Consider the following 57,671-nt stretch of genomic DNA (forward strand, 5'->3'; position numbering starts at 1 on the left):
ACCCCGCTCGCGTCGGTCACCTTGCGCTGCGCGTCGAACAGATTGTTGACCGACAGACGGAGCCGCGATCCCTTCAGGAAAGGCAGATCGTCGGTCAGCTTCGGCATCTGGTTGAAATCGGCGAAGAAACGCAGATTGAAGGTCGCGAGATCGTGGAATTTCAGATCGCCGTTGGCGCCGCCGACGATCCTGCTGCCACTGTCATATTTCGCGCTGACCCGGGTGCCGAAACCCTTGTAGAACAGGCCCCCGTCGAGTTCGACGAGATGGCGGTTGGTGCCGCCGCCGTTGCCCGTCGCCGATCCGTTCAACAGGTCGAGTTCGGGGACGCCGGGGCCGATCAGTATTTTATCGGTCAGCTTGATCGTGTGGTAGAGCGACACCTGCCAGCGTCCGCCCTGTTGCTGCCGTCCACCGAACATGCCGCCGCGCCCGCCGCCGCGGCCACGAAAACCACCACCGCCGCCGCGGCGGCGCTCGCCGGCTTCCGCGGGGGGACGCTGTCCTTCGGCGGGAGGCGATGCTGCCTCGCCGCCCTCGCGCGGCGGCGGCGCGTCCGCGTTGCCCGGGGGAGGACCACCGGCGCCCGAACGCCCGCCGCCGGAACGTTCGCGGCGGCCGCCCGCGCCCGCCTCGCTCTGGCCGAAGCTCTTTCCGAAATTGAAGCCCCAGCGGATCTGGGAATTGGTCGCGCGCTCGAAATTGACCGGACGCTGGTCGATCGCGAGCAGGGTCCCGTCGTCATCGCGGATCACACGGTCGGGAAAGGCCGCCTCGATCTCCGGGGTCAGCAGCGGAAAATTGTTCGCCGTGTCGTTGCTCTGGTTGCGGTTGTAGTTGATCGAAAAGCGCAGCCCTTCGACCATCGGCACCTCCCAGTTGAGCCCCACCTTGAGGTCGCGCCGCTGTTCGGCGAGCAGGAAGGGGTTACCGCCGGTGATCGTATTGATCAGCACCGTCTGACCGGTCTGGAAATCATAATAGGTGACGCCCTCGGTCTCGAGCGGCGCCGCGCCGAGCTGGGTCATGCTGGGCGCCGCTTCGTCGCTGGAAAAGCTCGCGAGCAGCGACAGATTGTCGGTGACGCCCCAGTTCAGCGTGGCACCCCAGCTCGTCAGTGCCGAAAAGTCGCTCGGCCGCTCGGCCTGGGCGTTGAGGGTCAGCGACAGGCGGCCGATATTGCCGATATCATATTCGGGGTCGAGCAGCGGGACGGTGAGCGAGCCGAAGACGCTCGGCGTGTCGCGCGCGAGCTCGGTCGTGACGATGTCGACGCCGCGTTCGGTCCGGCTGTCGAAGCGCTGCCCGCTGTAGCCGCCGGTGATCGAAGCGCGGATCGGGCCTGCCCAGCCTTCGGTGACGCTGCCCGAAATATTGGCGTTGGTGCCGAAACTTTGCTGGCTGCTGTCGAACCGGTCGCGCGCACCGCTTTCCTGTTCGGTGAAAGTGCGTTGATCGGCGTCGGCATAATTGCCCGTGACCGACCAGCGCCAGTCGCCGAGCATGCCGTTGACGCTCGCCGAGCTGGTCCAGTTCTGCGAGCGGCTGTCGCGGCGGCGGGGATCATCGGGGTTGCCATTGCGCGGGCCGAGCAGCGACAGGCTGTCGGTCTGGTCGAAACGCAGGCTGATCGACGCCTCGGTCACCTTGTCGATATTTCGTACCAGCGTGCCGTCGATGACATATTCGTCGCTCGCGGGGGCGAGGCTGCGCGCGGGCGCGCCGGTGGCAAGGACGGGATCGTCGTAAATGAGGTCGCGCTCGCTTTCGAGCAGCATCGTCTGATGCTCCCAGCTGGCGTTGAGGTTGAGCCGGCCGTTGTCGCCGATCGCCATGAAAGCGGGTTCGAGTTCGTTCTTGAACTGCCCACCCTGCGTCGGGATGCCCGCCTCCGCCTCGACCGAAATCTGCCGGAAATCGGGCTTGAGTACGAAATTGACGACGCGTTCGGTCGCGGCATAGCCATATTCGAGTGCGACCTCTTCGGGGAAAATCTCGACCTTGGCGATCGCTTCGGGCGGAATGTTGCGCACCGCGCCGAAGCCCGAAATGCGCCGCCCGTTGACGAGAATGACCGGCCGTCCGCCACGCCCGCGGCCCGAGCGCGTCTGCGGTTCGAGCGCATCGAGCAGTTCCTCGATCGACGAGGCGCCATAGCTGGCGATCGCCGCCTCATCGAGTTCGGCCTCGGCCCTGATATCGGTGGCGAGTTGGCCCGCGAGGCGCGGCGCCGTGACGATGATCTCGTCCTCACTATATTCCTCTTCCGCCGCTTCATTGTCGGCCGCCGCGGGAGGGGCTGCCTCGGCGGGCTGCTCGGCCACCGCCGAGGCGGCGGCGGGTCCGATCGGCGCCGCTGCCATCGCCGGCAGCGCGAACGAAGCCCCCGCCGCAAGGAGCGCGGCACGCGCGGAAATGGGCAGGCGGATATTATTCATGGGGGAGAGCCTTTGTTCTTTTCTGTCTTGGTTTTTTCTTGGCATGACGGGGCTTAACGCCTCCTGACACCGTAATTTGTCCGGCGTTCACTTATGTCGCGCAATTGTCGCAACAATGTGTCGGGGCCATGCCTGTTCGACGGGCGCCCCATATCGACCGCTGGACAGCATGGCCCCATGCCCTTATCGGCCAGCCATGCCGACTCCCGACTCTTCCGCCGCCCCTGAATCCATCCTGATCATCGACTTCGGGTCACAGGTGACCCAGTTGATCGCCCGCCGCGTCCGCGAGGCCGGCGTCTATAGCGAGATCGTCCCGTTCAGCGCCGCCGAAGCGGCGCTCGAACGGATGAAGCCCAAGGGCGTGATCCTCTCGGGCTCACCCGCCTCGGTCCCCGCGACCGGCAGCCCGCGCGCGCCGCAATCGGTGTTCGACAGCGGGCTTCCGATCCTCGGCATCTGCTACGGCCAGCAGGTGATGACCCAGCAGCTCGGCGGACAGGTCGAGCCCGGCGGCGCCGATGGCGAACGCGACGGCGAATTCGGCCGCGCCTTCCTGACCGTGACCGAACCCTGCGTGCTGTTCGACGGCCTGTGGGAAGTCGGCGAGCGGCATCAGGTGTGGATGAGCCACGGCGACCGCGTCACCGCTTTCGCCCCCGGTTTTCGTATCGTCGCGATCAGCGACGGCGCGCCCTTCGCGCTGATCGCCGACGACGAACGCCGCTATTACGGCACGCAGTTCCACCCCGAGGTCGTCCATACGCCCGACGGCGCCAAGCTGATCGCCAATTTCGTGCGCCATGTTTGCGGCTGCAGCGGCGACTGGACGATGGCCGAGTTCCGCGCCACCAAGATCGCCGAAATCCGCGCGCAGGTCGGCGACCAGCGCGTGCTCTGCGGCCTGTCGGGCGGGGTCGACAGCGCGGTCGCCGCGGTGCTGATCCACGAGGCGATCGGCGAGCAGCTCACCTGCGTCTTCGTCGACCACGGCCTCCTCCGCATGAACGAACGCGAGCAGGTCGAGCGCCTGTTCCGCGACCATTACAACATCCCGCTGGTGGTGGTGGACGCCGAGGAGCGTTTCATGGCGGGCCTAGCGGGGGTCACCGACCCCGAGAAGAAGCGCAAGTTCATCGGCGCCGAGTTCATCAACGTCTTCGAGGAGGAAGCGAAGAAGATCGGCGGCGCCGACTTCCTCGCGCAGGGCACGCTCTACCCCGACGTCATTGAATCGGTTTCCTTCACCGGCGGCCCGAGCGTGACGATCAAGAGCCACCACAATGTCGGCGGCCTGCCCGAGCGGATGAATATGAAGCTCGTCGAGCCCTTGCGCGAACTGTTCAAGGACGAGGTCCGGCTGCTCGGTAAGGAACTCGGCCTTCCCGACATCTTCGTCGGCCGCCACCCCTTCCCCGGCCCGGGCCTCGCGATCCGCATCCCCGGCGAAGTGTCGAAGGACCGCTGCGACATCCTCCGCAAGGCCGACGCCGTCTACCTCGAGGAAATCCGCAATGCGGGCCTCTACGATGCGATCTGGCAGGCCTTCGCGGTGCTGCTCCCCGTCAAGACCGTCGGCGTGATGGGCGACGGGCGCACCTACGACCATGTCTGCGCGCTGCGCGCGGTGACCTCGACCGACGGGATGACCGCCGACATCTATCCATTCGACGCGAGCTTCCTCAGCCGCTGCGCGACGCGGATCATCAACGAGGTGCAAGGCATCAACCGCGTGGTCTACGACTATACGTCGAAGCCGCCGGGAACGATCGAGTGGGAGTAAGCATACTGTGGCGCAGCTTAGGGTAGCTGAGCGAGGTTCAGCGTAGTTCCGGCAGCGAACTGTGAGCCCGCGGCTCCGGATCTTCTTCACTGCGTGATCGGATCTCCTCCATATTTGTTAGTCTGTGGGGGCGATCCAAGTTCCGCGCGAACGAGCTGTAAAGTTCCTTTTTTCAGCCAGCGTACTCCAGCGTAGAAAAGAACATTTGGCGCAGTTACCGCCGAAAAAAGCTCGAGAAAAACGGAGCTAGCTGATACCGAATTATCGGAATGCACAGCGTCCAGCTCGCATCGTGGTGTCGCACTTGATCGCCGATATCCGGCACGCACTTGGCGGTTGAAATAGGGCGCCGCTTTGCGCCCTCGCCGCTCGAACCCGGTAGGCACAAAGCAGTAAAGCGGCTGATATCGGGCGCGCCCGGCGGCCCGTGGCCGGTTGCGGACCGGTGGCTTTCGACGCCGTAATCGAGAAGCCGGACGCACCTTTCCACACGCGCGGCTCAGGTCCGCGCACCGGCGATCCGGCGAGTTCAGAGCCAAGGACAAGCAGCCCGCCGATCTCGACCGTCATAGCTGCGTCAGCAGAAGCGCGCTCGCCGCCAATATGCCGAGCATCACCGCGGCCCGCACCCCATATTCGCGCACCAGCCTTCGAGCCGGCGTGACCGGCGGCGGCCAGACGGCCTCTCCATCGTCGGCGTCTTGCGATTGTCCGATGTCCGTCATGCGAGCGGCGGGCGCGGCGCGAGGCGAGAGGCCGGGACCGCTGATGCCGCTGGCCAATGCGAGCTTTTCGAAATTTGCGGCCATCTTCTCGGACTTGAGTTGCCGTGCGACCGATACCAGGCGTTCGTCATGCGGCGCTGCCGGAAACGCCTCCACAAGATGCTCGACCTCCGCATCGAGTGCTTGGAGTTCGTCGATCGCCTCCAGCACCCGCGATCGGTCACCGCGCTCGAACGCCAGTTGCAATCGCATCAGGGATAGAAGGCCCAGACGGCAATATTGAAGTCCGAGCACTTGATCCGCGCTGCTCGACGGGGCGAACCGAGGCACGTCGCCTTCGCCCTGCTCAAGAGATCGAACACCCATAATTGCTCCAGCCGCTCAAGCCCCCGCTCGACACGGACTAGATCGAAGTGCTGGCGGGTGGAAACGCGATCAGACCCGTTGTGCCGCGTGTGCGGCGGGCGGTTGCGTTCGCAGCCTAGTCGTCGCGATTGGCGATGTTGGTGAAGGCGGCCCAAGCCGCAGGATGCGCCCAACCGGCTTTCCAGCCCGCGACCGCCGAGCCGTCGGCGCGCTTGCCGCTGCGCACGGCTTTCATCCCCATCTGCAGCGCCTCGGCGCGCGACGTGTCGGGGGTCGCGCGGCGCGCCGTCAGCGTCTCGACCGTGAGCACGGCGGTCGCCTGATCCGATACGCGCCAGTGGCTCGCGAGCAGCGCGTCGGCGCCGGCATAGAGGAACCCTCGCGCGAGTGCCGACAGGCTGTCGCCGCCGCCCGAATTTTCGGCGGACGCGGTGTTGCACGCCGACAGGATCACCCAGTCGGCCGACAGCGTCAGCCGCGCCGCCTCGGTCGCCGTGAGCAGGCCGTCGTCGGTATCGCTGGCGACGCTCGGCGGGGTGAGCACCAGCCCCGGCTCGCCAAACCCGAGTTCGGGATCGGGGAGCAGGCCGTGGGTCGCGATCGCGACGATATCGCTCGTCGGCAGCGCCGGATCGCCGCGCAGCGCGGCTTCGGTGGCATCGCGGTCGAGCGTCAGGCTGGCGGGCGAGGCGTCGAACAGATCGGCCATCGCCGCGAGTTCGACCTTCGTCCCGGGCAGCGGAGCGAGCTTGCGGAGCGCGTCGGGGTCGGCGAGCGGCGAGCCCGCGGCCGACACCCCGTCGAAGACGCCGATCCCCGCCGCGGCGCGCGAACCCGTGTCGCCGCCAAGCAGTACGGGCGCGCCATAGCCGCGGAAATTCTTGCCGCGTCCGGTCCGTGCTTCGACGGGCAGCATCAGCGCCGCGACCGATGGCAGGCTGGTGAAGGCGTAGCGGTCGGCGAGCCATCCCGCGCGGGCCAGCGTGTCGGGATCGGCAAGATCGCCGCCCTCGGGCAAGGGGGTCGACGACAGCATCGCGAGCGGCAGGTCGCCGAGCTTGCCCGAGCTCGCCACATAAAGGCGCCGCGTGTCCTTGAGCAGCGGCTCGACCGGCGCGATCAACTCCTTGTAGAGTGCGTGCGCGGTGTCGAGGTCGAAGCGGCGATGCCCCTCAAGCTCGCGCGTCGTCATCGGCAGCGCGTCGATTTCGGCCTTGCGCGCCGCCGAACAGGTCGCGAAGTCGACGTCGCAGCGCAGGTCGGAAATCTGTTTCAGGATGACGTCGATGTCCTTTGCCGGCCGGCTCCAGCCGACGGCATCCGGGGTGACGACGAAGAGGTGGAAGGTATTCGCGGCCTCGGTCATCATTAGCAACGCTTCGCCGGGCCGCAGCGCCTTTTGCGCTTCGGCGAGCCCGATCGCGCGCGGCGACACGAGCTGGCGGTAGGAGGGATATTTCTTGTCGATCAGCGCGCCGATGTCGGCGAGCTCGGCCTGTACGCCGTCGAGTTCGCCGCGCAGCCGTGCGGCCTCGACGGGCTTGCGATCGCCGAGCGCGCGGAGCAGATTCTTGTCGATGATGTTCGCGCGCGCGGCCAGATCCTGCTCGCGGCGTACCGCTTCGGCCATTTGCGGCGTCTTCGCGGCGGCGCGAGCGGCGGATTGCAGGACCGCACGCCCCGAAGCCGAGCTGTTCGCATCCTGCGCCGCCTGAAAGGCCAGATCCTGAAGCCGCGATTGTTCGGCCGCGCCGGGCGTATCGCTCATCAGTCCGAACGCCGCATTCATATAGGTGGTGAAGGCGCTGCGATTGGGATCGACCTGTTGCCGGTCGAGCGCCGACAGGGCGACGGCATCGCCGCCCGCCGCGGTCCGGTCGTTGAGGCGCCGTACGACCGCGACGGCCTTTGCCGCCGCCGCCTCGGCTTCGGCCGCCTTGCCCTGCCTGAGCAGGCTCGCTGCGAGACCGCTGTAGGCGTGCGCGGTCTCGATGTGCGATTCGCCGAGGCTGCGCTGGCGGATGGCCAGCGCCTGGCGATAATAGGGTTCGGCCGCCTCGTCACCGGCGCGATCGAGGCCGCCCCGGCGAACCAGCGCCGCGGCGACGCTGGCATAGGCATCAGCGGTGAGCGGATGATCCTCGCCGAGCAGGCGGCGGCGGATGTCGAGCGCCTTGATCGCCATCTCGGCGCCCTCGGCGTGCCGGCCGAGCAGACTGAGCGTCGTGCCGAGGCTGGCAAAGGCATGCGCGGTCTCGGGATTGTCGTCGCCGAACTTAGCCCGGAAAATGCCGAGCGCCTCGCGCATCAGCGGTTCGGCGGCTTGGGGCCCCAAATTATAGGCCAGGTTGATCAGCTGCGTCGCATAGGAGGGATGGTCCGCCCCCGCGACGCTCTTCTGGATTTCGATGCCGCGCCGGTACATCGGCTCGGCTTCGTCGAAGCGGCCCTGCTGAACCAGATTATGCGCGACATTGCCGTACATGATGGCGGTGCGCTGGCTGCTTTCGCCGAACGCCTGCCGCGTGATGTCGAGCGCCTTTCGCATCAGCGGCTCGATCGTCGACGGCGGAGATCCGCGACTTTCCATGATCATCGCGACATTGCTGTATGCCTCGCCGGTCAGCGGATGCGTGTCGCCGAGCGTCTTGACCCGGATCGCGAGCGCCTTGCGATAGGTGGTGTCGGCTTCCTCATACCGCCCCTGCAACCGCAGACTATTGGCGACCGCGGTATAGCCGAGCGCCGCTTCGGTGCTTTCGTCGCCCTTGGTCGAGCGCCACAGGTCGAGCGCCTTGTTCGCCGACGCGGCGGCTTCGTCATAGCGTCCGATTTCGGAGAAATTCACCGAATTGTTATAGTGGCTGAGCGCGATATCGGCAGGATCGCTGTCGGGTAACGCCTCTTCGATCGCCAGCACCTTGGCAAAGACCGGGGCCGCCTCGTCGAAGCGCCCGAGGGTGCTGAGGACGGTCGCGAGATTGCCGTAATTCGCCGCGGTTTCGCGGTGATTTTCACCATGGACCGCGATGCTCGCCTCGACCGCGTCGCGATACAGCGGTTCGGCGCTCCTCATGTCCCCGCTTTCGGCGATCGCGCGCGCCAGATTGCTCGTCGCGATGATCGACTTGGGGTGGTGCGTGCCGTTGCTCGCGAGGCGCGCCGCGAGGATCGCGCGGCGCAGCGGGATCGCCTCGGCGGGCCGGCCCTGCGCCATATAGTTGGCCGAGAGGCGGCCATAGGCGAGCAAGGTGTCGTCGTCGCGTTCGCCGAGCGCCGTCCGGTTGATGGCGAGCAGCTGTTTCAGGAAGGGTTCCGCCTCCTTCAGCCGCCCCTCATCCTCGAGGACGCCCGCGAGCAGCCGATATCCCATGCTGGTGATCAGATTGTCCGCGCCGTAGCGCTTGGTCGCTTCGCCGGTCCAGCGCCGGTAGATCGCCTCGGCGTCGCGCCGTTTCCCCGCGCGTTCGAGATCCATGCCGCGATTGAGGAGGTCGAGCAGCTTCTGCTCGTCGTCGTTGAGCTTGGCGGGCGGCGGCGCGTCCTGCGCAAAGGCCGCGGGTGCGGCGATCCACAGCGGCGCCGCGCAGGCGAGAGCGAAGAAGCGGATTCGGCGGCTAGCCATGGCGCATTATTTCCCTGTTCAGACCCAACATACAGAATATCTTGGGTTATTGTCATCCCGTTCCGGTAGGACAGGTCGCGCGGGCGCGTTGTGATCCCGGTCACGGCGCCGGGCTCGTGGGCAGGCCATCAGCGTTGCCGATCGTCGGCTGCGGGCCTGCCCCGCAGCGGAACCAATTCGGGTGCCGGGCTGTTCCAGTTCCCAAGCGCCGACGTCGATCGGCGGTCAAAGGGGAATGGCTTGCTTCGCGTCGTCCACTGCCTTTGCTGGCTGGCCTGCATCGCGATGCCGGCGCAGGCCGGCGCGCTCCGGGCACAGACCGCACCGACGGCGCCGGCGGGTGACGCCGCGATCCAATCCCTGATCCAATCCCGCGAATATCCCGAGGCCGAAACAATCCTGCGCGGTCGTCTGAAAGCGCATGAAGCGGCGGGGACGATGGGCTCGGCCGCGGCCGCAAGCGATGCCGAAACGCTGGCGTTCGTGCTGAGCATGACCAAGCGCGCCGAAGAGGCCGAACCGCTGATCCGCGCGGCGGTGCGAACGCGCGAGCGGCTCGGCGACGACAGGGCGACAGGGCGAAGTCTCAACCGCCTGGCGTCCATCCTCCTCGAGCGTCGGCGCCATACCGAAGCCGAAGAGGCGGCGCGCCGTGCCATCGAACTGCTCGCCGCGCCGGGCCCCGCCGACGACCGTCTGGTCGCCGCCTGGGGTAATCTGGGACGCGCCCTCGAAGCCCGCGACCGGCTGCCGGAAGCGATCGACGCCTATGACAAGGGAATGGAGTCCGGCCGCGCGATGCCCGGCAAAGCCGATGCGGTCGTCCCGGCCCTGCAATCGCTGCGCACCGATGCCGAAGCGGCACTGTCGGCCTATCGCGAGCGCACGACAGCGCAGCGCCGCAAGATTGCGACGGTCGCCGCAACGACGGCGCGCGACAGCGCGGAAACCGCCCGCGAACTCTATCTCCTCTCGCTCTATCTGGCGCGGCAGGGCGAAATCGTCGAAGCCGCGACGACCGCCGAAGAGGCTTATGACATCCAGGCGCGGACGCTCGGGCGCGAGCATGCCGATACGCGAGCGTCGCTTTACCAGCTTGCGACGATGCTCCGCCGCGCAGCCGAAGCGCGCCCGGCGACAGATGCCGCCCCCTCGGAACAGGCTGGCCAGGCGCTGCCCGCCGAGAGCGATGTGGATATCCGCCTGCTCATCGACCGCGGCATGTTCGTGCGGGCGGAGGGCGCTGTGCGCGCGCGTATGGCGCGGCGCGCGGCGGGCGCGCGCTCGGCCGCGGCGGCGACCGACAAGGAACTTCTTGCCAACATTCTTTACCTCACGGGGCGCGCCGACGCCGCCGAAACGCTGATGCGCGACGCCGTCGTCCTCCGCGAACGGCTCGGCGACGCCAAGGCCCATTCGGCGGCGCTGCGGCGCCTCGCGCTCGTGCTTTCGGCGCGCGGCCAATATGCCGCTGCCGAAACCGATGCCCGCCGCGCGATCGAACTGGTCGAGCCGCTGGACGGCGAAAAACGCTCGCTGTCGGCGGCGTGGGGCACGCTTGGCGAAGTCCTCGCCGGGCAGCGGCGGCGCCCCGAAGCCTCGGCGGCGCTGCAGAAGGCGATCGATTACGGCAAGGCGGCGCTGGGCGACGAGGATAGCTTCGTCGCCGAAGAATATAACGGCTTTGCGCTGAACCTTGAGGAGATGGGCGACGTCGCGGGCGCCGAGGCGATCTATCGCCGCAACCTCGACCTTCTCGTCCGCACCAAGGGGCGCGGCAGCCTCGAAACCGCGCGCACGCTCGCGCTGTTGTCGAACAACCTCGACCGGCAGGACAAGCCGCTCGAAGCCGAAGTGCGGCTGCGTCAGGCGATCGCGATCCGTGAACGCCACCTCGGGCCGGGCAATCCCGATACACTCCGTTCGCTCGGCAATCTCGTCGGCCTGCTCAGCAAGAGCGGAAAATATGACGAGGCGAGCGCCCTGCAGGCCCGCGTTATCGCGCTGCGCTCGGCACTCCCCGAACGTAATCGCGAGGAAAGCATCGCCGACCTCGGGCGGATGGGTAATATCAAGTCCAAGCAAGGCGAGGTCGACGCCGCAATCGATTATCAGCGCCGCGCGCTGGCATTCGCGACCGATACGCTCGATCCCGGCCATCCCTATGTCGCGATCGCGTCTATGGCGCTTGCGCGCTCGCTCGCGCGGAAGGCGCCCGAATCGGAAGAATATGTCGCGCTGATGCGCGGCGCGGTTGCGCGCGCACGCGACGAGCGGACGCGCGTCCTGTCGGCGGTCGATGTGTCGGGAGCCACCGCGGGCGAGCGCGCAGTCGCCGCGGCGATCAGCGACGACGACTGGTCCGACCGCCGCGGTGCAGGAGTCTTCGCGCTCGCCCTCACCCTCAATGCCAACCATGCGACCGTCGTCCGCAGCAAGGAAGACGCACTTCGCGCCGAATCCTTCCGCATCGCGCAGGATTCGGCATCGAGCGCCGCCACGCGCGCGCTCGCCGGGATCGTCGCGCGCGAGGCGCTCGGCGACACGTCGCTCGCGCGGTTGGTGCGGCGCCAGCAGGACCTGGCCTTGGAAATCCGCGATCTCAACCGCAGCCTCGGCACCGCGATGATCGGTGCACCCGCCGCCGCCGCGGACACGAAGGAGCGGATCGCTGCGCTCGGCCGCGAGCTTGCCGCGGTCGAAGCGCGGCTCCGCCGCGCCTATCCCGACTATGCGCGCCTCGCGGTCCCGCAGTCGCTGAGCGAGGCCGACGTGCGCCGCCGCCTGCGCCCGGGCGAAGCGTTGCTCCTCGTCACCGAGGGCGAGCTTTATGATTTCAGCTTCGTCGTCACGCCCGAGGGAGCAAGCTGGCATGCGGTGCCGCGGCTGCAAGCCTTTCTGCGCGGCACGATCGAAGCGTTCCGCTGCGAGGTCGATCCGCAGACCTGCTCGGGTATCTGGACGGCATCGCCACTGTTCGAGCGCCGCTACGCATGGGATCTCTATCGCTTCCTCGTCCAGCCGCACGAGGCGCTGCTCAAGGATGTGAAGACGCTTTACGTGACGACGGCGGGGCCGCTCGCCGACCTTCCCTTCGCGGCCTTCATCACGGCCGAACCGCAAGGCGAAGACACCGACACCGCGCTCGCAGCGACCCCATGGCTCGGCGACCGTTTCGCCATCGTCAACCTTCCGTCGGTCGAATCGCTGCGAACCGGCCGGCCGCGGACCGCGAAGCGCGGCGCGCTTCCGCTCATCGGCTATGGCGCCCCGGCGCTGGCCAAAGCCGGGGACAAGCGTGCCGTGACCGCCGGACTGTCCCCGCAGGCGGGCCCAGCCGGTCCCGCGCTCGCCGATCCCGCACGGGTGCGGGCGCTCCCGTCGTTGCCGGGGACCGAAGTCGAACTGAACGCGATGGCAAACGCGCTCGGGGCCGACGCGGCAGCGATCCATCTCGGCGTGGAGGCGACCGAAGCGGCCGTTCGAACGAACGACCGTTTGCGCGACGCCCGCATCGTCGCTTTCGCCACGCATGGCGTCCTGCCCGGCGAAATCGAAGGCTTTGCCGAGCCGGGGCTGATCTTCACTCCGCCGGGCCGCGCGACGCCGGCCGACGACGGCATATTGACCGCTGCTGAAGCCGCTGGGCTCGACCTCTCGGCCGAGTGGGTCATCCTGTCGGCGTGCAACACCGGCACGACCGAGGGGCCGGGCGGCGGCGACGCGTTGTCGGGGCTCGCGCGCTCCTTCCTCTATGCCGGCGCCGACGCGCTCCTCGCCAGCCGCTGGCGGGTCGGCGACAAGGTCACCGCCGCACTCACCGTCGAAACGCTCCTCAACGCTCGGCGGGATCCGGCCATGGGCAAAGCGGCCGCCCTCCAATCCGCGATGCGCGCAGTTCGCACCGGCAAGCGCGACAACGGATCGGCCGTCGAAGGCTGGACCAGCGACTGGGCGCATCCCGCCGCTTGGGCCCCCTTCACGCTGATCGCAACCGGCAATTGAGAGCGTCCGCCCGTGGTCGCTCGCAGACCGGGAACCAAGATGAGCCAAGCAGGGCGTGCGAACGTTCGATGCGACCGGGAAAACCGGGCGATCATGCCGTCCTTGAACCGGCTGCATGGTCAAAAAAGCTCGCCTATGCAGACACTTCAAGCACCGGATGAAATTGCGCCCCGGCGAATTTTCCTCCGTTCAGTCAAGTCAGAAGCCCCCGGCGACCCATCGCAATAACCTCTCCGATGATCAGGATAACGCTGGCTTAACCATGGTGCCGTGCAGCATGTCGGATTGGTCGAGGTTAACCTCGACGCAACAACGAGGGGTCGTTCGTCATGCCAAGCCTGTATATTTCGCCCGCCGGATCCGGCGACAAAAGTGGTAGCGATATCAACAACGCAGCGTCGATCGGCTCGCTCAACACGCTGATCGGACGAGCGGGGCCGGGGGGCGAGGTGCTGCTGCTGGCCGACCAGGGCGACTATAATGTCACCGGCATCCTCGGCATCACCCGCGGCGGGGCGGAGGGCGAACCGGTCGTGGTGCGCGGTATCGATTCCGGGGGGAATGCCATGACCGCGCATTTCACCGGCTCGCGCCCGGCCGACTGGCAGGCGGGCGATGCCGCCGGCAACGAGTTGTTCAAGCTCGGCGCCGGAGCGGACAATCTGGAATTCCGCGACCTCAAGATCGACAATGTCGGCACGGCCTTCCGCGTCACCGCCGATCTCGGCAATCTCCATATCGAGAATGTCGATGCGAACAATGTCCGCCGCTTCTTCGAGGATTATGCGAGCGCGCCCAATGATACGGCGACAATCTCCGGGCTGACGATCCGCGACGTCGACGTCCAGGGCTTCTCGAGGGTCGCGATTCGCCTCCAGTATGACACGAACAACGTCGTGATCGACAATGTGACGGCGGATATGGCCGGGCAAACGGGCGACGACCTGCCCGCCGGCGTCCACCTCGACGACACCGTCCACAATGTCACGCTCAGCCGGGTGGTGATGGAGAACATCCAGAGCACCGCTGGCGCCTATTTCAACGGCGATGGCTTCGCGACCGAGCGCGGCGTCTATGATGTGCGCTTCATCGACACGGTCGCGCGCGGCAACAGCGACGGCGGCTACGACCTCAAGTCGGATGGCACCGTGGTCGTCCGCGCGCTCAGCGAGGAAAATGGCCGCAACTTCCGGCTCTGGGGCGAGGCGACGCTGATCGACCCGGTCGGCCTGAACCCGGTGCTGCGCGGCGGCATCTCCGAGCAGAACCAGCTCTGGCTCGACGACCAGGCCCAGGTCACCGTGATCGGCGGGCGCTTCGACGATGCCGGATCGCTGACCAAGGTGATCTCCTCGCAAGGGCGGCTTAATTTGCGGGGCGTCGAGATCACCCGGTCCGAACTCTCAACGCTCCTCACCCGCGATTCGCTCCCGGGCCTCAGCGGTGCCGAGACGATCCGCGAAACGCTGACGGTCGATCAGGGCGACGCCTCGCCGGGCGCGAGCGGCTATATCGCGCTGCTTCCCCTGCCCGACACCGCTACCGCGGATGCGCTGCAGGGCACCGAAGGCGACGACATTTTCCTTGTCGACGACACCGGTGACCGGATCACCGAGGCGGCTGACGCCGGGTTCGATCGGGTCGAGACGACGCTGGGCAACTACACGCTCGGCGGCAATCTCGAGCAGTTGATCCGCCGCGGCGCCGCCGATTTTGCGGGCAATGGCAATGCGCTCGCCAACGCCATGATCGGCGGCGCAGGCCGCGACACGCTGGGCGGGCTCGACGGCAATGACGACATCGCCGGCAATTCGGGAGACGATTGGCTCGAGGGCAGCAATGGCGAGGACCTGCTCTGGGGCCAATCGGGCGCCGACATGCTGCTCGGCGGTTGGCAATCGGACACGCTCGCCGGCGGCACGGGCGCCGACCGGCTGATCGGCGACCAGGAATGGCTGAGCAGCCGGGGCGCCAACGACCGGCTCGATGGCGGCGACGACGCCGATCTGCTGATCGGCGATGCGACCAACATCTATGGCAGCGGCAAGGGAGGCAATGACCGGCTGACCGGCGGCGCAGGCAATGACATCCTGATCGGCGACGGTGACGCGATGACCGACAGCGCCCGGGGCGGGGCCGACACGCTGGAGGGCGGCGAGGGCAACGACTGGCTCTATGGCGACGGCCGCGAGTCGACCCCCACGGTGGCCGGCGGAGACGACAAGCTCTATGGCGGCGACGGCCCCGATCACCTGATCGGCGGCGGCGGCAACGACCTGCTTGCGGGGGGCGCGGGGGCCGACTGGTTCGTGTTCGCGCCCGGCTCGGGTGCCGACGAGATCAGCGACTTCGCCCCGGGGGCGGACCATATCGACCTCAGCGCCTTCGACATCGCCTATGAGCAACTCGGTTTCACGGCGAGCGCCGAGGGAGTCCGCATCGCCATCGGCGCCGACAGCATATTCGTCCGCGGCGCGCAGAGCTTTTCGCCCTCAGATTTCGTCTTCGGCTGACGCCCAGCTCAGCCGAACACAAAGTCCGCCTGATCGAGCGCGGTCACTCCGCGCACGAAGATCGTATCGGTGCCGCCCAGCTGGATCGTCACCCCCTCGCTGCTCGTGGTGAAGCGCAGCGCCTCATAGGCGATGTCGAAGGCGCTGAGGTTGATCTGGTCGGCCTCGGCGCCGCCGCGGGTGAAATCGGTGATCTCGTCGGCGCCCGATCCGGCTGCGAAGACGAAGCGGTCACCTCCTCCGCCGCCGGTCAGCTTGTCCGCCCCGCCCCGCGCGCCAGCCGCCATATTCACCGCGTCGCCGTATAATATGTCGTTGCCGAGCCCGCCGACCAGCGTGTCGGCGCCGCCGACCCCGCTTGCCGTCATGCTCATCCCGTCGCCGACCAATATGTCGTCGCCATCGCCGCCGTCGAGCGTATCCCGCGCCGCCAGCGAAGAGATCCATTCGGTGTCGCCAACCAGAATGTCGTTGCCCGCGCCGCCATAGAGCCGGTCGGTCTGCTGCCCGCCGTACAGCGTGTCGCCGTCTTCCTCGCCGTAGAGCGCATCCTCGTTCTTGCCGCCATCGAGCCGGTCGACGCCCGCCCCTCCGCGCAGCGTGTCGTTGCCGGCGTCGCCCGAGAGTGCGTCGTCGCCTTCGCCGCCGGTCAGCACATTGGCTCCGGCGCTGCCAAGCAGCACATCCGCAAAGGCCGAACCCTCGGCATTTTCGATAGCGACCAGCCTGTCGCCCGTCGCATCGCCGCCGGTCGCGGTCTGGCTGCGCAGGTTGACCAGCACACCGCCGAGCGAGCCGGCATATTCGACGGTATCAGATCCCGCGCCGCCGTCGAGCAGATCGCCGCCCGCGCCGCCGCGCAGCACGTCCGCACCGTCGCCGCCGGACAGCCGATCCTCGCCGCCGCTGCCAACGACAAAATTGTCGAGCGCATTGCCGGTCATGGTCGCGCCGATCGTCCCGGTATAGACCAGCTCCTCGACATTCGCGCCGAGCGTGTAGCTGGTCGCAGCGGTGCGGATGCGATCGCGCCCCTCGCCCGCCGCTTCGACCACCTGGTCGCCGGCCTCGTAAACGACATAGAGGTCGTTGCCGGCGCCGCCGCGCAGCACGTCGTTGCCGCTGCCGCCATCGAGCTGGTCGTCGCCTGCTCCGCCGACCAGCACATCGTCGCCGCCGCGGCCGTACAGCGTGTCGCCCGCCAGCGGGTCGTCGCTGCCGGTGATGCTGTCGGCATAGTTGGAACCGATCACGATTTCGATGCCGGCCAAACGGTCACCTTCCGCCTCGCCGCCGTGATTGACGTTGGTGACCAGGTTCACGGTGATCGCGGCGGATTTGGTATAATCGACCTGGTCGCGCCCGGCCCCGCCGTCGAGCAGGTCCGCGCCCGCGCCGCCGACCAGCTTGTCGTCGCCGTCGAGACCGTAGAGCGCGTCGTTCAGCGCCTTGCCATAGAGGCTGTTATCGAGCGCGTTGCCGGTGCCGGAGAAGCCGCCGCTACCGATATAGCTCAGATCCTCGACCCCGTCGGCGAGCGTCAGCGAAGACAGGCTGGTGCGCACGATGTCGATCCCGCCGCCGACCGCCTCGGCCACCTGGTCGCCGGCGTTGTCGACCACAAAGGAATCATTGCCCTCGCCGCCGATCATCACGTCCGCGCCCGCGCCGCCGTCGAGCGTATCGTTGCCACCGCCGCCCTCGATCCGGTTCGCATTCGCATCGCCCGTCAACGTGTCGGCGAAGGCGCTGCCCACCAGCCCCTCGATTCCCGAAATGCTGTCACCCTGCGCGTCGCCGCCCGACAGGATATTGGTTGCGAGGTTGACCTTCACCCCCGCCGCGCTGCCCGAATAGACGAGGATGTCGAAACCGCCCGCACCGTCCAGCCGGTCGCCCGCCGCGCCGCCGACCAGTATCTGGTCCGCCCCGTCGCCGATGATCGTATCGGCGAAACCGGTGCCGATGAAATGCTCGACCCCGTCGAACCGGTCGCCTTCGGCATCGCCGCCGCTGCTCGCGCCGGTCTGGAGGTTGATCGAGACGGCGCCCGCATTGGCGCTATAGTCGACCGTATCGACACCGGCGCCGCCGATCAGCATATCGGCGCCCGCCCCGCCCTCGAGCCGATCGTCGCCGCCACGCCCTTCGAGCCGGTCCGCCCCCGCGCCGCCATACAGCGCTTCGGCGCCATCCACTCCGGTCAGCGAATCGTCGAACGCCGAACCCACCAGCGCCTCGATGCTCACCAGCCGGTCGCCCGCCGCATCGCCGGTGCCGCCCTGTACCGACAGGGCAAGGTCGACCTGCACCGCCGCGGCCGAACCCGAATAGTCGGCGGTGTCGACGCCGTCGCGCCCGTCGAGCATGTCCGCGCCCCGGCCGCCGACCAGCAGGTTGTCGCCGGCGTCGCCGTTCAGCGCGTCGTCGAACGCCGATCCGGTCAGGCCCTCGATCGCGGTCAGGCTGACCCCGCCCGAAGCCGTGCCCGCCGCAAGGTCCGCCGTCACCATGTTCGCGCTCGCCGAAAAGTCGGCCATGTCGAATCCCGCTCCGCCGTCGAGCCGGTCCGCCCCGCCATTGCCGACCAGCCGGTCGTCGCCAGCGCCGCCCGACAGGGCATTGACCGCGCCATCGCCGATCAGCACGTCGTCAAAAGCGCCGCCGACCAGATTCTCGATTCCTCCCAGCACATCGCCCTCGGCATCGCCGCCGCTGCCGGTGCCGCCCAGCACCGCGGTCACCGCGGCGCCGCTCGTCGAATAATCGGCGGTGTCGATCCCGGCGCCGCCGGTCAGCCGGTCCGCGCCTCCGCCGCCGGTCAATATATTGTCGAAACCGTCGCCGGTGAGCACGTCGGCGAAACCCGAACCGATCAGTTGCTCGATCCCATCGAGCCGGTCGCCCTCGGCATCGCCGCCGCTTCCCGTGCCGGCGGCAAGGTCGATGGTGACCGCCCCGCCGCTGGCCGAATAATCCGCGCTGTCGGTCCCCGCGCCGCCGATCAGCGTATCGGCACCCGCCCCGCCGAGAAGCAGGTCGTCGCCGCCGCGCCCGTCGATCCGGTCGTCGCCCGTGCCGCCCTCGATCCAGTCCGCGCCGTCGCCCCCCGACAGCGTATCGGCAAAGCCCGAACCGCGCACCGCCTCGATGCTCACCAACCGGTCGCCCGCCGCCTCGCCGCCGCTCGCCGCGCCATTGGCGAGATCGACGGCCACCGCCACGCCGCTGCTGCCATAATCGACGCAATCGAACCCGGCGCCGCCGTCGAGCAGGTCGGCGCCCGCGCCGCCGTCGAGCACATCGTCGCCGGCGCCGCCCGAAAGCGCGTCGTCGCCCGCGCCGCCGAACAGCCGGTTCGCGCCCACGTCGCCCGTAAGGACATCGGCAAAGGCCGAGCCTTCGACCCCCTCGAACCCGTCGAACAGATCGCCCTCGGCATCGCCGCCACCGGCGGTGAGGCGCAACAGGTCGATCCGCACGCCGGCGGCGCTACCAGCATAGCTCAGCAGGTCGCTCCCCGCGCCGCCGACCATGATGTCGCGCCCGGCGCCGCCTTCGACGCGGTCTTCGCCCGCATCGCCGACCAGCATGTCGTCGCCCGCACCGCCCGCGAGCAGGTCATCGCCCGCCCCACCGCTCAGCATGTCGCGCCCGTCGCCCCCCGCCAGCGCATCGGCGGCGGCGGTGCCCGCCAGCAGGTCGTCGCCCGCGGTCCCCGCCGTCACCGCGATGCGTTCGCCGGTCAGCGTCAGCACCGATCCGGTGCCGCGCACCGACTGGGTCGTGCCGGGTCCGGTGACGAACCCGAAATCCTCGACCGCCAGCCGGCCGTTCCGCTCCGCGAGGTTGAACAGGGTCGGCGAGCCGGTGTCGGAAAAAAACGCCCCGTCGATCGTCGCGCTCGCGCCTTCGGCCAGCCAGATATGCTCGCGATTGCCGCCCGCCAGCGGCGCGCCCGCGTCGAGGCTGACGATATTGCTCAGCTCAGCGCCCGTGCCCCACAGCCGGATATTGCGGCCGTTGCCCGAAACGATCGCGCCGTCGATCACGATATTGTCGCTCTTGAGGTCGAGCCCGCCGTCGCTGTTGCCCGTGGCGATCACGTCGCGCAGCGTGATGTCATAGGTGCCGCGCTCGGTCGCGAAGCCGTCGCCGTTGCGATAGTCGTTCACCGTGTCGAGCGCGTTGCGCATCGCGACGCGATCGATCGTCACATCGTGCACGGTGTCGGTGAGATGCACGCCGATCGCGAAATTGTCGCCGTCCTGAAATTGGCTGTCGCCGCGCACATCCTCGATCAGGATGTCATTGCTGTTGTACTGGATGCGGATCGCGCCCTTGGAATAGCCGTTCACGGCGACGTCGCGGATCGTGAGGCCAGTGATCGTCGCGCTGGCGTTAGCGCCCGAGACCATATTGTCGAAGAAGCGGGCGACGTTCGTGGCCTCGACATGCTCGATCGCCAGGTTGCCGACGTCCGCGCCGACGCGAAAGGCCGTGCCGACATTCTGGAAGGCCAGATCGCTGAAGCGCAGATTGTCCGCGCCGTTGAGCAGCCGGAATATCTCCTCGCCCGGCGGCATGGCCGGGTCGAAGGGCTCGCTCCGCGTGCCGGTGATCGTCGCCGCCATCGCATTGCCCGCGCTGTCGACGCCGCGGACCGTCACCGGCGCGCTCGCCGTCCCGCCCGCGACGATCGCCAGCGCGCCCGCCGGCGCGGTATAAGCGCCCTGGTCGGCGAGCAGCAGCACCTCGCCGCCCGGCCCGGCCGCCGCGATCAGTTGCGGCAGATCCTCCAGCGTCGCGGCGTTCGCCGCGCTGGAGCCGTCGCCCGAGCCGCTGCCGGTGGGAGAGATGTAGAGGGTCGGCATGGCAGGGCTCCCGTCATCAGCCTGAAAAGCGACCCCCCGCAATCGCGAGCAGACAGCCCGCGGCGGCGGCCGGGTCAACCATTTGCTGCGCCTGCGAAAGCTGAATCGCCCCTTTGCTCCGACGACCGGAGGCTCGGCGCCTTCGCTCTCCGGGCTTGGGCCGCTACCAAGGTTCGTGCCGGACGATTCAGCTTGCCGCACCCCGCAGATTGTCAACGCCTCAAGAATCCGATCGGAGACCCACCGTGCAGCAGGACCTGTCCCCCGGGACGTCGCAGCCGCCCGCGGACACCGGGCTCGCCGCCTTCGCCCAGATCCTCGCGATGCATCGCATTGTTGCCGACCCGGCAGAGTTACGCCACGAACTGGGCCATTCCAACCCCGTCACGGCGTCCGACCTGGTGCGCCTCGCAAAGCGCATCGACGGCGTCCGCACCCGCGCCACGACCGGCGATTTCGAACGGTTAAGGCGCCTTCCCATGCCGGTGTTGGCCAGCGGCGCCGAAGGCTGGTTCGTGATCGGCCGCGTCGGCGAGGATGCCGTCGCGGTCCAGCGCCCCGGTGCCGAGATCGAGCGCTGGGACCGCGCCGTCCTCGACGCTCGATGGTCGGGCGAACTGCTCCTCGTCGCCACGCGCGATTCGGCGCAGGTCGCCGCGCCCGCCTTCGACATGACCTGGTTCGTCCCCCAGATCGTCAAATATCGGAAGCTGATCGGCGAAGTGCTGCTGATCACCCTCGCGCTCAACCTGCTCGGCCTCGCCGCGCCGCTCTTCTTCCAGAATGTCGTCGACAAGGTGCTGGCGCATAACAGCCTGGCGACGCTGCAAGTGCTCGCCATTGGCCTCGTGATCGTCTCGCTCTGGGAGGTCGCGTTCGGCTGGCTGCGCACCCGGCTCTATTCGGAAACGAGCCAGAAACTCGACGTCGAGCTGGGCAGCCGGCTCTTCCGCCACCTGCTCCGTCTGCCGCTCGCCTATTTCGAGAATCGCCGCGTCGGCGACACCGTGACCCGCGTCCGCGAGCTGGAGACGGTGCGCGAGTTCATGACCAACGCCTCGCTCACCGTGCTGGTCGATCCGCTGTTCACGATCGTCTTTCTCGTCGCGATGTGGCTCTATTCGCCGCTCCTCTTCGTCATCGTCGCGCTGACGCTCCCCGCCTATGTGATCGTCTCGTTGCTCGTCACCGGACCGCTTCGCCGCCGGCTCGACGAGAAATTCGCGCGCGGCGCCGCGAACAACGCGCTGCTCGTCGAGAGCGTCTCGGGCATGCAGACACTCAAGGCGGCCGCGGTCGAGCCGCAATGGCAGGACCGCTGGGAACGCCAGCTCGCCGCGTACAGCGCCGCCAACCAGCGCGTGATCAACCTCGGCAATTCGGGCAGCCAGGCGGTCCAGCTCATCTCCAAATTGAGCCTCGCCGCGATCCTGTTCTTCGGCGCGCAGCAGGTGATCGCGGGTGCGCTGACGATCGGCGGGCTGGTCGCGTTCAACATGTTCGCGCAGCGCGTCTCGGGCCCGGTCATCCGCATGGCGCAGCTCTGGCAGGACTTCCAGCAGGTCCGCATCTCGGTCGCGCGGATGGGCGACATCCTCAACACCGGCGGGGAACCAGGCGCCGGATCGCGCACCGCGCTACCCGCGCTTGCGGGCCATGTCCGCTTCGAGGCGGTCCGCTTCCGCTACGCCGCCGACGGTCCCTGGACGCTTGACGACATCAGTCTCGACCTCCCCGCCGGCGCCACGCTCGGCATCGCCGGCGCCTCGGGCTCGGGCAAGTCGACGCTCACCAAATTGCTCCAGCGCCTCTATCTGCCCGCCAGCGGACGCGTGCTGATCGACGGCGTCGACATCGCGCAGGTCGATCCCGCATGGCTGCGCCGCCAGATCGGGGTGGTGTTGCAGGAAAATATCCTGTTCAACCGCTCGATCCGCGAGAATATCGCGCTTGCCGATCCCGTCACGCCGATCGAACGGGTGATGACCGCCGCCCGCCTCGCGGGCGCACACGACTTCATCCTCGAACTGCCCCGGGGCTATGACACGATTGTCGAGGAGCGCGGCGTCAACTTCTCGGGCGGCCAGCGCCAGCGCCTCGCGATCGCCCGCGCGCTGATCACCAACCCGCGCATTCTGATCCTCGACGAGGCGACCTCCGCGCTCGATGCCGAAAGCGAGGAGATCGTCCAGCGCAACCTCAAGGCGATCGCCGCCGGCCGCACCGTGCTGATCATCGCGCACCGCCTCTCCGCGATCCGCCAGTGCGACCGCATCCTGACGCTCGACAAGGGGCGCATCGTCGAGAGCGGCTCGCACGACGAGCTGCTCCGCCTCGGCGGCCGCTATGCCGCGCTCCACCACCGCCAGATCGGCGTTCAGGCGGGAGCCGCGGCATGAACGCGATCACGCGTCACTGGACCGCGGTTCGCGACGCGCTCGACAATGAGCGCGCGCGGTCGCGCGGGGTTCTACGTACCGAGGAGGCCGACTTCCTTCCCGCCGCGCTCGAAGTGGTCGAGCGCCCCGTGTCGCCGACCGCGCGGGTCACCGCCTGGCTCTTGCTCGGCCTGCTCGCGGTCGCGCTGCTCTGGCTCGCGCTCGGCCGGGTCGACGTCGTCGCCTCGGCGCCGGGCAAGCTGGTTCCGGCCGACGACGTCAAGCTGATCCAGCCCGGTGCGGCGGGGATCGTCCGCACCATATTGGTCCGCGACGGCCAGACGGTCCGTGCCGGCCAGCCGCTGGTCGAGCTCGATCCCACCGTCTCGGATGCCGACGCGGCGCAAGCCCGCAAGGCGCTCGAGACCGCCGAGCTCGACGCCGCACGGCTGCGCGCCATCCTTTCCGCGCTCGACGGCCAGGGGCTGCGCTTCACCCCGCCCGCCGGAACCTCGCCCGAAGTCGCCGATACCCAGGTCGCGCTCGCCCGCGCCCAGCTCGCCGAGATCCAGGCGGGCAGCCAGACGCGCGCCGCCGACACCCGGGCCGCCCGCGCCAGCCGGGCCGAGGCGCAGATTCAGGCGGTCAAGCTCAGCGAAACCCTTCCCCTGCTCGACGAGCAGATCGCCGCCAACGAAAAACTGCTGGAGAAGGGCTATGTCTCGAAGCTGCGCGTGATCGAGATGCGCCGCCAGCGCATCGCCGCAGCGCGCGACCGCGACGCCGCCCTCGCCACCGCACGCAAGGCAGAAGCGCAGATCGCGGCGGCCGGCGGCAATTTCAGCCAGTCCGCTGCAGAGGCCCGCGCCAGCATCCTCGCCGATCTCGCCCGGGCCGAAAGCGACGCGCGACTGCGGAAGGAGGAACTGACCAAGGCGACGAAGCGCAGCAGCCTCCAGCGCCTCGTCAGCCCGGTCGACGGCACGGTCACGCAGCTCGCTGTCCACACCGTCGGCGGCGTCGTCGAGGCCGCCAAGCCGATCATGGTAATCGTCCCTTCGCGCAGCAAACTGGTCGCCGAAGTGGCGATCGCCAACAAGGATGTCGGCTTCGTCGGCGCCGGCCAGCCGGTCGCGCTCAAGGTCGAGGCCTTTCCCTTCACGCGCTACGGCGCGGTGCCGGGCAAGCTCGAGCATATCAGCTCGGACGCGGTACAGGACGAGAAGCGCGGACTGATCTACACCGCGCGGGTGACGTTGGACCGCGCGACGATCGTGCGCGATGGCAAGGCGATTCCTCTCACCCCCGGCATGGCGGTTACCGCCGACATCCGCACCGGCCGCCGCTCGCTCGCCTCCTATCTGCTGAGCCCGATCGACGAAATCCGCACGACGGCCGCCCGGGAACGTTGACGCATTCTCCCCCCTTTGGAGAGCGATAGCCGGATAACGCCGACGGCGGCTGGACGTGAGCGGTCGGCCCGCTTTGGAAGCGCGGCGATCACTTCAGGAACGGCGCCGGCCGCGAGGCGCGCATAGCGGGAGGATTTCGCTGGACGCGGGTGTCTTTCGGCGCGTCAACCAATTAGCATTTACTAATAGATTAGCTTATGCTAATCAGTGTGCATGATGCAGACCGTCACCGTCGATACCGTGTTACGTGCGCTCGCCGATCCCACCCGGCGCGCGGTGTTCGAGCGACTGGCGCGCTCCGATGAGGTCAATGTGGCTGCGCTGACTCGCGCCAGTGGGGTGACACAGGGCGCGGTCTCGCAGCATTTGAAGGCGCTCAAGCAAGCCGGGCTCGTCGTCGAGCGCCCTGAGGGTCGGAATGTCTATTACCGTGCACGGCCCGAAGGCCTCAGCCCGCTGTTCGACTGGCTCGCCCATTATGATTCCTTCTGGCGGGACAGCTTCGCCGGTCTGCGCGCGCTCTTGCAGGAGATCGACCCATGAACGACGGCGCAGCGCCGGCGAATACCCGGGAAATCGTCGTCGACGAGGTCTTCCCCCATGCACCCGAGACAATCTGGAAGACGCTGACCTCGGGAGAGCTGATGGGGCGCTGGCTGGGCATGGCGCCGGCCGGCTTCGCGCCTGTGGTCGGCAAGTGCTTCACCTATCGGACGACGGCGGCCGGCAAGTGGGACGGCACCATCCAATGCGAGGTCCTGGAGGTGATCCCGAACGAGCGTTTCGTCTATTCCTGGCGCGGCGGGCATGAGGAGAATGTCGGCTACGGCACGCCGCTCGACACGATCGTCACCTTCACGCTCGAACCTGCCGACGGCGGCACGCGCCTGCGCCTTGTCCATTCGGGCTTCGTGCTGCCGCGAAACGACAGCGCCTATCGCAACATGAGCGGCGGCTGGTCGCAGGTCGTTCCGCAGATCGGCGCGATCAGCGGCGAACCGGATATATGAAGTCATCGGATGCGGCCGAACCGACAACCGCAATAATGTCTCGTGCAACGATGCGCATGTGCGTCCCGCACACACATCCTGAGCGGCCTATGCACGGAACCAAGACCGCCTCATCAGGTAGTATGATCCGAAAGCCGTGCCGCGATCGCAGATGAGAAAAGCCGGAGAGACCCAAAGTGAAAATGGAGAAAATCTACCCCTCATTGCTCGTCGCCGATCTCGCAGCGACCGAGCGCTGGTATACGAGCCTGTTCGGCCGCGGGCCCGATCACCGGCCAATGCCCACGTTGCTGCACTGGGAATTGTTCGACGAAGGCGGGCTCATGCTTTCGACGAGTGACGAGATTGCCAGCCGGGGTTCGGTCTTCCTTTACATTACGGATCTGGCGGCGGAGCGCCGCCGGCTCGAAAGCGCCGGGATCGCGCTCGGCGAAGACATTGCGGGCGATTATTCGACCCTGGCGCAAGTGCGCGACCCCGACGGCAATCTGGTGACGCTGGCGACGCCGCCCTCGCGCGCCTTCCCATCGGCATAATAGAGGCGGGCGCGAAGGAGGCGCCGAGATGCGGATCAGAAGAGATGGGATGATTTGGGCGGCGATTGCGTTGCTCGCCGCCGCGCCGCCGTCGCTCGCCTGGGCGCAATCACCCTGGTCGGTTCCATCCGACCTCTCGGTCGAACAACGGACCATCATTTTCGGGAATCGCGGAGCGACGCTGTCGGGAACGCTGTATCTGCCGCGCGAAAAACGGCCCCGTGGGGCGGTCATCGCCCTTCACGGCGCGCAGGTGCCGCTGCGTAGCGATCCGCTGTATCGGCATTTGATCGACATCCTGCCGCGCCTCGGCTGGGGCCTCTTCATCTATGACCGGCGCGGCTCGGGTGAATCGACCAGCGGGGGGGCCGCTCCCGGCAATTTCGAGCTGCTGGCCGAAGACGCGGTCGCCGCATTCGCCCGGCTCAGGCGCGAACCGGGGCTGGACCCTGATCGGATCGGCTTTTGGGGTTTGTCGCAGGGCGGGTGGCTGACGATGCTCGCCGCGGCGAAGGAGCAGCGCGCCGCATTCGCCGTCGCGGTCTCCGCCCCGATGGCGGCGGCCGATGTGCAAATGAACTTCGCTGTGGCCAACATCCTTCGCATTCGCGGTCAACCGCAGTCGGTTATCGACCGCGCAGTGCGCGCCCGCACCGCCGTCGACGACTATGCCCGCGGGCTACGGTCGCGATCCGAAGCCGATGCGGCCGAAGCCGACGTCGCCGGCGAGCCCTGGTACGATCAGCTGTGGTTGAAAGGGAATATCGACGATCCGGAATGGCCGCGACAGATTCGCGCGGACCCGCTGCGCTCGCTCAGGGGATCGCGCGTCCCGACATTGCTCATCTTCGGGCAATCCGATCCGTGGGTGCCGGTCGGCGCGTCGCTCGCCGCGCTGCGATCGAGCGCGGCCGAACTTTCGCAAGTCACGGTAAAGATAATCGACGGAGCCGATCACGCCATGATGCTCGGCATTCCGCCCCTGCAACAGGTCGATACCGGCTTCGCCACGCGGGCCGCGCCGAACGCGCCGGCCTATTTCGCGCTGCTGGGCGCGTGGCTGCAATCCATGAACCCGGGCGACAAGGCCACGGAAAAGTCTGGAGAGAAAGATGCACATATCGGAAAGTGAATCCGCCACGCCACAGGTCGCGGACCGCGCGGCGTTTCAGGCCGAACTCGACGAATTGCGCCTGCGCGAAAAGGCGCACATGCGCGCCGGCGACGAAATTGCCGCGACGCGGCGGCGGCTGCCGATGGTGGCGGTCGACGGGGCCGCGCCGCTGATCGGCAAGGACGGCCCCACGACGCTGCTCGACGCGTTCGAGGGCCGGCGAATGCTGATCGCCTATTATTATATGTGGTTCGCCGACCGGCCCGCGGAAAGGCAATGCCAGGGATGCAGCTGGTTCACCTCGCAGGTGCGCGAGCTCAGCTACATCCATTCGCGCGATGTGACCTACGCGACCTTCTGCCAAGGACCATATGAAGAGAGCGTCCGGTATCGCGATTTCATGGGGTGGGACGTGCCATGGTATTCGGTGACGGAGGGGCTCGACACCCTGCTGGCCGGCCGCGAGGCCGGCAGCATGTACCTCATCTGCTACCTGCGCCGCGGATCCGATGTCTTTGAGACCTATTGGACGACGCGCCGCGGGGTCGAGGCGATGGACAATAGCTACCGGCTGCTCGACCTCACCGTCTATGGGCGACAGGAGGAGCAGGAAATTTCACCCCCCGGCTGGCCGCAAGGCTGGGGAGAAAATGAGAAGGTGCACCCCTTCCGCAGCGACGGGCGTCCCATCGCCCAATGGCAGCGCCTCGAAGCCGGCTTTTCGGACGACCTCGGCAACTGATCCCTACGGGACCCGCACCGCCAGACCGCGCGCGGGCAAGCAAGGAGCCAGCAATGATGAAATGGCATCTAAAGGCGGCCTGTATGGCGTCGCTGATCCTCACGGCCTGTTCATCCGAACAGCCGGGCACCGGCGGCGACCAGCCAAAACCCGCGCAATCGAAGGCGCGGGCTGGCGCGACGGTCGATTCCTTCCATTTGCCCCGCGACCTCGAGATTCAGTTGGCGGAGAGCGCGCTGCCGAAGCATCTGCAAGAGGGCGCGACGATCTATGTGCTGAACCCGCGCAAGGGCTTTGAAATCGCGCGCGCGGGGGGCAACGGTTTTCACGCCTTTCTCGCCCGAACCGGCGACGATGCGTTTCGCGGGGACTGGCCGTTCACCGCGTACCGGAACGACATCATCTATCCGATCGCGTTCGACGAGGTCGGATCGAAGGCCAATATGCGCGTGTTCTTCGACGCGGCAGAGCTTCAGGCGAAGGGCACGCCGCCCGCCGACCTCAAGAAGCTGATCAAAGCGCGCTATGCGTCCGGCCATTACAAGGCGCCCGATCGCGGCGGCGTGTCCTACATGCTCTCCCCGATCCTGCGGACCTATATCGATCCCGAGAGGTCGGGAGAGGTCGAGACGTCGACCAACCCGCATATCATGCACTATGCGCCGAACGTCTCGAACCAGGCGCTTGGCGGCGTGAAGCCGGGCATCAATCCGCTGACCTTCGTCATCCAGGAGGGGCCGCACGGATTTGCCGTCCAGCATCTGGGCGAAAAGGAAATGGCCGCGATCAAGACGCAATATGCGCCGATGCTGGAACGGCTTTGCGGCCTGAACCCGCTGTGGTGCCTTCCCGCGGATAATGGGCAGGAATCCGCGGCTGGCGGGTCATAGGCCCATAAACTCACGGGATATTGCCGGCCACTTCCCGAAAGCTATAGTGCGCCATGACCATTTCGCTCTTCGACCTGAGTGTGCCCACCTTTCTGCAAACGCTGCGCGCGGTATCGGGCTGGCTCGACCGTGCGGTCCGACATGGCACGGAAACCGGCACCAATCCGGACGACTTCGTCGGCGCCCGTCTCTGCCCCGACATGGCCCCCCTGCATTTCCAGATCGAAGCGCTGAAGAATCATGCGGTTTGGGGACTGAACGCGGCGAAGACCGGCGCGTTCGCTCCACCCCCGCTCGTCGGCGAAATGCCGTTCACCGAGCTGCAATCGACGGTCGTCCAGGCGATAGCCGCGCTGGAAGCGCTCACCCCCGACGAGGTCAACAGCTGGTCCGGCAGGAACCTCGACATCGAGCTTTTCCGGCCACTGGATGAAGAAAATGCTTCCACGTCGAGCTGGGCGCCCCGGACCTTCGCTTTAACGCCCGAAATCCTCCTCCTCACCTACTCGCTGCCCAACTTCTATTTCCACGCGGTAACCGCCTACGATATCCTGCGCACGCAGGGCGTCCCGATCGGAAAGGGTGATTACGAGGGCCGGTTGCGTACGAGGCTGTAGCCTCGGTCGCTTCCCCGCGGCGAAGAGGAGCTGCCCTGCGGTAACGCAGCGAGATTACGCCGATTTGCCAGAACCATCCTCGTTTGCGAGCGCCAGAATCCGGTCGCGCAGGGCGAGGACGGCCTGACGCGTTTCTCCCGCACGCACGCAGACGAAGTGGCTCGCGGGATTGTCCATGGCCTCCGCCGTGATCGTCGTCAGCCGGCCGTCGATCAGCCAGTCGGCCGCGAGGGGCTGGCGAATGAGCGCGACGCCCAGTCCCGCCTCGGCCGCGGCGAGGACGGTATCATAATCCTCGAAACGACGATCCTGCCAGCGCGGCCGGTACGATACCCCTGCCCTGCTCAGAAAAGCCCGCCACTGAGACGTATCGGAGTCGTGCAGCAGCGGCCATTGCAGCAGTTCGTCGATCGCGGGCGCGGCGCTCATCCGGCCTCGCAGTTCGGGTGAGGCGGCCGGCGTGAGCGATTCCTCGACGATCTGCCGCGCGTCGACGCCGACCCAGGTGCCACGCCCATAGCGGATCACCACCTCGGCTTCGCGGCTGTCGAGGTCGATCATCCGGTGGTCGAGCGACAGGTCGATATGCGTATCGTTTCGCTCGATGGAAGGGAGGCGGCGCAGCAGCCAGAGCCGCGCGAAGGACGGGACGACCGACATCCGGACCGTCTGGCGACCGCGCCGCGGCCGCCATTGCTCGGCGCTGTGCGACAATCTGCCAAGGCTCTGCCGGGCGTCCCTCACGAAGCGGAGCCCCGCCGGGGTGAGCCGGACGCCCCTGCCATGCCGTTCGAAGAGCGAGGCCCCCAGCCAATGTTCGAGCGCCGCGATCCGGCGACTGACCGAGCCATGGGTAAGCCCAAGTTTCCCCGCCGCCGCGCTGAATGATCCTTCCTCCGCCGCGGCGAGCATCGCGGTCAGGCCATCGAGCGGCGGGAGATCGTATGAGCTGTGCGCCATACACACATCATCGCAGCGACCCTTGCGCGATGTCAAGCATCATTCATCGTGTGACCTTAGGCGAATGTCACGATTCAAGACCATAGCCGGTATCGCCGCTTCGCTTGCCGCCTTTCCGGCCCACGCCCCGGCGTTCGCTCAGCGGGCGGACGACAATGCGATCGCCGACGCCGAGGATGCGTTCGGTTCCAACGACGGCGGCGAAACCCTCGGCATCTACAACCCGAACTCGGTGCGCGGCTTTTCGCCGATCGATGCCGGCAATGTGCGGCTCGAAGGCCTCTATTTCGACCGCCAGGGCGATTTTTCGCCCCGGCTTGTCGAAGGCAACAGGATCAGGGTTGGGCCCTCGGCGGTCAGCTATGCCTTTCCGGCGCCATCGGGCGTCGTCGACTATCGCCTTCGCTCGCCCGGCGAAAATGCGATGCTGAGCGGGGTGATCCAGGCCAATAGCTGGGGCGGCGCCTTGGTCGAGATCGACGCCGCACTGCCGATAAGCGACGCGCTGAGTGTCGGCGGCGGCGCGAGCTTCAGCCGGAGCGAATATCCGTCGGGCAACAACGCCGACATCACCAACCTCGCCGCGATCGCGCACTGGCGGCCGGCACCGGGAACCGATCTAAAGCTGTTCGGAAGCCGCACGCGTATCACCGACGAGGATATCTATCCGATCATCCTGGGCAACGGCGCGGAGACGCCGGGCCGCCTGAAGCGGCGACGGTTCCTCGGTCAGCCGTGGGCGGATGTCGAGACCGAACGCTACACCTTCGGTGCGATTGCCCGCACGAGCATCGCCGGCTTTGCGGTGCGTGCCGGGTTGTTCCGGTCGGACAACGAGGTGCGCGAGGGACATAATATCTTCCTGCACGCCGCCCCTTTGGGGACGCCGGCCGACCGCATCGTCAGCGCCTATCCGGGCCGGGCCGGCGTTTCGACAAGCGGCGAGCTGGGCGTCGCGCGCAGCTTCTCCACCGGCGCCTTCGAACATCGCGTCCAGTTGGTCGCGCGCGGGCGCGCCCAGGACCGGCGGTATGGCGGCTCGATCCGGCGCTCGCTGGGGTCCACACCGTTCGGAGAAGCCGATTATGTCGCGAGGCCGGACTTCGATTTCGCGGCGCAATCGAGCGACCGCGTCCGGCAATGGTCGATCGGCCTCGACTATCAGGTTCGGGTACAACGTCTCGGGCAGTTCAGCATCGGCGCGCAGAAGGTCGACTATAGCAAAAGGGTGACCACGCCGAACGGACCCGCACCCGAATCGCGCGATAAGCCATGGCTGATCAACGCGACCGCCACGGTCGATCTCGCTCCGGCGATATCGCTCTATGCTTCTTTCACGCGCGGACTGGAGGAGAGCGATGTGGCGCCGGAAACCGCGGCGAACCGCGACGAGGCGCCGCCGGCGATCCGGACGCGGCAAATCGATGCCGGCGCGAAGCTGCGCGCGGCGGGAATGACGCTGATCGCGGGCCTATTCGATATCGAGCGGCCCTATTTCGGTGTCGATGGAAGCAATATCTTCCGGCGCTTGGGCGTGGTGCGGCACAGCGGCATGGAGGCGTCGCTGAGCGGTTCGCCGATGCCGGGATTGACGCTGGTTGCGGGCGGATCGCTTATTCGCGCGCGCGTCAAGGGGGACGAAGTGGCGTCGGGTGCGATCGGCAACCGGCCGATCGATGTGCCGTCGCGGAAGATCATCGCCAGCGTCGATTGGCGGCCACCATCTTCGCCTACGTCGGTCGACGCCACCGTCGAGCACGTCGGACCGAACACCGCCGACAGGCTCAACCTTGTCGATGTTTCGCCCTATACAACGATCAATATCGGGCTGCGCCATCGTTTCACGATCGGCCGATCGGCCGCCGTCTTTCGTGTCCAGGCCACGAACCTGTTCGACGCCTATGGCTGGGAAGTGGCGGGCGATAACGCTTTTGTCTATATCCAGCCGCGTCAGCTCATGGCCAGATTGACGGTGGACCTATAGCGCCTGCCTGCGGCTTCGCCCGAAACCCTTCGGGAAGGGCCCGGCCGGTCGGCCGAGCCCCGACCGATCAGAAGGCGGCGGTCATCGACGCGACGATGGTCGCATCGGCAATCGAACCCGTGCCGCCCGGCCCCTTGCTGAAGTTGGGCTGGAGACGTGCGGCTTCAGCCCCGCCGATGTCGGTGTCGACGTAGGACAAACCCAAGGTCAGGTTGCGCCATGTCGTATCGACCCCGAGCGACCAGTCCCAATATCGGCCCGTCGGCGCGACGCTCGTGCCGTTAGGGCCGAGCCCCGGGTTGCCGTCCGAATAGCCGATATGCGCCTTCGCGGTGAACGGCGTGCCCGCGATCGCGACCGCGCCATCGCCCCAAAGGTAGAGATTATCCTCGCTTTGCCCGCGGCTGCCCGGCGCATTCGATACGTTGGCGAGCGCGTGCTGCTTCGGCGCATAGGCGACGCCGACGGTCAAGGTCGCGGGACCGGTCGTACCCGTCAGCTTCCCATAAGGCTCCGCAAAGTCGGATTCGTCGGCCCCGCCCGGATACATATACCAGACTAGCCCGGCATCGAGCGTCGCCGTCGCCGAGATCGGCAGCTTGTAGCCGCCGATCAGGTCGAGCTCCATGTTGGCGCCGCCGAAACTGCCCCAGCCGGCCAGATTGGACGCCCAGACGCCGGCATAGAGACCGCTCTCGTGCGATAGGGTGAGACCGCCCTGCACCGCCATTTCCTTGTCCGATTGCGATACGCCGCGGAAGCGATAGTCCGACGCGATCGTCGCCGAACCCGACAACGTGACCGCCTTGCCCCCCTCTTCCTGCGCGAATGCGGCGGCAGGCGACAGGCCCGCCAGGAGGGCGGCGGGTATGATGATGCTTTTCATATTGTCCTCTTGATCGGGCCGTCGCCGCAGTGGCGAGGGCTAGCGAGGCATCCCAACTAGATCGGCACCGCGTAGGAAATCGAGAGTGGCAAAGCGCCGATCGCATAGATTTTTTGCTATGCGCTTGCGCCATGCTCGGAGCGCGAAGGCGGTCCATCGAAAGCTCCAGCCGCCTCGCGTCCGGGCGGCGGCAAACGCCGCCATCGCTCCGAAATCTCGACCGTTTCCCAAAGCGCCGGACCGACGAACAGCAACGCGCTGCCCGCGCTCGCGCAGAGAAAGAGGATCGCCGAGAGCCAGAGCATCGGCGAAGTCGCGTCGCGCGGCGAAATCGTCTGCGACATATGATGGAGCCTGACCGCCAGCACCCAGGCCGCGGCGAGAAGCGCCAGACCTGTGGCGCGCAGGCCGACATTGGCAGCAGCGCTTTCATGCCATTTCGTCATTCGATCCTCCATCGGGAGGCCGCTCAATTACGCACGGCCGCATAGGAAATCGAGATCTGGAAAGGCGGATAGGCGTTGAGATCGCATAGGATTGGCGACTGGGCCGCGGCGTCTCTCAGAATGTTTGCATATGTTTCAGCGCGGCGGTTCGCCATCCTCCGCCAACGCGTCGTTGCCGGGCCGCAGCCGATAGCCGATGCCGAGCTCGTTGCAGATGATCCGCGGCTGCTGCGGATCGGTTTCGAGCTTCTGGCGCAGGGTTCGCACGAGCACCCTCAGATATTCGACATGATGTTCATACTCGTGCGGCCAGACCTCCGCCATGATCTGCTTGTGTGTGATCACCCGCCCCGGAAATTTCGCGAGCTGGGCGAGCACACCATATTCCTTCGGGGTCAGATGAACCTCCCTCCCCGCCTTCGTCACGGTGCGCGCCACGAGGTCGATCGTCACATCCTCGACGGCGAGCGCCAGCATGCCCCCGTCGCGGGTCAACCGGTTGCGCAGCGCGACGCGAACGCGCGCAAGCAGCTCATCGGTATCGAAGGGTTTGGTGAGATAGTCGTCGGCGCCGAGGTCGAGCGCGGCGACCTTTTGGTCGGTCGCGTCGCGCGCCGACACGACGATCAGCGTCGTGTCGGACTGCTGTTTGAACAGCGGCACCAGTTCGAGCCCGTCGCGATCCGGAAGCCCGAGATCGAGCAAGGTGATGTCGGGACGCTCGGCGCGAAGCTGCTCCAATGCCGCGCGCGCGGTCTCGGCTTCGACGATCGCATAGTCGTTCCGCGCCAGCGCCGCATGGATAAGGCGCCGGATATGGAGTTCGTCGTCGACGACCAGGACCTTGTGACGCACCTTCATGGGTTTTCCTTGTCGCTCATCGGCGCGATGATCAGCGCGCCCGGTATCTGGATCGTGAAGCGGGCGCCGTGCGGCTGCTCGTTATTGCCCGCCTCGACGGCGAGCCCCATCGCTTCGGCAAAGCCCTTGACGATGGCGAGCCCGAGGCCGGTGCCATGCTTGGCGCGGTCGCTGCCTTCGAGCCGGGTGAAGGTTTCGAACACCCGTTTTTCGTTCCCCGGTGCGATGCCCGGTCCTTCGTCGATGACCGACAGAAGGATCGCATCGGACGTGCGCTGCGTCCGGATGATGATCGGCGTGCCGGGATCGGCATAGCGCCCGGCATTGTCGAGCAGGTTGATGAGGCAATGGTGCAGCAGCACCGGATCGACGCGGACAAGCGGGATATTGGACGGAATGTCGACCTTCACCTCGTGCCCGGCAAGCGAGGCGCGTGTGTCGTGCGCGGCGCTCGCGGCGGCGTCGAACAGGTCGGTCGCCTCGGCCTTCATCGGCAGCGCGCCGGCCTCGACGCGCACCATGTCGAGCAGGTTCGACACGAAGCGGTTGAGCCGCCGGGCCTCGGCTTCGACCGTTTCGGCGAGCGCCGGCGAGGGTTGGCGCCGCATTTCCTGCGCCGCCGAGAGGATCGTCGTCAGCGGCGTTCGAAGGTCGTGGCTGACCGATGAGAGCAGCGCCGATCGCAGCCGGTCGCGATCGTCGATCTGCCGCGCGCGCAGCGACGCTTCCTCGAGTTCCATCCGGTCGAGCGCGATCGAAGCCTGGTCGAGCAGGCTCATCAGCAGCGGCACCTGATCCGAGCGGACGGGCTCGCGGGCATCGTCGCGGGTCAGCCCGAGCACGCCGAGCACGCCGCGCGTCGTGCGGAGCGGATGGAACAGCCAGTCCGACGCGGTCAGCGTCGACGACCCCCGCCCGGCCGGCTGGTCATTGTCCATCGCCCATTGCGCCGCGGCGCGCTCGATCTGCTCGAGCCGGTCCTCGGGCGGCACCGCGGCGCGCAGCATCGGTCCGTCGGGCGAAGGCAGGAGAAGCGCAGCACGGACGTCGAGCAGCCGGCCGACCTCGGCACAGATCGCGTGCATCAACGCATCCTGATCGGGCGCAACGGTGAGCTGGCGCGAGAAGCTCGCGAGCGCGGCATTCTGGCGCGCGCTCGACTGCGCCAGATCGGCCTGCGCGCGCACGCGTGCGGCAAACTGGCTGGTGACCACGGCAACGCCGAGCAACACCAATATGCTGACGACATTTTCGGGATTGTTGACGGTGAGCGTGCCGGTCGGCGGCAGGAAGAAGAAATTATAGGCAAGGCTCGATGCGAGCCCCGCAAACAGCCCGGCGCGCAGACCAAAGGTCGCCGCGGCGAACATCACCGGGATCAGATAGAGCAGCGCGATATTACCGAGATCGAGCGCGGCGCGGAGCAGACGGCCGAGCGCGGTCATCGCCGCGACCATCGCCAACGCCCATATATAATCGGCCGGCTCGCCCCACCGTCCCGCCGCGCCGATGCCGCTTCGCCGCACCGTGCGCGCGTCGGGCTCGCCGGGCAGGACGTGCACCGCCACATCGTCGATCGTCCGCACGAGCTGGTCGACGACCGAGCCGTGGCGCATCTCGAACCACCAGGGGCGCGCCGACTTGCCGATGACGATCTGGGTGGCCCGCGCCTCGCGCGCGAAGGCGTGCAGGCCTTCGACGACGCTCGCCGCGGGCACTGTCGCGGTCGACGCGCCGAGCCGCGACGCCAGCGCCAACGTATCGGCGAGCTGCCGGCGATCCTCGTCGGACATGCTCTTGCTGCGCCGCGTCTCGATATGGACCGCGCTCCACGGCGCCTTCAGCGCATCGGCGAGCCTCTTGCCCGCGCGCACAAGTTCGGCGGCGACGGGGAGCTCGCTCACCGCGACGACGATGCGTTCGCCGACCGCGAAGCTGCCCGCGAGCGCGTGGCTGCGCACATGATCGAGCATCTGCGCGTCGACCGCCTGCGCCGCATGGCGGAGCGCAAGCTCGCGCAGCGCGGTGAGGTTCGACTTGGAAAAGAAATGGGTGAGCGCGCGCGTCGCTTCCTGCGGGATATAGACTTTCCCCTCGCGCAGCCGCTCGATCAGCTCGTCGGGCGGGATGTCGACAACCTCGATCTCGGCATTTTCGAGGATCGAGTCGGGCACCGTCTCGCGAACGCGGACGCGCGTGAACGAAGCGACGACGTCGTTGAGGCTTTCGACATGCTGGATGTTGAGCGTCGAATAGACGTCGATGCCCGCGTCGAGCAGTTCCTCGACATCCTGATAGCGCTTCGGATGCCGGCTTCCGGGCGCGTTGTTGTGCGCAAGCTCGTCGACGAGGACGAGCTGCGGCCGCCGTTCGAGGATCGCGTCGATATCCATTTCGCCGAGGCTGTGGCCCTGATGGTCGACATGGCGGCGCGGAATGACTTCATGCCCTTCGACGAGCGCCCCGGTCTCGCGCCGGCCGTGCGTTTCGACCACACCGACGACGACATCGACCCCGGCCTCGCGGCGATGGCGACCGTCGGTGAGCATTTCCCACGTCTTTCCGACCCCCGGCGCCGCCCCCAGAAAGACCTTGAGACGGCCGCGACCCTCCTGCGCGGCCTGGCGCAGAAAGGTCTCGGGCGATGGTCGGTCGGCTTCGGTCACGCGGCGGGTTTAGCTCCAAAACTATCCAGACGTCGATTGAGCTTGAACACATTGACACGCGGCTCGCCAAGAAAGCCCAGCATCGGGCCCTCGACGCTCCGCTCGACGAGCCCCCGCACCGCCGCCGAATCCAGCCCGCGCGCCCGGGCGACGCGGTCGACCTGATAATAGGCCGCCTCGGGCGTAATGTCGGGGTCGAGACCCGACCCCGAGGTCGTGACGAGATCGGCGGGGATGGCCTTGCCGGACTCCGCCGCCTTCATCTTTTCAGTATCGCTTTTCACCCGGTCGGCCAGCGCCCGCGAGGTCGGGCCGAGGTTCGAGCCCGACGATGCGCGCCCGTCATATCCGTCACCCGCCGCCGACGGGCGCGTGTTGAAATAGCGTTCCGCGGCGAAAGCCTGGCCGACGACCGTCGAGCCGACCACCTGGCCGTTGTCGCGGACGAGGCTGCCGTTCGCCTGGGCCGGGAAGAGCGCCTGCCCGATACCGGTGAGAGCCAGCGGATAAGCGAGCCCCAGCAGGGCTGCGAACAACAATGTCATGACAAGCGCCGGACGCAGCGCGCTGATAAGATCCTTGTTCATTACGGTCTCCTCAGACCAGACCCAGGCCGTCGATGGCGAGGTCGATGAGTTTGATGCTCACAAAGGGCGCGACGAGGCCGCCAAGCCCGTAGACGGCAAGATTGCGCGCCAGCAGCGGCCCCGCCCCCATCGGACGATAGGTCACGCCCCTCAGCGCAAGCGGCACGAGCAGCGGGATGATCAGCGCATTGAAGATGATCGCCGAGAGGATCGCGCTTTCGGGCGTCGCGAGCCCCATGACGTTGAGCACGCCGAGCCCCGGATAGAGCGCGACGAACATCGCCGGGATGATCGCGAAATATTTGGCGACGTCGTTGGCGACCGAAAAGGTCGTGAGCGCACCGCGCGTCATCAACAGCTGCTTGCCGAGCCCGACCACCTCGATCAGCTTGGTCGGATCGCTGTCGAGGTCGACCATATTGCCCGCCTCGCGCGCCGCCTGCGTGCCCGTGTTCATCGCCACGCCGACGTCGGCCTGCGCGAGCGCGGGCGCGTCGTTGGTACCGTCGCCGCACATCGCGACGAGCCGCCCGCCCTCTTGCTCCTTGCGGATCAGTTCGAGCTTGTCCTCGGGCGTCGCCTGCGCGAGGAAATCGTCGACCCCCGCCTCGGCGGCGATCGCCGAAGCGGTGAGCGGGTTGTCGCCGGTGATCATCACCGTGCGGATGCCCATCGCGCGCAATTCGCCGAAACGCTCGCGGATCCCCGCCTTGACGATATCCTTGAGGAAGATCGCGCCGAGTAGCTCGCCGTCCTTCGCCACCGCGAGCGGCGTGCCGCCGGCGCGGGCGATCTCGTCGGTGATGCGGCGAAGCTCGGTCGCGGCGGCGGTCGTGCCCGCGCCCGGGTTGGCGCGCAGGATCGAGTCGACCGCGCCCTTCTGGATCACGCTGTCGCCGATCCGGATGCCAGAGATGCGGGTCTGCGCGGTGAAGGCGATGATCTCGGCACCCGCGGTCAGCTCCGCCGTGCGGCCGAAGCTCTCGCGCGCCAGCACGACGATCGAGCGCCCCTCGGGGGTTTCATCGGCAAGGCTCGCGAGCAGTGCCGCCTCGGCGAGCTGCGCCGCCGAATGGCCGCCGACGGCACGGAATTCGGTCGCCTGCCGGTCGCCGACGGTGATCGTGCCGGTCTTGTCGAGCAGCAGCACATCGACGTCGCCCGCCGCCTCGACCGCGCGGCCCGACTTGGCGAGGACGTTGAAGCGCACGAGCCGGTCCATGCCCGCGATGCCGATCGCCGAAAGCAAGGCCGCGATCGTCGTCGGGATCAACGTGATCAGCAGCGCCGCGAGGATCGCGACGGGGATCGAACCGCCCGCATAGGAAGCGAAGCCCGGAATCGTGCCGACCGCGATCAGGAAGATGATCGTCAGCCCGACGAGCAGCAATGTCAGCGCGATCTCGTTCGGTGTCTTCTGCCGCTCGGCGCCTTCGACGAGCGCGATCATGCGGTCGAGGAAACCCTGCCCCGGCCCCACCGTCACCTGAACGCGGATTTCGTCCGAGATGACGCGCGTGCCCGCGGTGACCGCGCTGCGGTCGCCGCCCGCCTCGCGGATCACCGGCGCGCTTTCGCCCGTGATCGCGGCTTCGTTGACCGACGCGACGCCCGCAACGACCTCGCCGTCGGAGGGGATGAGATCGCCGGTTTCGACGAGCACGATGTCGCCGACCCTCAGCGCGCTCGCAGGCACGTTTTCATAAGCCTTGCCTTCGCCCTTCAGGCGCTTGGCGGTCAGTTCGGCTTTGGTGGCGCGCAGCGATGCCGCCTGCGCCTTGCCGCGTCCTTCGGCGAGCGCCTCGGCAAAGGTGCCGAACAGCACCGTCAGCCACAGCCAGATGACGAGCTGGAGCTTGAAGCCGGTCGCGAGACCGTCCTGCCCGACCACAAGCAGGATGGTCAGCAGCGCGGCGACGACCGCGGTCGTGAACATCACCGGGTTGCGGATCAGCTCCCTGGGATGGAGTTTGCGAAAGGCATCGCCGATCGCGGGGACGATCAGATCCGCCGTGAACAGCGACCTGGTTTCAGACCGAGCCATATGCGTTAATCCTTAGAAGAGCTGGCCGCGGATCATCGCGAGGTGATCGGCGATCGGACCGAGCGCGAGGCCGGGAAGGAAAGTCAGGCCGCCGACGATCAGCACGATGCCGACGAGCAAGCCCGTCCACAGCGGCCCGGTGGTCGGGAAGCTGCCCGCCGTTGCCGGCGTATATTTCTTCGCCGCCAGACTGCCCGCGATGGCCAGCATGGGAATGATGATGAAGAAGCGACCGAGCCACATCGCGGCACCGAGCATCCCGTTGTAGAAGGGCGTGCCCGCGGTCAGGCCCGCAAAGGCCGACCCGTTGTTCGCGACCGCGCTCGTGAAACCATAGAGGATTTCCGAAAAGCCGTGCGGCCCCTTGTTGAGCGGCCCCGCCAGCCCCGCCTCGGTGACCGACGCGATCGCCGTGCCGCCGAGAATGATCAGCGGCAGCACCGCGATCGCAAGCACAGCGAGCTTGACCTCGCGCGCCTCGATCTTCTTGCCGACATATTCGGGGGTGCGCCCGACCATCAACCCCGCGACGAACACCGCGAGGATGGCGAACAGCAGGAAACCGTAAATGCCCGCGCCGACGCCGCCGATGACGACTTCGCCAAGCTGCATGTTGAACAGCGAGATCATGCCGCCGAGCGCGGTAAAGCTGTCGTGCATCGCGTTGACCGCGCCGCACGAGGCGGCGGTGGTGACGGCGGCGAACAGCGACGAGGCGGCGATGCCGAAGCGGACCTCCTTGCCCTCCATATTGCCGCCGGCGACGCCGAGCTGGTGGAGGATCGGGTTACCGGTCGCTTCCTGCCAATAGACGACGCTGACGCCCGCGAGGAAGATGGTGAGCATCGCGGCGAGGATCGCCCAACCCTGGCGCTGGTTGCCGACTGCGCGGCCAAAGGTCCAGGTCAGGCCGAAACCGATCGCGAAGATCGAGAGCATCTGGACGAGGTTGGTAACCGCGTTCGGATTTTCGAACGGATGCGCCGAATTGGCGTTGAAGAAGCCGCCGCCGTTGGTGCCGAGCATCTTGATCGCTTCCTGCGACGCGACGGGGCCAAGCGCGAGCGTCTGTTTGACGCCTTCGAGCGTCGACACCTCGACCGAACCCGCGAGCGTCTGCGGCACGCCGTTCGCGATCAGGAAGATCGCATAGACGATGCAGATGGGCAGCAGCAGGTAGAGCGTGACCCGCGTCATGTCGGCCCAGAAATTGCCGAGCGTCGCGGCGCTGCGCCGCGCGAACCCGCGAAAGAAAGCGAAAGCGAGCGCAATGCCCGTCGCCGCCGACAGGAAGTTCTGGATCGTCAGGCCGAGCATCTGACTGAGGTTCGACAGCGTCGCCTCGCCCGAATACCATTGCCAGTTGGTGTTGGTCGTAAAGCTGATCGCGGTGTTGAACGCGCCATCGGCGCCGACCGCCTCGTAACCCAGCGGATTGAGCGGAAGCACGCCCTGCAAGCGCAGCACCGCATAGGTGAAGAGCAGCAATGCGAAATTGAAGATCAGCATATGGACCGCGTAGCGGCGCCACCCCTGCTCCTCGTTCGGGTCGATGCCCGACAGGCGGTAAAAGCCCGCCTCGACCGGCCCGAGCAGGCGGTGGAGCGGGGTTCGCTGGCCGTCATAGAGCGCGAAGAGCCAGCGGCCCATCGGCTTGGTGATCGCGAGCAAAAGCCCGACGAAAACGATGATGAGAAGCCATCCCTGAAAGGTCATGGCGCGCCTCCCCTAAAAGCGTTCGGGCCGTGCGAGCACGGCGACGAGATAGACGAGAAGGCCAAGCGCGGTGGCGCCCGCGAGCCATAGGTCGAGAGTCATGACATCACCTCACGCGTCGTCGCAAAGGCGCGCATAGCCGAGGCTTGTCGCCAGAAGCGCGAGGATGATGCCGATCCAGAGAAGATCCTGCATGATTTGCTCCAGCAAGGCGCCCGCCACAAAGGTGACGCGGGTCGTCTGCGGAGCATCAATTAGAATAGGCGCGCGTTTGAATTCGAGAGAGTGAAATCAGCCCTCGCATAGTGTTTGCATATGATTTTGCGAAAACCGGCGTCGGCCGTGGCGTTCCGTCAACTCCGGGCCAGTTCGCGCGCATACCCCTTGAACCCCCATGTCAGGATGATTGCGGCGAGCGGGAAAGCGGCCGCTGCGACGACGGCGATCGAATAGCGCAGCGCGGATTCGTCCTGGAATAAATTGTCGGTCAGCAAAGCGATCAGCATCGGACCGAAGCCGAGGCCGACCAGATTGACGACAAAGAAATAGATCGCGGTCATCCGCGCGCGATATTCGTTCGGCGTGATCAGCTGCAAGGCAACGCCGCCGACCCCGTGCATCGTCAGACACGGAAAGGCCAACGCCAGCATCGCGAACGCCAGCGCCGGGTCGGGCATCAGAGCCATCGCCGTCAAGGGCGGGCCGCCGAGCAGGATCGACAGGCGCATCACCCGCAAATGCGCGTCACCCACCCCCTTGGCGAACAATCGGTCGGCGAGCGCGCCACCCGCGATCAACCCGAAGGCGCCGCCGACCGCCATGATGACGCCGAACCACAGACCCGCTTGCGCAACGTCCATGCCGTAGCTGCGCGCGAAGAAGGTCGGTATCCACGCGATCGCGCCATACATGACGAGACCGATCAGCGACATGCCGCCGAACAGCGCGCCCAGCGCCGCCCGCTGTCCCCCGATGTGCGCGACAAGACCGGGCGCGCCGGCGGCCGGCACATCCGGCGTGACAGCGGCCGCCCGTCGCCCGCGACGAAGAGGCTCGCGCACGGTCAGCATGAGCAGCGCGACCAATATCCCCGGCGCCGCCACCCAGACGAAAATCAACCGCCACGCATCCATCGGACCATAGAAGGGGACATCGACCGTCGGCGCGGCAAGCACCGCCTGAACGACGAAGGAGCCGAGGATCATCGCCACGCCCGAACCCAGCGGCACGCCGATCGAATAGACCGCCATCGCGCGCGCCAGCCGGTCGCGCGGAAAATAGTCGCTGAGCATCGAATAGGCGGCGGGCGAAAGCGTCGCCTCGCCCACACCGACGCCCATGCGCGCGGCGAAGAGCGACGCATAGCTTCCCGCAAAGCCGCAGCCCGCCGTCATCACACTCCACACCGCGATCCCCGCGACGATGAGGTTCCGGCGGTTATAGCGGTCGGCGATCCATGCGAGCGGCAAGCCGAGCAACGTATAGAAAAGCGCGAAGGCCAGTCCGATGAGCAGGCTGACCTGCGTGTCCGAGATATCGAGCGCGGCGCGGATCGGCGCGACGAGCAGGCTGAGGATCATGCGGTCGACGAACGACAGCGTATAGGCCAGCAACAATATCGCGACGACATACCAGCTGTACGCTGGCCGCGGCCAAGGCGGATCTTTCGATTGCGTTTTCGCCTGCCCGGCGGTGCCGCCGTCTGCCCGCTCCGTCGCCATATCCACTCCCGGTTTCGCTTCGACCGCCGCCCCCCTTGCACCGGAAGGCGTGCTGATATATTAAGCATATACTTAGATAACTAAGTATTTTGTATTCGCAGTCAAGCAGGAACAGGCACGCACGACAACGGAAAAACGAATCGAAAATAAATGGGAGAGCGAGACATGGCCGGAAAGATACTGAACCCCTCGTCGCGGCTGCTGGCGGGCATCGTCCTGCTGACCATGCCTGCCGTCGCCACGGCACAGGATGCCGCGGAGAATAGCGACGGCGATATCATCGTCACCGCGCAGCGACAGGAGCAGAAGCTGCAGGACGTCCCGGTGTCGGTCACCGCCTTCGGTGCGGAACAGCTTCGCGCGAACAATATCGAGACCGTCGCCGACATCGCGCTCCGCACCCCGGGACTGGCCGCGAGCGCCGTCGATCCCATCAACACCAATTTCGCGATGCGCGGCATCGGCAGCGCGCCGGGCATCAGCCAGAATGCCGGCGGCGACCCGTCGGTCGTCGTCTTCGTCGACGGGGTCTATGCGGGCCGCGGCAGCACCCCCGACCTCGACGCCCTCGACCTCGAACGCGTCGAGGTTCTGCGCGGCCCGCAAGGCACATTATTCGGCAAAAATGCCATCGGCGGGCTGATCCAGTTCGTCAGCCGCAAGCCGTCAGCCGACACCAGCTTCTATTTCGAGGGCACGTACGGCAATTACGACCGCGTCGGCGTCGTCGCGCGCGGCAATATGGCGCTCACCGATAAAATCTATCTGTCGGCGGGCCTCTCGCACAAGCAACGCGACGGTTTCGAATATAACGAGACGACGGGGAACGACGTCAACGATCTGAACCTGACGACGGGACGCCTCGCCTTGCGGCTGATGCCGACCGACACGCTCGACATCATACTCCGCGCCGACGTTTCGCGGCAGGACCAAAAGGGCAATCCACGTCACAATAATTGCGACGCCAGTTTCAACGGCGGCGTCCACTGCGTCGGCATCAACCCCGATCCGCGCGTGGTGAACGCCTATATCGACGGCATGATCAAGCGGACGATCCAGTCCTATTCGGCCGAGATCAACCTCGACCTGCCCTTCGGCACGCTCACCTCGCTGACCGCGCTCCGCAAGGTCGATTTCCAGTTCGAAACGCCCTTTTTCAGCAATCCGGTCAATCCGCCGAGCCAGATCGAATCGACCGATTTCGGCGACGAGGACAACAAGCAGTTCAGCCAGGAATTTCGGCTGGCGTTCGATGCGTTCGACGGCCGGCTGAACGGCCAGACGGGCCTATATTACCTGAAGGAGGACACCGATCGCATTCAGGGACAGATCCAGGATTTCGCGACGCCCGCGATCAGCGGCATCGGCATATTTCCGCAGTCGGTCAACGCGCGCAGCTTCGCGATCTTCGGCCAGCTCGACTACGAAATCGTCCCGTCGCTGACCGCCACGTTGGGCGCGCGAATGACTTGGGAGAAAAAGAGCGGCCGGTTCGCGGGCTACAAGGGCGACGACGGCCCCGGCGTGCCGCCCCCGCTCGGCACGCCGGCCGGCTATGACGTCACCGCGAGCCAGAAATGGAAAGCCTTTACTCCGCGGTTCGCCTTGAACTGGAAGGCGACCGACGATGTGTTGCTCTATGCGTCGGCGGCGCGCGGTTACAAGAGCGGGGGGTTCCAAGGCCTTTCAGGCACGGCGGCGGGCGCATCTACCCCCTATGACCCCGAATTCGCCTGGGGTTACGAGGTCGGTGCCAAGACCGAATGGTTCGACCGGCGACTGCGGTTCAATGTCGCCTTGTTCCAGACCGATTATTCGGATCTTCAAGTGTCGCAGCTCGTCCCGCTCTGCTGCGTCGTCGTCAGCAACGCGGCGAAGGCGAAGATCAAGGGCGCCGAGGTCGAAGTCCTCGCGCGCCCGTTCGAAGGCTTCCAGCTCGACGGCAGCTATGCCTGGCTCGACGCGAAGTTCACCGAATATTCGATCCCCGGCCAGGCCTATACCGGCAATCGCCTGCCCCGATCGCCGAAGAACAAGTTCAATATCGGCGGCCAGTATGAGGCGCCGATCGGCGATTTGTCGGCAAAGCTCCGGGTCGACTACAGCTGGGTCGACGACGCCTTTTTCGAAGCGTCGAACATCCCGCAGCAATTGTGGCCGAGCCACGAGAATCTCGACGCGCGCCTGTCGATCGCGGGCCCCGACGAACGGTGGGAGCTTTCGCTGTGGGGCAAGAACCTCACCGACGAGCTGGTTCCGACCTATGTCACCTATTTCGGCCCATACCGCCAGATACTGACGCCCTATGCGCCGCCGCGCACCTATGGCGTCACCATGGCATTCAAGATCTGATCCGCGGCGCGGCGGGGAGGATTCCCCGCCGCGCCCTCCCCCATTCAACGAAAGGATTGATGATGGACCAGCCCGAGTTCCGCTACCTCTGCTCCTATCGCGCCGCTTTCACCGAGCCACAGCAGCAGATCGGCACCGCGCATTTCGGCCGCCGCATGATCGCCGCGCTGACCGGCGGCGAAGTCGAGGGCGAACGGCTGCGCGGCCGCGTCATGCCGAGCGGCGGCGACTGGGCGACGATCGACGACAAGGACACGCTGCGCCTCGACGCGCGGATCACCTTCGAAACGCACGACGGGGCGCTGATCTATATATCCTATCGCGGTGTGCTGCGGCCGCTGTCGGTGGCGCATCGGCATGCCCGAAACGGTGGGCCGCAAACGGCGGCCGAGCGCAAGGAAATCTATTTCCGCACGACCCCGATGTTCGAAACCGGCGACGCGCGATATTCCTGGCTCAACGACATCGTCGCGGTCGGGCTCGGCGCGAGCGTCGGCGGAGCCGTCCGCTACGATGTTTTCGAGCTTCTCTAGGCGGATCGGCTTCCGGTCACCGACGGTTGCGAGCGCCGAAAGCAAAGCCGGCGAGCGGCCCCCGCTCAGATCGGCGAATGCTGATGCAATACCAGCTTCCAGCCGTTCGGTCGCCGCACATAGGCCGAACTGACCAGCGCGGCATAGGGTTCGCCGTCGGCGCGCGTCACATCCGCGCGGTAGCTTATGATCGCAAAATCGTCGTCGCCGTGCAGAAACTGGCGATTCGCCATGGTCAGGTCACGCCAACGGTTGGCGTTGGTGGCGGTCGCCGCCACCTCCTCGCGCGAATGCACGCCGTGCATCTCGCCCGCCTGCGGAAAGGCGAGCAGGCACTGGGCATCGACATGATTCAGGAAATGCTCTTGCCCGTCGAGCCAGAATCCCTGCTCGATGTCGTAAAGCTCCTCTTCGAGCGCCATATCATTCTCCTTCCAGCCAGGCGCGCGGGGGTCAACCGCCCTTCTTCTGCGCCCGCGCAGACCTGACGCCCGCCAGAAACTGCTCTTCATTGACCTTCACCGCCAATCCCTTCTTCGACATGAAAAAGGCGGCGCGCGGCATGGTGATATTGCCTTCGCTGGTCGTCAGCACCGCGCCCTGCGGCGCCATCGCCGTGACCTTGCCCAGCACCGCGGCGCCGTCAGCGCTCCGCACCTCGGCGCCTGGTTTCAAGACGCCGTCGACCGCCGCCGCATCGGCCTCGGCCTGCTTCAGTACCGCGACGATCTTCGCCTTGGGCGCTTTGAGCGCCGGGCCCTTGGCGCCCTTCACAAAAGCCTTCTTGGGGACGACCAGCCCATTGCCGTCGATCGACACCGCAACCCTGTCTCCCGATACTTTGGCGATCCGGCCGACTTCCTCGCCATTCTGGTCATAGACCTTGGCCCCGGTGACGAGCGACGCGGCGGGCGCCGCCTCCTGCGCCTGCGCGGCGGGGCCGGCGAGCGGGATCGCGCTCGCCAGACACAGCGCGGCGACGCGGCCGAAGAATTTGGGCATGAAATGCTCCTGTCGAACAAATATGTCCGCCCGTGCCGCATCGCGCGACACCACGCCAAATGCGATGTTGCCCGGCCGTGCAACGGACACGGCGAGCCGACGGTCGCCAGGGTCAGGACCTAGCGGTAGTCGATCACCAGTTTATCCGCCGCCGCGACGGCGGCGGCGCGCGCGTCGTCGGTGGTGCCGCCAGCGACCTTGGCCAATGCGACCCCCATGCGGCGCCAAGGCCGCGTCACCGGTTTGCCGAAGATGCGGACATCGACCGAGGTTTCGGCGTTCGGTGTCGCCAATGCGTCGGCGAGCCCCGTGATTGCGAAATCGGACGTGTCGCGGTCGGCGAGGAGCACGGCACTGGCGCTCGCGTCGGGAACCGCGATGGAGGGGATCGGCAGGCCGAGAATCGCGCGCGCGTGAAGATCGAATTCGGAGAGCGATTGCGAGATCAGCGTCACCATGCCGGTGTCGTGCGGGCGTGGGCTGAGTTCGGAGAAGATGACCGCGTCGCCCTTCACGAAAAATTCGACCCCGAAAATGCCGTGGCCGCCGAGCGCGTCGACGACCTTGGTTGCCATATCCTGCGCCGCGGTCAGCGCCGCGTCCGACATCGCGGCGGGCTGCCAGCTTTCGCGATAATCGCCGCGTTCCTGCCGGTGACCGATCGGCGGACAGAAAGAAACGCCGGCCTTGTGCCGCACGGTGAGCAGCGTGATTTCGTAATCGAAATCGATGAACGCCTCGGCGATCACGCGCAGCCGGTCGCCGCGCATCCCGGCGGCGGCATAGTCCCACGCCGCATCGACCCCGGCGGCATCTTTCACCGTGCTCTGGCCTTTGCCCGACGAGGACATCACGGGTTTGACGACCAGCGGGAAGCCGATGCGCTCGGCGGCGGCGCGCAATTCCTCGCGCGTCTCGGCATATTCGAAGGTCGACGTGGTGAGCTTAAGCTCGCTCGCCGCAAGGTCGCGAATCGCGTCGCGGTTCATCGTCAGCTGCGCCGCGCGCGCCGAGGGAACGACGTGGAAACCTTCGGCCTCGACCTCGGCGAGAATCTCGGTGCGGATCGCCTCGACTTCGGGGACGATATGGTCGGGGCGATGCTTTTCGATCGCGGCGCGCAGCGCGTCGCCGTCGAGCATCGAAAAAACCTCATATTCGTCGGCGACCTGCATCGCCGGGGCGGCGGCATAGCTGTCGCAGGCGACGACGTGACAGCCGAGGCGCTTCGCCGAAATCACGAATTCGCGGCCGAGTTCGCCCGAGCCGAGGAGGAGAATCTTTGCGGTGGGGGTCATGGGGCAGCTCCGAATCTGAAGCGCCTCCACAGCCGATATTGGGCCGAGGCGCAATGCACGTTTGTTCAACGCGATCGGGGTGGCGGCTGATAATCTCCTCGCTAAACGAAGGGAGAGACACATGACCGCTACGACCGAGATCGCGCGCCCGCTGCCGACCGAAGCGCTGTTCGACCGCTATCATGTCGGGTGGGAAACGAAGGACCCCGACCTCATCGCCTCGCTCCATTCGGAGGATAGCGTCTTCGCGCTCCGCGACGGCACCGAGCCCGTGGTCGGCCGCGAAAGGCTGCGCGAACATTGCCGCCAATTGTTCGCGACCTTCGATTTTTCGATGGAGATGGGACGCCGTCTTTTTGGTGCGGACCATTGGGTGTTCGAGTGGACGATGCTGCTGTCGCTGCGCGAGCCCGGCGGAGCGCCCTTCGTCGCCCGCGTTGGAATGCTCGACGTCGTCACGGTGAACGACGCGGGCGAGGTCACGCGCAAGGACGTCCATCCGAACGGGCGCGAGATGCACGCCGCCTTCGTCCGCGCGGGAATCGACCGCTGATCCCGCCGACCGGCGGCGCTTGCGCCGGGCGCCGAAGCCCGGGATAATCGCCGCGATGCCCGACCCGCTTTCGCCTTTCCGGAATTCGCTGCTCCCGGTCGGCGTCCGTTCGCTCGCGCCGCACGCCAACCCCGTCGTCTGCGTGCTCGCGGGGCGCGGCGGCAGCCTGCGGCTCGAACAGGACGAGATGCGCGTCGAGGGCGAGATGTTGCTCGTTCGTCCCGGTATCGTGCATGCGGTCACGCTGCCCGCGCGCGGTGCCGACGTGCTCTATCTCAGCGGGCTCGTCTTTCCTTTCGAAACTCCGCTGGCGCAGCCACTTATGAGAGGTCTCGGCTATCTGACGCAGGACGCGCTCGGCGGCGGGAAGGATGCGATCGACGCGCTGCGCGCCCGCCTCGCGGCGCGGGCCGATACGCTGCCAGCGGTCATGGCGGCCGTCGAAGCGATCTACGCCGACCCGATGCGCCGCATGCCGCAGACCGAGCTGGCGCAGCGTTTAAGCCTCGAACGCACGCAGGCGCTGCGCTGTTTCAAGGCGGCGACCGGACAGGCCTTTCGCGAATTTAAGCTCTGGTCCGCGCTCCAGCATGCCGCCGAACAGATGCGCGACGGCGCGCTCGTGCGCACTGCGGCGATGGATGCGGGGTTCGCCGATACCGCGCATCTCTCGCGCGCATTCCGTCGCCTTTTCGGGCTGACGCCCAGCGCGGCGATCGCCGGCCTCGACCTGACCCCGCCCGCCGGACGGGCGCTTCGCACCGCGACGCTTATGTGATAGCCTCCTCCCGACGCTGCGTAACAGCCATGAGGTTGATTATGACGGACGATTGGCGAGTGGATGACCTGGCGCTGTGCATCAGCCGACACGAGCGTTACCCGCCCGAGGTGCGCCCGGGTGCCGTCTTCACGGTGCGCACGGTGTGGACCGACATGCCCGACCTTGTCGGGGGGCAATCGGGAACCGCGCTGAAGTTCCGCGACGTCCCCGATCTCGGCCCGCGCGCCGCCTATTGCGCGCGCCGTTTTCGCAAGATCACACCGGGAGCCCCCGACGCCTTCGACGCCGAGGTGATCGATCTGCTCGCGGGCGCGAAGGATATTTGCCGCTGATCGCGCTTTTGCGCGAACTTCGCGCTTTGATCGATTAAACCGATAAGTGTGCCCGGAAAATTGGGGTTGAGTGCGTGCGCCCGTCCTTATAGCTGGCGCCCTGCAAATCATTTTGCAGTGCAGCAAACAAAGGAAACACTCTCCCATGGGTATCATCGGAAGCTCGATCAAGCCGTTCAACGCCACCTCGTACCATCAGGGCAAGTTCGTCCCCGTGTCGGACGCCGACACCAAGGGCAAGTGGGGCGTTTTCTTCTTCTATCCGGCCGACTTCACCTTCGTCTGCCCGACCGAGCTCGAAGACCTCGCCGACCAGTATGAAACGCTGAAGGGCCTCGATGTCGAAGTCTATGCCGTGTCGACCGACACGCATTTCAGCCACAAGGCATGGCACGACAGCTCGCCGGCGATCGGCAAGATCAACTATCACATGCTCGGCGACCAGAACCACGTCCTCGCCAATAATTTCGGCGTGCTGCGTGAAGATTCGGGCCTCGCCGACCGCGCCACCTTCGTCGTCGATCCCGACGGCGTGATCCAGGTGATGGAAATCACCAGCGAAGGCGTCGGCCGCAACGCCGAGGAACTGGTCCGCAAGATCAAGGCCGCGGTCTATGTCCGCGCCAACCCCGGCCAAGTCTGCCCGGCGAAGTGGGAAGAGGGCGCCGAAACGCTCGCGCCCTCGATCGAACTCGTCGGCAAGATCTAAGCCGACCTATTTGCGAGGACCGGGCGGGCAGTGCTCGCCCGGTCATAGCACCCCGCAAAACATGAGAATTTCCGACGCCGTTCCCCGCGGCGAACCCTTGCCCCTGTCCGAAAGGCTCTCCCCATGCCGATGCTCGACGCCAATACAACCGCCCAGCTCAAAACCTATCTCGGCAACCTCCGCCGCCCGATCGAGCTGGTCGCGAGCCTCGACGCCTCGCCCAAGTCGGCCGAGATGCGCGCGCTGGTCGAGGAAGTCGCGGCGCAATCGGACCTCGTCACCGCGCGTTTCGATGGCGACGATGCGCGGCGCCCGTCGTTCGCGATCCGCGGCGACGAAGGCCGCGCCGAAGCGGTGTTCGCGGGGCTGCCGATGGGGCATGAGTTCACCTCGCTGATCCTCGCGCTACTCCACGTCGGCGGGCACCCGCCGAAAGAAGATGCCGAGCTGCTCGACGCGGTGCGCGCACTCGAAGGCGATTTCACCTTCGAAACCTTCTTCTCGCTGTCGTGCCAGAATTGCCCCGACGTCGTGCAGGCGCTGAACATCATGGCGGCGCTCAACCCGAACGTCCGCCACACCGCGATCGACGGCGCACTGTTCCAGGACGAGGTCGAGCGCCGGCAGGTGATGGCGGTGCCCGCGGTCTTCCTCAACGGCGAACCCTTCGGCCAAGGCCGTATGGACCTCGCGCAGATCGTCGCCAAGCTCGACACCGGCGCGGTGGCGCGCGCCGCCGAAAAGATCGCCGCGAAGGAGCCGTTCGACGTGCTTGTCGTCGGCGGCGGCCCCGGCGGCGCCGCGGCGGCGATCTATGCGGCGCGTAAAGGCATTCGCACCGGCGTCGTCGCCGAACGCTTCGGCGGGCAGGTGCTCGACACGCTGGGGATCGAGAATTTCGTCTCGGTCCAGCACACCGAGGGGCCGAAGCTCGCGGCGCAATTGGAAGCGCATGTGAAGGACTATGACGTCGACGTCATGAATGTGCAGGAAGCCGCCGAACTGATCCCCGGCGGCGCCAATGGCCTGCACGAAGTGAAGCTGAAAAGCGGCGCGAGCGTGAAGGGCAAGACGGTGATCCTGTCGACCGGCGCGCGCTGGCGCCAGATGGGCGTCCCCGGCGAGGCCGAATATCGCAACAAAGGCGTCGCCTATTGCCCGCACTGCGACGGGCCGCTGTTCAAGGGGAAGCGCGTCGCGGTGATCGGCGGCGGCAATTCGGGGGTCGAGGCGGCGATCGACCTTGCGGGGCTGGTCGCGCATGTGACGCTGATCGAGTTCGACGGCGAGCTGCGCGCCGACGCGGTGCTTCAGACCAAGCTGCGCAGCCTGTCCAACGTCACCGTCATCACCTCGGCGCTCACCACCGAAGTGCTCGGCAATGGCGAGAAGGTCGTCGGGTTGCGCTATCGCGATCGCAACAGGGATGAGGAGCATCTCGTCGAGCTGGAAGGCATCTTCGTCCAGATCGGCCTGATCCCGAACACCGAATGGCTCGGCGATGCGGTGGCGCTCAGCGATCGCGGCGAGATCGAGGTCGATGCGCGCGGCGCGACGAGCCAGCCCGGCATCTTTGCGGCGGGCGACGTCACGACGGTGCCCTACAAGCAGATCGTCATCGCGATGGGCGAAGGATCGAAGGCGTCGCTGTCCGCCTTCGATCACCTGATCCGCGCGGGCGTCTGACGCGCTCCGCGCGCTTCAGCGCGGCCATACCTCGGTGTCATGATCGGGATGCTGGTGGTTGCTCGCCTTGATCGCGCCCACCAGGTCGCTCATCACTTCTTCGGTCGTGCCCTCGCCCTTGATCGGCAGGCTTTCGAACAGCGATAGCTGGCCCTCGGTGCCGAACTGGACCCGTGGCGGAAATTGCGACGGGTCGTCGAACGAACCGGTAGTCAGATTGAGGTGCTCGCTCTCGAAATAATCATAGGCGAGCGGCGTTCCGCAGTCGCGGCAGAAGCCGCGCGCGGCCTTGTCCGAGCTGTTGAACCAGGCGGGCGTGCCGCGCGTCCAGCTGATTGCGGCGCGCGGCACGCCGATCAATGCGATGAAGAAATTGCCCGCCGCCTTCTGGCACATGCGGCAATGGCAGATATGCGACGTGTCGAGCACGGCGGTGACGTGAAAGCGCACCGTGCCGCACTGGCAGCCGCCCGAGGCCTGGGTTTCGATCCTGTCCATTGCCGCAGGTTACCAAAGCCGATGCGCGCTCACAATGGCGCGCGGGGAAGCGGTGCGCGACGGCGATGCGCCGCGCACCGGCCCGGTCAGGCACCGTAACGCTCGATGACTTCGGCGAGCGGCACATGGCCGAGGCACTTGGCCCCACCTGCCGCGCTTTCACCACTTTCGAGCGCGGTGGCATAGGCGATCGCGGGATCGGCCTCGAGCCGTGCGCGCAGCGCCGCCAGCTTCGGCCAGCGAACGGGCTCGGCGACCTCGTGGAATTCCAGCCAACGCGCGACGCCGATGAACAGCGCGTCGGCCAGCGTCGGCCGCTCGCCGACCAGATAGGGGGTGTCGCCGACCATTTCCTCGAGCCGGTCGTGGCGCTCGATCACCGCTTCCTTGCCAAATTCACGCAATGACGCCTGCAGCGTCGGGCGCGGCGGGTCCATTTCGAGCGCGACCCACAGCGGGGTGAAGGCGCCGGTGAAGCCGGTGTTGATGAACGCCATGATCTGCCGCATCCGGTCGCCTTCCGCCGACATCGGATCGGGGCTGATCCGCCGTTCGTCGTCGCGCGCGGCGAGCCAGTGCGCGATCGCCATCGTTTCGGTAAGGACCTTGCCCTCGTCGGTGATCAGCGCCGGCGTCTCGTGCCGCGCGTTGATGCGGGCATAGGCGGGCTCGCGCATTTCGCCGAGCATGTCGACGCGGCACAGGCGATAGGGTTTGCCCAGCCATTCGAGGGCCGCGACAAGCCCCATGGAACTTCCCAGCGGGAAGCCATAGATAAGGATCGGTTCCAATATATTGCTCCATCTTCTTCTTGAGGGGGGAGCTGCGCAGCGGTTTCCGATATAGGGCGCCGGGAGCCCGCGTAAATTACGCACCTTTTTGTAACCATGAGGGCGAAGATGAAGGATCTGGTTTCGCGCTGTCCAATCGAGGAGGTGATGCAGCTGTTGAGTGGCCGCTGGCCGACGCTGCTCATCTATTATCTCAGCGACGGGACGAAACGGTTCAGCGACCTGCGCCGCGACAATCCGACGATCTCGCACAAGATGCTGACGCTCGAGTTGCGCAAGCTCGAGGATGCGGGGATCGTCCGGCGGACCGAGTTCGAAGGCTATCCGCGGCGCGTCGAATATGATTTGACGGTGGACGGCGAACGGCTCGTCCCGCTGATCGATGCGCTTGGCGACTGGTGGGATTCGGTCGCCCCTGCACCGGCCGTCGCGGACGCCATCGCACAATGATCGTCCGGCGGCTGGGAACGAGCGACATCGCCGCGGCGCGTGCGCTCAACACCGTCTATGCCGCCGCCTTCGACGATCCCGTCACTTACCGTGCTGACCGGCCCGACGACGCCTGGCTCGCACGCCAGCTCGACCGCGATGAGGTCATCGTGCTGGTGGCCGAGTTGGGCGGTGTCGTCATCGGCGGCCTCACCGCCTATGACCTGCCCAAGCTCGAGGCGGCGCGCAGCGAAATCTATCTTTACGACCTCGCGATCGATGCCGCGCACCGCCGCCGCGGCATCGCCACCGCGCTGATCGCCGAGCTGCAGCATATCGCGGCGGAAACCGGCGCGTGGGCGGTGTTCGTCCAGGCCGATTACGGCGACGATCCGGCAATCGCACTCTATACGAAGCTCGGCGTGCGTGAGGATGTGATGCACTTCGATCTGCCGCCGCAGCCGCGCGCCTGAGAAAGAAGAAAGCGGGAACATCGCGCTAGGCCGTCCGCGCCGCCGCTGCTACACCCCGCGCCATGTCCGAGAAGAATCATCTCTATCTGGTCGATGGCTCCAGCTACATCTTCCGCGCCTATCACCGCCTGCCGCCGCTGACGAACCCCAACGGCGTGCCCGTCGGCGCGGTCTATGGCTATACGACGATGCTGTGGAAGCTCGCGAAGGATCTGCACGACGCCGACGGGCCGACGCACCTCGCGGTGATCCTCGACCATTCGAGCCAGTCGTTCCGCAACGAGATTTACGACCAATATAAGGCGAACCGGCCCGAACCGCCCGAGGATCTGCGCCCGCAATTCCCGCTGATCCGCGACGCGACGCGCGCCTTTTCGCTGCCGTGTATCGAGATGGAGGGCTTCGAGGCCGACGACCTGATCGCGAGCTATGCCGAGGCCGCGGTGCGCGAGGGCTGGGACGTCACGATCGTATCGTCGGACAAGGACCTGATGCAGCTCATCCGGGAGCCCGCCGAAGGACCGCAGGTCGACATGCTCGACACGATGAAGAATGTCCGGCTCGGGCTCGAAGCGGTGAACGAGAAGTTCGGCGTCACCCCCGATCTCGTCGGCGACGTGCTCGCGCTGATGGGCGACAGCGTCGACAACGTCCCCGGCGTCCGCGGCGTCGGCCCGAAGACCGCGACCAAGCTGATCCAGGAATATGGCAATCTGACCGCCGCACTTGACGGGGCCGCGACGATGAAGGCGTCGAAGCTGCGCGACAATCTGATCGAGCATCGCGCAATGGCCGAATTGTCGCGCATCCTCGTCGACCTCAAGCGCGATTGTCCGCTGCCCGACGCGCTCGACGCGCTGAAGCTCGGCGCGATCCCGCCGCTGCCGCTCAAGAGCTTCCTCGACGAGCATGGCTTCCGCTCGCTTTCGGCCAAGCTCGACCTCGGCGGCACGCCCGGCGGTCCGCCGACCCTGCCGCGCGCGAGCGCCGCGACGGCGGCACCCGCCGCGGGCCCCTCGACCCCCACCCTTCCCGTCATGCCGTCGATCGACCGCGCGCTTTACGAGACGGTAACGACGATCGAGGCGCTCGACCGCTGGATCGAGGAAGCGCGCGCCGCGCATGTCGTCGCGATCGATACCGAGACGGCGAGCCTCGACAGCGTCACCGGCACGCTCGTCGGCGTCAGCATGGCGACCGCCCCGGGGCGCGCCTGCTACATCCCGCTCGGCCATGGCGGAACCGACATGTTCGCCGAAAAGCCCGAGCAGGTGCCGCTCGCCGACGCGATCGGACGCCTCCATGCGCTTTTCTCCGACGAGGCGGTGCTCAAGGTCGGGCACAACCTCAAATATGACATCGGCGTGCTCGCGCAGCACGGCATCACCATCGCGCCTTATGACGATACGCTGATGATGAGCTTCGCGCTCGACGCGGGCAAGCATCAGCACGGGCTCGACGAGCTCGCGAAGCTCCACCTCGACCATGTCTGCATCTCGTTCAAGGAAGTGTGCGGGACCGGCAAGTCGCAGATCAGCTTCGCCGAGGTTCCACTCGACCGCGCGACGCAATATGCCGCCGAGGACGCCGAGGTCGCGTGGCGGCTGTGGAAGCTGCTGAAGCTCCGCCTGCCGATCGAGGGCGGCACGCGCGTCTATGAAATGGTCGACCGGCCATTGGCCGCCGTGGTCGAGGGCATGGAGCGCGCCGGCATCATGGTCGACCGCGAATATCTCGCGCGGCTGTCGGGCGAGTTCGCGAACGACATGCTGCGCATGGAGGGCGAAATCCACGGCCTCGCCGGCCAGCCTTTCGCGATCGGCAGCCCCAAGCAGCTCGGCGAAATATTGTTCGACAAGATGGGCCTGAAAGGCGGGCGCAAGGGCAAGTCGGGCGACTGGTCGACCGACCAGAGCGAGCTTGAGCGCCTCGAACGCGACGGCGTGCCGATCGCGCGCAAGATCCTCGAATGGCGGCAGCTTTCGAAGCTGAAGTCGACCTATACCGACGCATTGCAACAGCAGATCAATGCGACCACCGGTCGCGTCCACACCAGCTACAGCCTCGTCGGCGCGCAGACCGGGCGCCTTTCGTCGACCGACCCCAATCTCCAGAATATCCCGATCCGCACCGAGACCGGCCGCCAGATACGCGACGCCTTCATCGCGGCGCCCGGCCATGTTCTCGTCGCCGCCGACTATAGCCAGATCGAACTGCGGCTGGCGGCGCATATGGCCGATGTCCCCGAACTCAAGGAGGCCTTCGCGCAGGGACAGGACATCCATGCCGCGACCGCGATCGAATTGTTCGGCGAGGTCAACCGCGACACGCGCGGCAAGGCGAAGACGGTCAATTTCTCGATCCTCTACGGCATTTCGCGTTGGGGGCTCGCGGGCCGGCTCGAAGTGACACCCGATGAGGCGCAGGCGCTGATCGCGCGCTATTTCGAGCGTTTCCCGGGCATTTCAGACTATATCACCGACACGCTCGATAACGCGCGCGCCAAGGGTTATACCGAGACTTTGTTCGGGCGGAAAACCTGGTTCCCGCGCATCAAGGCCGCGAACCAAAACGAACGCGCTGGCAGCGAACGCGCGGCGATCAACGCGCCGATCCAAGGCACCAGCGCCGACCTGATCAAGCGCGCGATGGCGCGGATGCCGAAAGCATTGGCGGACGCGGGGCTTTCCGACGTCCGCATGCTGCTCCAGGTTCACGACGAGCTGGTGTTCGAAGCGCCCGAGGACAAGGCCGCGGCGGCGGGCGATGTCATCCGCGCGGTGATGTCGGGCGCCGCCGAACCGGCGCTCAAGCTGTCGGTTCCGCTGGAGGTCGAGGTCGGCACGGGCAAGAGCTGGGGCGAAGCGCATTGATCGCCGCGCTGCTGTTCGTCGCGGCGCTCGCCGCCGAACCCGCCGCCGCGCCCCCGGAGACTACCGCCGCCGCGACGCCCGAGCTCGCGCCCCTGTCGCCGATCGCCGATACCGACCTGCGCCAATTCGTCGCGATCGCGGGACGCAAGGTCGCCGGGCGGCCGGTCGAGGGCCCCTATGCGAACGCCGACAAGGTGCTGCTGATCCGTCGCGACGACAAGGGCTATCCGGTCGTGGCGGGGAGCATGGGCTTCCCGGTGCGCCAGTCGCTGCCCGCACCGCCCGCCGGCACGCTCGCCGTCGTCCGGCTGCACCAGCGGTCCGACACGGTCGTTCCCGGCCCGACCGCCGACGATCTCGCCTTCGTGAAGGTGAACAGGCTGCCGCTGTTCGTGATCGGCGAATGGGCGCGCCCCGCGCCGATGTGGGAGGTGGCGTGGGTCGATGGCGCAGTCCGTTTCC

The 57,671-nt window shown here is 66.8% G+C and carries 43 protein-coding genes (2 of these 43 running past the window's edge); 24 read left to right on the forward strand and 19 right to left on the reverse strand.

Annotation, left to right across the window (positions count from 1 at the left end):
* Nucleotides 1-2,438, reverse strand: the 5' portion of a protein-coding gene (locus VFG17_RS05510) for an ABC transporter ATP-binding protein (RefSeq protein WP_325028460.1). 79 nt of this gene lie to the left of the window's left edge; only the first 2,438 of its 2,517 coding nucleotides appear in the window; its start codon is at nucleotides 2,436-2,438; its stop codon lies off the left edge, out of view.
* Nucleotides 2,439-2,634: 196 nt separating this feature from the next.
* Between VFG17_RS05510 and guaA the strand changes: the two genes are divergently transcribed.
* A complete protein-coding gene (guaA, locus tag VFG17_RS05515; protein WP_325028461.1) occupies nucleotides 2,635-4,221 on the forward strand; it encodes a glutamine-hydrolyzing GMP synthase in 1,587 nt (528 codons plus the stop codon).
* 566 nt (nucleotides 4,222-4,787) lie between these two features.
* Here guaA and VFG17_RS05520 read toward each other — a convergent pair.
* On the reverse strand, nucleotides 4,788-5,198 hold the full coding sequence (locus tag VFG17_RS05520; protein WP_325028462.1) for a hypothetical protein: 411 nt from the start codon (nucleotides 5,196-5,198) through the stop codon (nucleotides 4,788-4,790).
* A gap of 229 nt (nucleotides 5,199-5,427) precedes the next feature.
* Nucleotides 5,428-8,937 carry a CHAT domain-containing tetratricopeptide repeat protein gene (locus VFG17_RS05525; protein ID WP_325028463.1) on the reverse strand — a complete coding sequence of 1,170 codons (3,510 nt, stop codon included), beginning with the start codon at nucleotides 8,935-8,937 and terminating at the stop codon, nucleotides 5,428-5,430.
* 240 nt (nucleotides 8,938-9,177) lie between these two features.
* On the opposite strand from VFG17_RS05525, the gene VFG17_RS05530 reads away from it, so the two are divergent.
* Both VFG17_RS05530 and VFG17_RS05535 read left to right on the forward strand, forming a co-directional pair.
* A complete protein-coding gene (locus tag VFG17_RS05530) occupies nucleotides 9,178-12,942 on the forward strand; it encodes a CHAT domain-containing tetratricopeptide repeat protein (protein WP_325028464.1) in 3,765 nt (1,254 codons plus the stop codon).
* 329 nt (nucleotides 12,943-13,271) lie between these two features.
* On the forward strand, nucleotides 13,272-15,455 hold the full coding sequence (locus tag VFG17_RS05535; RefSeq protein WP_325028465.1) for a calcium-binding protein: 2,184 nt from the start codon (nucleotides 13,272-13,274) through the stop codon (nucleotides 15,453-15,455).
* An 8-nt stretch (nucleotides 15,456-15,463) separates the two neighbouring features.
* Here VFG17_RS05535 and VFG17_RS05540 read toward each other — a convergent pair whose 3' ends face one another.
* Nucleotides 15,464-20,329 carry a hypothetical protein gene (locus VFG17_RS05540; protein WP_325028466.1) on the reverse strand — a complete coding sequence of 1,622 codons (4,866 nt, stop codon included), beginning with the start codon at nucleotides 20,327-20,329 and terminating at the stop codon, nucleotides 15,464-15,466.
* A gap of 245 nt (nucleotides 20,330-20,574) precedes the next feature.
* On the opposite strand from VFG17_RS05540, the gene VFG17_RS05545 reads away from it, so the two are divergent.
* The 9 genes from VFG17_RS05545 (at nucleotide 20,575) to VFG17_RS05585 (ending at nucleotide 29,028) form a co-directional block, all read left to right on the forward strand.
* A complete protein-coding gene (locus tag VFG17_RS05545; protein WP_325028467.1) occupies nucleotides 20,575-22,728 on the forward strand; it encodes a type I secretion system permease/ATPase in 2,154 nt (717 codons plus the stop codon).
* Nucleotides 22,725-24,119, forward strand: coding sequence for an HlyD family type I secretion periplasmic adaptor subunit (locus VFG17_RS05550; RefSeq protein WP_325028468.1), 1,395 nt, complete (start codon nucleotides 22,725-22,727; stop codon nucleotides 24,117-24,119). The genes VFG17_RS05545 and VFG17_RS05550 overlap by 4 nt, the downstream gene beginning before the upstream one ends.
* Nucleotides 24,120-24,332: 213 nt before the next feature.
* The gene (locus VFG17_RS05555) at nucleotides 24,333-24,662 is read left to right on the forward strand and encodes a metalloregulator ArsR/SmtB family transcription factor (RefSeq protein ID WP_325028469.1); all 330 of its coding nucleotides are present in this window, start codon (nucleotides 24,333-24,335) and stop codon (nucleotides 24,660-24,662) included.
* The gene (locus VFG17_RS05560) at nucleotides 24,659-25,129 is read left to right on the forward strand and encodes an SRPBCC domain-containing protein (RefSeq protein WP_325028470.1); all 471 of its coding nucleotides are present in this window, start codon (nucleotides 24,659-24,661) and stop codon (nucleotides 25,127-25,129) included. Before VFG17_RS05555 ends, VFG17_RS05560 begins: the two co-directional genes overlap by 4 nt.
* A gap of 176 nt (nucleotides 25,130-25,305) precedes the next feature.
* Nucleotides 25,306-25,665, forward strand: coding sequence for a hypothetical protein (locus tag VFG17_RS05565; protein WP_325028471.1), 360 nt, complete (start codon nucleotides 25,306-25,308; stop codon nucleotides 25,663-25,665).
* 28 nt (nucleotides 25,666-25,693) lie between these two features.
* The gene (locus VFG17_RS05570) at nucleotides 25,694-26,797 is read left to right on the forward strand and encodes an alpha/beta hydrolase family protein (RefSeq protein ID WP_325028472.1); all 1,104 of its coding nucleotides are present in this window, start codon (nucleotides 25,694-25,696) and stop codon (nucleotides 26,795-26,797) included.
* On the forward strand, nucleotides 26,778-27,521 hold the full coding sequence (locus tag VFG17_RS05575; RefSeq protein ID WP_325028473.1) for a DUF899 family protein: 744 nt from the start codon (nucleotides 26,778-26,780) through the stop codon (nucleotides 27,519-27,521). The genes VFG17_RS05570 and VFG17_RS05575 overlap by 20 nt, the downstream gene beginning before the upstream one ends.
* A 53-nt stretch (nucleotides 27,522-27,574) precedes the next feature.
* The gene (locus VFG17_RS05580; protein ID WP_325028474.1) at nucleotides 27,575-28,411 is read left to right on the forward strand and encodes a hypothetical protein; all 837 of its coding nucleotides are present in this window, start codon (nucleotides 27,575-27,577) and stop codon (nucleotides 28,409-28,411) included.
* A 53-nt stretch (nucleotides 28,412-28,464) separates the two neighbouring features.
* Nucleotides 28,465-29,028 carry a DUF1993 domain-containing protein gene (locus tag VFG17_RS05585; RefSeq protein ID WP_325028475.1) on the forward strand — a complete coding sequence of 188 codons (564 nt, stop codon included), beginning with the start codon at nucleotides 28,465-28,467 and terminating at the stop codon, nucleotides 29,026-29,028.
* Between the two features lie 54 nt (nucleotides 29,029-29,082).
* Here VFG17_RS05585 and VFG17_RS05590 read toward each other — a convergent pair whose 3' ends face one another.
* On the reverse strand, nucleotides 29,083-29,988 hold the full coding sequence (locus tag VFG17_RS05590; protein WP_325028476.1) for a LysR substrate-binding domain-containing protein: 906 nt from the start codon (nucleotides 29,986-29,988) through the stop codon (nucleotides 29,083-29,085).
* Nucleotides 29,989-30,052: 64 nt separating this feature from the next.
* Between VFG17_RS05590 and VFG17_RS05595 the strand changes: the two genes are divergently transcribed.
* Nucleotides 30,053-31,972, forward strand: coding sequence for a TonB-dependent receptor domain-containing protein (locus VFG17_RS05595; protein WP_325028477.1), 1,920 nt, complete (start codon nucleotides 30,053-30,055; stop codon nucleotides 31,970-31,972).
* A gap of 67 nt (nucleotides 31,973-32,039) precedes the next feature.
* Here VFG17_RS05595 and VFG17_RS05600 read toward each other — a convergent pair whose 3' ends face one another.
* From VFG17_RS05600 to VFG17_RS05640, 9 genes are all read right to left on the reverse strand, one after another.
* Entirely contained in the window at nucleotides 32,040-32,858 is an 819-nt protein-coding gene (locus VFG17_RS05600; RefSeq protein WP_325028478.1) for a TorF family putative porin, read from the reverse strand.
* 116 nt (nucleotides 32,859-32,974) lie between these two features.
* The gene (locus VFG17_RS05605; protein WP_325028479.1) at nucleotides 32,975-33,304 is read right to left on the reverse strand and encodes a hypothetical protein; all 330 of its coding nucleotides are present in this window, start codon (nucleotides 33,302-33,304) and stop codon (nucleotides 32,975-32,977) included.
* Between the two features lie 135 nt (nucleotides 33,305-33,439).
* Nucleotides 33,440-34,165, reverse strand: coding sequence for a response regulator (locus VFG17_RS05610; RefSeq protein WP_325028480.1), 726 nt, complete (start codon nucleotides 34,163-34,165; stop codon nucleotides 33,440-33,442).
* Complete coding sequence (locus tag VFG17_RS05615; protein WP_325028481.1) at nucleotides 34,162-36,831, reverse strand: sensor histidine kinase KdpD; 2,670 nt, start codon at nucleotides 36,829-36,831, stop codon at nucleotides 34,162-34,164. Before VFG17_RS05615 ends, VFG17_RS05610 begins: the two co-directional genes overlap by 4 nt.
* Complete coding sequence (gene kdpC / locus VFG17_RS05620) at nucleotides 36,828-37,418, reverse strand: potassium-transporting ATPase subunit KdpC (protein WP_325028482.1); 591 nt, start codon at nucleotides 37,416-37,418, stop codon at nucleotides 36,828-36,830. The genes VFG17_RS05615 and kdpC overlap by 4 nt, the downstream gene beginning before the upstream one ends.
* A gap of 10 nt (nucleotides 37,419-37,428) precedes the next feature.
* Nucleotides 37,429-39,462, reverse strand: coding sequence for a potassium-transporting ATPase subunit KdpB (gene kdpB, locus VFG17_RS05625; RefSeq protein WP_325028483.1), 2,034 nt, complete (start codon nucleotides 39,460-39,462; stop codon nucleotides 37,429-37,431).
* A 12-nt stretch (nucleotides 39,463-39,474) separates the two neighbouring features.
* Nucleotides 39,475-41,178 (reverse strand): potassium-transporting ATPase subunit KdpA, encoded by a 1,704-nt coding sequence (gene kdpA / locus VFG17_RS05630; protein WP_325028484.1) that lies wholly within the window; start codon nucleotides 41,176-41,178, stop codon nucleotides 39,475-39,477.
* Between the two features lie 12 nt (nucleotides 41,179-41,190).
* Nucleotides 41,191-41,280: a K(+)-transporting ATPase subunit F gene (gene kdpF, locus VFG17_RS05635; protein WP_325028485.1), complete on the reverse strand. Its 90-nt coding sequence runs from the start codon at nucleotides 41,278-41,280 to the stop codon at nucleotides 41,191-41,193.
* Nucleotides 41,281-41,531: 251 nt separating this feature from the next.
* On the reverse strand, nucleotides 41,532-42,899 hold the full coding sequence (locus VFG17_RS05640) for an MFS transporter (protein WP_325028486.1): 1,368 nt from the start codon (nucleotides 42,897-42,899) through the stop codon (nucleotides 41,532-41,534).
* 165 nt (nucleotides 42,900-43,064) lie between these two features.
* On the opposite strand from VFG17_RS05640, the gene VFG17_RS05645 reads away from it, so the two are divergent.
* Together VFG17_RS05645 and VFG17_RS05650 are read left to right on the forward strand one after the other, a co-directional pair.
* The gene (locus VFG17_RS05645; protein WP_325028487.1) at nucleotides 43,065-45,251 is read left to right on the forward strand and encodes a TonB-dependent receptor; all 2,187 of its coding nucleotides are present in this window, start codon (nucleotides 43,065-43,067) and stop codon (nucleotides 45,249-45,251) included.
* A 59-nt stretch (nucleotides 45,252-45,310) separates the two neighbouring features.
* Nucleotides 45,311-45,784, forward strand: a complete 474-nt coding sequence (locus VFG17_RS05650; protein WP_325028488.1) for a DUF3237 domain-containing protein — start codon at nucleotides 45,311-45,313, stop codon at nucleotides 45,782-45,784.
* Nucleotides 45,785-45,849: 65 nt separating this feature from the next.
* Here VFG17_RS05650 and VFG17_RS05655 read toward each other — a convergent pair whose 3' ends face one another.
* The 3 genes from VFG17_RS05655 to purT all read right to left on the reverse strand — a co-directional run bounded on the left by VFG17_RS05655 (nucleotide 45,850) and on the right by purT (nucleotide 48,084).
* On the reverse strand, nucleotides 45,850-46,206 hold the full coding sequence (locus tag VFG17_RS05655) for a hypothetical protein (protein ID WP_325028489.1): 357 nt from the start codon (nucleotides 46,204-46,206) through the stop codon (nucleotides 45,850-45,852).
* A gap of 31 nt (nucleotides 46,207-46,237) precedes the next feature.
* Nucleotides 46,238-46,786 carry a hypothetical protein gene (locus VFG17_RS05660; protein ID WP_325028490.1) on the reverse strand — a complete coding sequence of 183 codons (549 nt, stop codon included), beginning with the start codon at nucleotides 46,784-46,786 and terminating at the stop codon, nucleotides 46,238-46,240.
* A gap of 119 nt (nucleotides 46,787-46,905) precedes the next feature.
* Nucleotides 46,906-48,084, reverse strand: a complete 1,179-nt coding sequence (gene purT / locus VFG17_RS05665) for a formate-dependent phosphoribosylglycinamide formyltransferase (RefSeq protein ID WP_325028491.1) — start codon at nucleotides 48,082-48,084, stop codon at nucleotides 46,906-46,908.
* Between the two features lie 121 nt (nucleotides 48,085-48,205).
* Here purT and VFG17_RS05670 point away from each other — a divergent pair, with 121 nt between their 5' ends.
* From VFG17_RS05670 to ahpF, 5 genes are all read left to right on the forward strand, one after another.
* Nucleotides 48,206-48,637, forward strand: a complete 432-nt coding sequence (locus VFG17_RS05670) for a nuclear transport factor 2 family protein (RefSeq protein ID WP_325028492.1) — start codon at nucleotides 48,206-48,208, stop codon at nucleotides 48,635-48,637.
* A 55-nt stretch (nucleotides 48,638-48,692) separates the two neighbouring features.
* On the forward strand, nucleotides 48,693-49,415 hold the full coding sequence (locus VFG17_RS05675; protein ID WP_325028493.1) for an AraC family transcriptional regulator: 723 nt from the start codon (nucleotides 48,693-48,695) through the stop codon (nucleotides 49,413-49,415).
* Between the two features lie 59 nt (nucleotides 49,416-49,474).
* The gene (locus VFG17_RS05680) at nucleotides 49,475-49,750 is read left to right on the forward strand and encodes a hypothetical protein (protein WP_325028494.1); all 276 of its coding nucleotides are present in this window, start codon (nucleotides 49,475-49,477) and stop codon (nucleotides 49,748-49,750) included.
* 145 nt (nucleotides 49,751-49,895) lie between these two features.
* On the forward strand, nucleotides 49,896-50,459 hold the full coding sequence (gene ahpC, locus VFG17_RS05685; RefSeq protein ID WP_325028495.1) for an alkyl hydroperoxide reductase subunit C: 564 nt from the start codon (nucleotides 49,896-49,898) through the stop codon (nucleotides 50,457-50,459).
* A gap of 129 nt (nucleotides 50,460-50,588) precedes the next feature.
* On the forward strand, nucleotides 50,589-52,145 hold the full coding sequence (gene ahpF, locus VFG17_RS05690; protein WP_325029083.1) for an alkyl hydroperoxide reductase subunit F: 1,557 nt from the start codon (nucleotides 50,589-50,591) through the stop codon (nucleotides 52,143-52,145).
* Between the two features lie 15 nt (nucleotides 52,146-52,160).
* Here the strand turns inward: ahpF and VFG17_RS05695 are convergent, their stop codons facing one another.
* Nucleotides 52,161-52,643, reverse strand: a complete 483-nt coding sequence (locus VFG17_RS05695) for a GFA family protein (protein ID WP_325028496.1) — start codon at nucleotides 52,641-52,643, stop codon at nucleotides 52,161-52,163.
* 86 nt (nucleotides 52,644-52,729) lie between these two features.
* Nucleotides 52,730-53,434 carry a glutathione S-transferase family protein gene (locus tag VFG17_RS05700; RefSeq protein ID WP_325028497.1) on the reverse strand — a complete coding sequence of 235 codons (705 nt, stop codon included), beginning with the start codon at nucleotides 53,432-53,434 and terminating at the stop codon, nucleotides 52,730-52,732.
* A 147-nt stretch (nucleotides 53,435-53,581) separates the two neighbouring features.
* Here VFG17_RS05700 and VFG17_RS05705 point away from each other — a divergent pair, with 147 nt between their 5' ends.
* From VFG17_RS05705 to VFG17_RS05720, 4 genes are all read left to right on the forward strand, one after another.
* Entirely contained in the window at nucleotides 53,582-53,884 is a 303-nt protein-coding gene (locus VFG17_RS05705) for a helix-turn-helix domain-containing protein (protein ID WP_325028498.1), read from the forward strand.
* Nucleotides 53,881-54,336, forward strand: coding sequence for an AAC(3)-I family aminoglycoside N-acetyltransferase (locus VFG17_RS05710; RefSeq protein ID WP_325028499.1), 456 nt, complete (start codon nucleotides 53,881-53,883; stop codon nucleotides 54,334-54,336). The genes VFG17_RS05705 and VFG17_RS05710 overlap by 4 nt, the downstream gene beginning before the upstream one ends.
* Before the next feature lie 62 nt (nucleotides 54,337-54,398).
* Entirely contained in the window at nucleotides 54,399-57,209 is a 2,811-nt protein-coding gene (gene polA / locus VFG17_RS05715) for a DNA polymerase I (protein WP_325028500.1), read from the forward strand.
* Nucleotides 57,206-57,671, forward strand: partial view of a hypothetical protein gene (locus VFG17_RS05720; RefSeq protein ID WP_325028501.1) — the 5' portion only. The gene runs 44 nt beyond the window's last position; 466 of the gene's 510 nt are visible here — the first part of the coding sequence; it begins with the start codon at nucleotides 57,206-57,208; the stop codon falls past the right edge of the window. The genes polA and VFG17_RS05720 overlap by 4 nt, the downstream gene beginning before the upstream one ends.

Origin of the sequence: Sphingopyxis sp. (genome assembly GCF_035686825.1) — a bacterium.
Taxonomy (GTDB): Bacteria; Pseudomonadota; Alphaproteobacteria; order Sphingomonadales; family Sphingomonadaceae; genus Sphingopyxis.

Excerpts from the sequence above, each read along its gene's own strand:
- VFG17_RS05550 (WP_325028468.1), top strand. The coding sequence starts at position 22,725 with ATGAACGCGATCACGCGTCACTGGACCGCGGTTCGCGACGCGCTCGAC.
- VFG17_RS05650 (WP_325028488.1), top strand. The coding sequence starts at position 45,311 with ATGATGGACCAGCCCGAGTTCCGCTACCTCTGCTCCTATCGCGCCGCT.
- kdpB (WP_325028483.1), bottom strand. The coding sequence starts at position 39,462 with ATGGCTCGGTCTGAAACCAGGTCGCTGTTCACGGCGGATCTGATCGTC.
- VFG17_RS05640 (WP_325028486.1), bottom strand. The coding sequence starts at position 42,899 with ATGGCGACGGAGCGGGCAGACGGCGGCACCGCCGGGCAGGCGAAAACG.
- ahpC (WP_325028495.1), top strand. The coding sequence starts at position 49,896 with ATGGGTATCATCGGAAGCTCGATCAAGCCGTTCAACGCCACCTCGTAC.
- VFG17_RS05535 (WP_325028465.1), top strand. The coding sequence starts at position 13,272 with ATGCCAAGCCTGTATATTTCGCCCGCCGGATCCGGCGACAAAAGTGGT.
- kdpA (WP_325028484.1), bottom strand. The coding sequence starts at position 41,178 with ATGACCTTTCAGGGATGGCTTCTCATCATCGTTTTCGTCGGGCTTTTG.
- VFG17_RS05585 (WP_325028475.1), top strand. The coding sequence starts at position 28,465 with ATGACCATTTCGCTCTTCGACCTGAGTGTGCCCACCTTTCTGCAAACG.
- kdpC (WP_325028482.1), bottom strand. The coding sequence starts at position 37,418 with ATGAACAAGGATCTTATCAGCGCGCTGCGTCCGGCGCTTGTCATGACA.
- VFG17_RS05540 (WP_325028466.1), bottom strand. The coding sequence starts at position 20,329 with ATGCCGACCCTCTACATCTCTCCCACCGGCAGCGGCTCGGGCGACGGC.
- VFG17_RS05675 (WP_325028493.1), top strand. The coding sequence starts at position 48,693 with ATGCCCGACCCGCTTTCGCCTTTCCGGAATTCGCTGCTCCCGGTCGGC.
- VFG17_RS05670 (WP_325028492.1), top strand. The coding sequence starts at position 48,206 with ATGACCGCTACGACCGAGATCGCGCGCCCGCTGCCGACCGAAGCGCTG.
- VFG17_RS05705 (WP_325028498.1), top strand. The coding sequence starts at position 53,582 with ATGCAGCTGTTGAGTGGCCGCTGGCCGACGCTGCTCATCTATTATCTC.
- VFG17_RS05590 (WP_325028476.1), bottom strand. The coding sequence starts at position 29,988 with ATGGCGCACAGCTCATACGATCTCCCGCCGCTCGATGGCCTGACCGCG.
- VFG17_RS05525 (WP_325028463.1), bottom strand. The coding sequence starts at position 8,937 with ATGGCTAGCCGCCGAATCCGCTTCTTCGCTCTCGCCTGCGCGGCGCCG.
- purT (WP_325028491.1), bottom strand. The coding sequence starts at position 48,084 with ATGACCCCCACCGCAAAGATTCTCCTCCTCGGCTCGGGCGAACTCGGC.
- VFG17_RS05595 (WP_325028477.1), top strand. The coding sequence starts at position 30,053 with ATGTCACGATTCAAGACCATAGCCGGTATCGCCGCTTCGCTTGCCGCC.
- VFG17_RS05580 (WP_325028474.1), top strand. The coding sequence starts at position 27,575 with ATGATGAAATGGCATCTAAAGGCGGCCTGTATGGCGTCGCTGATCCTC.
- VFG17_RS05695 (WP_325028496.1), bottom strand. The coding sequence starts at position 52,643 with ATGGACAGGATCGAAACCCAGGCCTCGGGCGGCTGCCAGTGCGGCACG.
- VFG17_RS05660 (WP_325028490.1), bottom strand. The coding sequence starts at position 46,786 with ATGCCCAAATTCTTCGGCCGCGTCGCCGCGCTGTGTCTGGCGAGCGCG.
- VFG17_RS05710 (WP_325028499.1), top strand. The coding sequence starts at position 53,881 with ATGATCGTCCGGCGGCTGGGAACGAGCGACATCGCCGCGGCGCGTGCG.
- VFG17_RS05605 (WP_325028479.1), bottom strand. The coding sequence starts at position 33,304 with ATGACGAAATGGCATGAAAGCGCTGCTGCCAATGTCGGCCTGCGCGCC.
- VFG17_RS05655 (WP_325028489.1), bottom strand. The coding sequence starts at position 46,206 with ATGGCGCTCGAAGAGGAGCTTTACGACATCGAGCAGGGATTCTGGCTC.
- VFG17_RS05570 (WP_325028472.1), top strand. The coding sequence starts at position 25,694 with ATGCGGATCAGAAGAGATGGGATGATTTGGGCGGCGATTGCGTTGCTC.
- polA (WP_325028500.1), top strand. The coding sequence starts at position 54,399 with ATGTCCGAGAAGAATCATCTCTATCTGGTCGATGGCTCCAGCTACATC.
- VFG17_RS05645 (WP_325028487.1), top strand. The coding sequence starts at position 43,065 with ATGGCCGGAAAGATACTGAACCCCTCGTCGCGGCTGCTGGCGGGCATC.
- VFG17_RS05575 (WP_325028473.1), top strand. The coding sequence starts at position 26,778 with ATGCACATATCGGAAAGTGAATCCGCCACGCCACAGGTCGCGGACCGC.
- ahpF (WP_325029083.1), top strand. The coding sequence starts at position 50,589 with ATGCTCGACGCCAATACAACCGCCCAGCTCAAAACCTATCTCGGCAAC.
- VFG17_RS05520 (WP_325028462.1), bottom strand. The coding sequence starts at position 5,198 with ATGCGATTGCAACTGGCGTTCGAGCGCGGTGACCGATCGCGGGTGCTG.
- kdpF (WP_325028485.1), bottom strand. The coding sequence starts at position 41,280 with ATGACTCTCGACCTATGGCTCGCGGGCGCCACCGCGCTTGGCCTTCTC.
- guaA (WP_325028461.1), top strand. The coding sequence starts at position 2,635 with ATGCCGACTCCCGACTCTTCCGCCGCCCCTGAATCCATCCTGATCATC.
- VFG17_RS05555 (WP_325028469.1), top strand. The coding sequence starts at position 24,333 with ATGATGCAGACCGTCACCGTCGATACCGTGTTACGTGCGCTCGCCGAT.
- VFG17_RS05560 (WP_325028470.1), top strand. The coding sequence starts at position 24,659 with ATGAACGACGGCGCAGCGCCGGCGAATACCCGGGAAATCGTCGTCGAC.
- VFG17_RS05610 (WP_325028480.1), bottom strand. The coding sequence starts at position 34,165 with ATGAAGGTGCGTCACAAGGTCCTGGTCGTCGACGACGAACTCCATATC.
- VFG17_RS05600 (WP_325028478.1), bottom strand. The coding sequence starts at position 32,858 with ATGAAAAGCATCATCATACCCGCCGCCCTCCTGGCGGGCCTGTCGCCT.